We start from the raw sequence: 49,113 nt of genomic DNA, 5'->3' as shown, positions 1-49,113 counted from the left end.
ATATTGACCCCGGCGGCCACCGCCTGGCGGATGGCGAGGATGCCCGAGTGGAAGTAGGTACCGTCGCCCATGTTGGCGAAGAGGTGGCGCTCTTCGGTGAAAGGGGCTTGACCGACCCAATTGACCCCTTCGCCGCCCATGTGGGTGAACGTCACCGTGCGCCGATCGGGAAGCCACATGGCCATAGCATGGCAGCCGATACCGGCCAGCGCCCGGCTTCCTTCCGGTACGCGGGTGGAGGTGTTGTGCGGGCATCCGGGGCAGAAAGTCGGTACTCGATCGAGAGGAATATTTTGTAGCGCCACCGGCCGCTCCAAGCCTTCGAGCCAAGCCAGACGCTGTTCGAGCTCGGCGGATGGCCCTAGGCGCAATAGGCGACGAGCGAGCACGCGCGCCACCAGGGTCGGTGTGAGCTCACCGGTCGCAGGCAACAGCTCCTGACCCCGTTCGTCGTACTTGCCGTAGATTGGCGGAGGCAAACGTCCATCGAGCGGATAGAGGAGCTCTTTGAGTTGGCTTTCGACGAGGGCGCGTTTTTCCTCGACCACGAGAATCTCTTCGAGCCCTTCGGCGAAGCGGCGTGCCCCCTCAGGCTCGAGCGGCCAAACCATGCCCACTTTGTAGAGACGGATGCCCATCGCCGCGGCGCGCGCCTCGTCGATACCGAGCTCGTCGAGCGCTTGGCGCACGTCCAGATAGGCCTTGCCGGTGGTGATGATGCCCAGGCGCGGTTGCGGAGAATCGATCTCGATACGATCGAGGCCGTTGAGCCGGCAATAGGCTTGCGCTGCGGCCAGTTTCACTTTCAGCAACCGCTGCTCCTGCGCCAAGGCCGGATCGGGCCAGCGGATATGCACGCCATCGGGCGGCAAGGGAAAATTTTCGGGGATACGCGTATCGATGCGGAACGGATCGACGTCGACCGAAGCCGAGGTTTCCACCGTATCGGCTACCGCCTTGAAGGCCACCCAGCACCCGCTGAAGCGGGACATGGCGTAGCCATGCACCCCATAGTCGAGGTACTCTTGGACGCCGGCCGGGGCGAGGATGGGCATCATCATCGCCACGAAGTCCTGATCGGTCTGCGAGGCGATGGTCGAGGAACGGCACATGTGATCGTCCCCGGCGATCGCCAGTACGCCGCCATGACGGGCAGTACCCGCGACGTTGGCATGGCGGAAGACGTCGCCGCAGCGATCGACCCCCGGCCCCTTGCCATACCACATGGCAAAAACGCCGTCGTACTTGGCGCCGGGAAAGAGCCCCACCTGCTGCGTGCCCCAGATGGCGGTGGCAGCGAGGTCTTCATTGACGCCGGGCTGGAAGACGATGTGGTGCGACTGCAGGTGTTTCCTGGCGCGCCATAGGGTTTGATCGAGCCCACCCAGGGGCGAACCCCGGTAGCCAGAGACGAAGCCGGCCGTGTTGAGTCCAGCGGCCGCATCGCGCTCCCGCTGGATGAGCAGCAGGCGCACCAATGCCTGATAGGCGGTGAGATAGACGCGACCCGTGACGACATAGCGATCATCCAAACTGGCGAGCGGCTGGACGACGGGTGCGGGGACGGCGGTACTGCTCATGAGAAACTCTCCGCAGAAAACGAGAACGGCTGCCTTAGGGCAGCACCTTACCCGGGTTGAGGATACCGAAAGGGTCGAGGGCGTGCTTGATCGCGCGCATCACGTCGATCGCCACCTCGCCCGCCTCACGACGTAGGAATTCCCTCTTTCCCATGCCGATGCCGTGCTCGCCGGTGCAGGTGCCGCCCAACGACTGCGCAATGGTCACGATCTGCGCATTGAGCGCCTCGGCCCCGGCAATTTCCTCGGGGTTAGTGGGATCGAGCAGAATGACGACATGGAAATTGCCATCGCCCACGTGGCCGGCGATGCCCGCGATGAAACCGGAAGCATCGATGGCGGCGCGCGATCGTGTCACCGCCTCGGCCAGTCGGGATATGGGAACGCAGGTATCGGTAGAAATGGCCTTACTGCCCGGGCGTAGGCTGAGGGCAGCATAGAGGGCATTATGCCGCGCCTCCCACAGACGGTTACGCTCTTCCGGCTTGATGGCCCAAGCGAAGTGCTCACCGCCATGCTCGCGCGCGATCGCCGCCACCGTCTCGACCTGTTCTTCGATGCTGCGCTTGCTGCCCTGGAATTCGAAAAAGAGCGTCGGTGCTTCGACTAGATTGGTTTTACTGTAGCCATTGAGGGCACGTACACAGACCTCGTCGACGAATTCGACTCGCCCCACCGGCACGCCGGCCTGGATCGTCTCGATCACCGTCTGCACCGCTTCCTCCAGGCTGGGGAAGGGCACGACCGCCGCGGCGAGCTCCTCGGGCAGAGGATGGAGGCGCACGGTGATCTCGGTAAAAACGCCCAGAGTCCCCTCCGAGCCGACGAAAAGACGGGTGAGATCGTAGCCGGCGGACGATTTCTTGGCCCTGGTACCCGTGCGCAGCACTCTCCCATCCGCGAGCACCACTTCGAGGGCGAGCACGTTCTCGCGCATGGTACCGTAGCGCACGGCATTGGTGCCCGAGGCGCGGGTAGCGGTCATACCCCCGAGCGAGGCATCCGCCCCAGGGTCGATGGGAAAAAAGAGCCCCGTGCCATGCAAGGCAGCGTTGAGCCGTTTGCGCGTCACGCCCGGTTGCACCACTGCGAGCATGTCCTCGACGTCGATCTCGAGGATGCGATCCATGCGCGTGCAATCGAGCGCGATGCCACCATGCACCGCCAACACATGCCCTTCCAGCGAAGAGCCGGCGCCAAACGGGATGACGGGGACGCGGTGCGCCGAGCAGGCGCGCAACAGGGCAGCGATCTCTTCCCGGTGCTCGACGAACGCCACCGCCTGGGGTGGATGGTCGGGAAAGTGTGACTCGTCGTGACCGTGGTGGGCACACACGCCCGGAGATTGGGTAAAACGCTCGCCCAGCAACAAAGATAATTCTTCGACGAGGGTCGACGGCAGCTCGGCGACGAATGGACGGTTTCGGTTTATGGTCTCCATCGCTTTTCTCCCTTGGCGATCGACGGCAGCGTGACCTCGAAGCGTTTCAGAGGATCACGCTAGCCAGGTACTGGTCATAACTTTGCTCAGACAAGCGAAACCAGGAATACTCGTCGCGCAAGAATTTCTGATACAGCGCATTCAAACGCCGGAAATCTGCGTTTTTTTCTTCGAGCTCGGCAAAAACCTCGCGGCTCGCCTTGAAGGCTGCATCCATGACTTCCTTCGGCATACGCTGGATTTTGGCCCCCTCGGCGATGAGTCGGCGCAACGCCTCTGGATTGCGACTATCGTATTTTGCGAGCATCCGAGTGTGCGCATCGGTGGCTGCGATGCGTATCGCTTCCCGATAGGACTTTGGCAGGGCTTCGTAGGACTTGGCATTGATCAATAAGGTGACCTGGGCGCTGCCTTCCCACCATGCAGGATAGTAGCCATAGGGCGCGACGCGGTGAAACCCCAGTTTCTGGTCGTCGTAGGGTGAACTCCATTCCACCGCGTCGATCGTGCCTTTCTCGAGCGCCTGATAGACCTCACCGCCCGGAATGGCCTGAGGGACTGCTCCGAGCTTACTCAAAACGAAACCGGCCATGTTCCCCACGCGCATTTTCAGGCCTTTGAGATCTTCGACCGAACGAATCTGCTTGCGATACCATCCCCCCCATTGCGCCCCGGTATTGCCGAGAGGGAAATTGACGATTCCATAACGCGCGTAGAGTTCGCGCAGCAGCGCCATTCCTCCGGCTTCGTACATCCACGCGTTCATCATGCGCGTGTTCATACCAAAGGGCAGGATCGCATCGAAAGCGAAGGCCTCGTTCTTGCCGATGAAATTGAAGGCGATGGCATGGGCTGCCTCGACGGTAGCGTTTTGGACGGCGTCAAACACCCCAAAAGCTGGCACGATCTCGCCGCCGGCCGAAACTTCGATCTGGAAAGCGCCGTCGGTCAGCGCCGCAACGTTGCGGGCAAACTCCTCGCTCACGCCAAACAAGGTATCGAGCGAGCGCGGATAGCTCGAAGCCAAACGCCAACGCAGCGCTGGCTGTTCCGCCCGTACGGCAGGGGCGATCCCCGCTGTGAGAAGAATACCCGCCAACCCTGTTCCTTGGACAAAACGCCGACGATCCATGCAATTCTCCTCATCCCCAATACGGACTGGCGCTCATGACGCGACAGCAGCTCGGAAACGCTCCGCCAGGCGGCTCGTCTCCCTTGCCAGCAGTGCCGTATCCGCTCCCACGGCGACGAAGACCCCCCCTCGTCCAGGTAACGCCAAGCACTGGCTTCGTCGAAAGCCAAGGCTCCCGGAGCCTTGCCCTGTGCCAAGATACGCTGGAATGCCTCGACCAGGGTTTGCTGAACTCCAGTGCGCTCACGATCTCTACTTGAACCACTACGCTGGCTTGATCGACGTTACGCCCGCAGGCGTTCAGCGAAGGACACCGGCCATATATTGATCGTAACTGATGTCCGCCAGCCGAAACCACGAATACTCATCCAAAAGAAAGCGCCGATATTTGGGATAGATACGGCGCCAATCTTCGTTGCGTTCGCTCAATTCGTCGAAATAGGCAAGCGCCGCCTTGTAGGCTGCATCCATGATGTCTTTGGGCATGCGCTGAATCTTCGCCCCTTCGCCGATCAACTTGCGCAATGCCTCTGGGTTACGTGCGTCGTATTTCGCTATCATCTTGACGTGCGCCTCGCTCGCTGCGATGCGGACCACTTCCTGATATTCGTTCGGCAAGGCATTGTATGCCTTCACGTTTACATAAAGATCGTTCTGTGAATTGCCTTCCCACCATGCAGGATAATAACCATAGGGGGCAATCTTGTGAAAACCAAGCTTCTGATCATCATAGGGTTCGGTCCATTCCACCGCATCGATCGTCCCCTTCTCCAAAGCCTGGTAGATCTCGGCGGCGGGAATCGCTTGAGGCAACCCACCCAAGCGGGAGAGTATTTGCCCTCCCATATTGCCGATTCGCATCTTCAATCCCTTGAGATCTTCGAGCGAACGGATCTCCTTACGATACCAGCCTCCCCATTGAGCTCCGGTATTGCCCATGGGAAAGTTCACGATGCCGTAGCGTGCATACAGCTGCCGAAATTCCTCGAGTCCGCCCCCATCGTACATCCAAGCGTTCATCATCCTGGTATTCATGCCAAAAGGAATGACCGAATCGAGGGCAAAGGCTTCGTTCTTACCTATGTAATAATAAGGATTGGTATGCGCCGCCTCTACCGTCCCTTGCTGCACCGCATCGAACACACCGAAGGCCGGTACGATCTCCCCTGCAGCATAGTATTCGATCTGAAAGCGCCCCCCCGTCATTTTATGCACCGCCGTCGCGAAATCCTGCCCGCAACCGTAAGCGGTCTCCAGCGACTTGGGATAGCTCGACACCAAACGCCAGCGCACGTTCTGCTGGGCCATGACCACCGCCGGGGCCATGCCACTGGCCAAAATGCCGGCGATCCCCACACCGGAAAGAAAATCCCGTCGTTGCATCTTTCTCCTCCTCGCCCATCCGCCCATTACCCAGTCACGCTAGCCATGTACTGATCGTAACTAATTTCGGAGAGCCGAAACCAGGCATACGCATCTTTCATGAATTTTTCGTAGATGGGGTAGATACGCCGCCAATCCTCATTGCGCGCGCTCAGCTCGGCGAAATACTCTTGACTGGCCTTGTAGGCTGCATCCATGACGTCCTTGGGCATACGTCGAATTTTTGCCCCTTCCGCCAAAAGCTTACGGAGCGACTCGGGATTACGCGCATCGAACTGGGACGAGAGGCGAATGTGGACATCGCTAGCAGCACTCGCCAAGGCGGCTTGGTATTCGGGAGAAAGCGCCTCGTATGCCTTTCGGTTGACAAACAAGGTATTCTGACCGCCACCCTCCCACCAAGCGGGGTAGTATCCATAAGGAGCTATCCGGTGGAATCCCATTTTGTAATCATCGTAAGGATGGGTCCACTCGACCGCATCGATCGTCCCTTTCTCTAGTGCCTGATAAATCTCACCCCCAGGGATCGCTTGAGGCAAACCGCCCAAACGGGCGAGTATTTGCCCTCCCATATTGCCGATTCGCATCTTCAATCCCTTGAGATCTTCGAGCGAACGGATCTCCTTGCGATACCAGCCTCCCCATTGAGTACCGGTAGTGCCAAAAGGAAAATTGACAACATCATAGCGAGCATAGAGTTCACGAAAGATCTGCCATCCGCCACCGTCGTACATCCAGGCAGTCATCATACGAGAATTCATGCCAAATGGGATGATACAATCGAGAGCGAAAGCCTCGTTCTTGCCGATGAAGTAATAAGGCATGGCATGACCGGCCTCGACGGTGCCTTGCTGGACTGCGTCGAATACGCTGAAGGGCGGTACAATTTCCCCTCCGGCAAACACCTGAATCTCGAAGCGGCCGCTGGTGAGTTTGCGAAGGTTGGCCGCCAAAGTCTCACCAGCACCAAAAGCGACGTCGGTTGAACGCGGATAGGCGCACACGAGCCGCCAGCGCACGTTTTGCTGCGCCATCACCACCGAAGGAGCCACGCCCGCGGCCAAGATGCCCGCCAAGCCCGCTCCTCGCATGAAATTGCGTCGTTCCATCTCCTCTCCTCCACCACTACGTGCTTTCTGATGCGGGCATCCTGGCCGCCCCAAATTTTTTTATATAAAAACAAATTTTAATCATAGTATAATGAAAAAACTGGGTATCGCAAGTACAGACTGACTTCAGTTTGCATCCCCATCCCAGTGCTCCTCCCATGCCCCTCGCCGGATCCCCTACCAGACTAGTTGTCGATGAACGCCTTTCTCCTTTATCGCGTCTGGTGGTCTCTCAAAACCCCATCCGTAATTCAATGATGATCACCCGTTCGCTCGAAGCGATTTTCAACGCCGCCATCGCTGCCGTTAATCCCAACTCAGTGCTAAGGCGCGCTCTGATCTATGACGGCAATCGCTTAGCCTTGCCCGACGGGAGCAGCTATGTGCTCGAGCATTTCGATCGCCTCCTCGTCGTCGGTGCCGGCAAAGGGGCGGCAGTGATGGCTCAAGGGGCAGAATCCGTGCTCGGCGAACGCATTACCACCGGACTCGTCGTCGTCAAGTACGATCATGCCGTTCCTCTGCGTCGGATCGCACTCGCCGAGGCGGCGCACCCCGTCCCTGATGCAGCCGGCATCGACGCGACCGCCCGCATCCTGCAATTACTGGAAAGCGCCGATGAACGCACTTTGGTGTTGTGTCTGCTCACGGGGGGCGCGTCGGCCCTGCTCGAACATCCTCTACCCGGCCTGACCTTGAACGATCTTCAAGAGACCACCGCCTTGCTCCTCGCCGCTGGCGCCAATATTCGCGAGCTCAACACGGTACGCAAGCACCTCTCGGCCATCAAAGGCGGACGGCTCGCCGTGGCCGCCTACCCGGCCACGGTTCTTACTCTGGTGCTTTCGGACGTGATCGGCGATCCGCCGGAGATCATCGCCTCCGGTCCGACGGTCGCGGATCCTTCCACGTACGCCGAAGCCTGGTCCGTCCTCGAGCGCCATGGTCTACAAGATGTCGTGCCGACCCGCGTGGCGGCGCACTTGCGCCGTGGACTGAGAGGAGAAATTCCCGAGTCACCCAAACCGGGCGATCCTCGGCTCGCCCGCAGCCACACGGTGATGGTCGGCAACCTGCACGAAGCGATGATCGCGGCCCAGGCGGAGGCAGAGCGCCTGGGCTATCGCAGCACCCTGCTCACCGAGACACTGCACGGCGATGCCGTCGCGGCTGCCCGTCATCTGGCGCACATCGCATTGGAAGAAGAAAAATCGACGAAGGAGCGGCGCTGTCTGCTCGCCGGCGGCGAGACCACGGTGCAGGTGGTGGGCAACGGCAAGGGCGGGCGCAACCAGCACCTGGCGCTCGCTTTCGCCCTGGAAATCGCCGGACACTCCCGCATCTCACTCCTCGCCGCCGGTACCGACGGCACCGACGGCCCCACCGACGCCACCGGAGCCTACGTCGACGGCAATACCATAGCCAGCGCCCGGGCACAGGGGCTCGATCCTGAGGAGTTCCTCGCGCGCTGCGACGCCTACACTTTCTTCGCCTTGCTCGACGAACGCAGCGGCTTGTCGCACCACTTTCGCCCGGGGCCGACAGGGACGAACGTCATGGACATCGACGTCATCCTGATTTCAGACGTCGAGACAAAGTAGGTTACGCTCCGACGGCACCGGAGTGCCACGAACTCACCCTTTGCTCCCTTTCAGTAAATCTGCATAACGCGCTCGCAGCTCCCGCTTCAAGAGCTTGCCAGCGGTGTTGCGCGGCAAGTCATCGACGATGAAAACGTGCTTGGGTACCTTGAACGGCGCGAGTTTCCCCTTGGCGTACTCGATCAATTCCTGAGGATCGAGCTTTGCCCCTTGTTTCAAGGTGACCACGGCAGTGACCGCTTCGATCCACTTCTCGTCGGGCACGGCGATCACCGCGACTTCGGCTACCGCCGGATGGGTATAGAGGCACTCCTCCACCTCACGGCTCGACACCACCACTCCACCGGTATTGATGATGTCCTTGATGCGGTCGACGACGTAGAGGTACCCCGCTTCGTCGAGATAGCCGACGTCACCCGAGTGGAACCAGCCACCGCGAAAGGCTTCGGCCGTTTCCTCAGGTTTTTCCCAGTAGCCGATCATCGCATGCGGGGAACGATGCACGATTTCCCCGAGCTCGCCCGGAGCGACGTCGCGCATCTGCTCGTCGACCACGCGCGTCTCGACGTTGATCGCGGGGCGACCGGCCGAAGCAGGACGATCCTTGTGATCCTCGGGCTTGAGCACGGTCGCCACCGGGGCCATCTCGCTCTGACCGTAGGCATTGAATAGGCGCGCATTCGGCAGACGGCGAGCCAATTCTTGCAGGACCGGCAAAGGCATGATGGAAGCGCCGTAGAACCCCTTGGTCAAGGAAGAGAGGTCACGGCGGTCGAAATCGGGGTGCCGTAGCAGGGCGATCCACACCGTGGGCGGGGCGAAAAACGTATTGATCTTCTCTTCTTCGATGAGGCGCAACACCGTGGCCGGCTCGGGTGCCGGCAGCAGGACGATCCTTGCTCCGACGAGCAATTGCGGCATCACGAAAGCATGCATTTGCGCCGAGTGGTACAGAGGTAATGGCGCGAGCGAACGATCAGAAGAGTCGGTCTGGCATTCGATGATCACGCTCATGTATTCGGCGAGGAGGGCGCGATGGGTCATCATCGCCCCCTTGGGGCGCGACGTGGTCCCCGAGGTATACAGGAGCTGCACCACGTCGTTCTCGTCGAGCGACATCTCGGGAGGTTCGATATTTCCCTCGCCCTGAGCAATGCGCAAAAGATCGAGCTCATCGCCACCGTACATCGTGCCATAGAGGCGGCAGGATAGACGGGGTTGGATGTGCTTCACATGCTCGGCGATGGCCGGATCGTAGAAGAGGGCGGCCGAGCGCGACTGCTCGACGATGTACTCGAGCTCGCTCTCGACCAGCGCATAATTGATGGGGACGTGGATGAAGCCAGCCCGCGTACAGGCAAGCCACAGGATTACGTACATGTCGGAATTTTTACCATAGGCTGCCACCCGTTCGCCCGGTTTCAGCCCCAAGGCCAAGAGGCCGTTGGCAAGACGATTGACCGCCTCGTCGAGCGCGTGGTAGGTCCACAGGCGATCGCCGAAAATCAAGGCTTCTCGGTCTTTGTTACGCACCACCGAACGATGAAAGGCATCGCCGATGGTGTTGCGAATGGTGCGCCGGATCTCCGGGGTCAAGGTGTATTCCATGGGTCTCCTCCGTTTAGGTGCATAAAAATTTCATTCGATGGTAATAGCCATGCACAAGGAAATGGTAGCAGAACTCAAGACCGATAGTAGCTAAGATACCAAGCGACGAATTTCCCGATCCCCTCGCGCACGCTGGTCCGGGGGCGGTAGCCCACGGCCGCCTCGAGCTCGCTCGTATCGGCGTAGGTGTCGGGCACGTCGCCCGGCTGCAGGGGTAGGTATTCGCGCTTCGCTTTCCGGCCGAGCGCCTCTTCAAGCGCTTCCACGTACTCGATGAGCGGCACTGGACGGCTTGCGCCGATGTTGTAGATACGCCAGGGGGCACGGCTCCACGCCGGATCGGGCGCATCGCCCGACCAGTTCGGGTCGGATTCGGCCGGCTTGGCGGCGAGCCGCAGCACCCCTTCGACGATGTCCTCGACGTAGGTGAAGTCGCGCGTGTGCCGACCTTCGTTGAAGAGCGGGATGGGTTCGCCGGCGAGGATCTTGCGGGTGAAGATGAAGAGCGCCATGTCCGGCCGTCCCCAGGGCCCATAGACGGTGAAGAATCGCACCCCCGTGGTCGAAATGCCGAAAAGGTGGCTATAGGCATGCGCCATCAGTTCGTTGGCACGCTTGGTGGCGGCATAGAATTGCAGGGGATGGTCGGCCGGCTGGTGTTCGGAAAAAGGCAAGCTGGTGTTGGCGCCGTAGACGCTCGAGGTGCTCGCATAGACGAGGTGCGGATGGGGCGTGGCGGCACGGCAGCATTCCAGCACATTGACGAAGGCGTCGATGTTGCTGTGCACGTAGGCGCGCGGGTTCTCCAGCGAATAGCGCACGCCCGCCTGTGCGGCCAAGTGGATCACCGCGTCGAACCGGTGCGCGGCGAAACAGGCTTCGAGCACTGCGCGATCGGCGAGGTCGGCGCGATGAAAGGTGTACGGCGTGCCGGTGCGCGCGGCCGTGGCCTCGAGCTCGCGCAGCCGCGCTTCCTTTAGTGCGGGGTCGTAGTAATCGTTCACGACGTCGATGCCGACGACGCCCACCCCCCGTTCGAGCAGGGTACGTGCCGTATGAAAACCGATGAAGCCGGCGTTGCCGGTAACGAGATAAGTGGCCATGCGCGAGCCTTTCGTCGTTGCGATCCGCGAAATTATAAGGTACGCTCATTTTCATCCTCGCCGCTTCGTGCGATCCCATGATCCCTTGGCTCGACCCGCGCCTCCCTCCCTGCTTCCCCTCGCCGCGGCTGGCGCTGCCCGAGCCCAACGGCCTGCTCGCCGCAGGAGGCAGCCTTGCCCCTTCGTGGCTACTGGAAGCCTATCGGCAAGGGATCTTCCCCTGGTTCTCGGAAGGGCAACCCATCCTGTGGTGGAGCCCAGCTCCACGCCTCGTGCTCGAACCGCAGCGGCTACGGGTGCGCCGCTCGCTGCACAAGGTGCTGCGCCACCGCGGTTTCGTCACCACGCTGGACGTGGATTTCCCGTCCGTGATCGCCAACTGCGCGCGGCTGCGCCCCGAGGGTACCTGGATCACGCCGGAGATGATCGACGCCTATATCCGCCTGCATGCGCTCGGCCACGCGCACAGCGTCGAGACCTGGCACGAAGGCCGCCTCGTGGGCGGCCTCTACGGCGTGGCCCTGGGCGGAGTTTTCTTCGGTGAGTCGATGTTTCACCTCGAGCCGGACGCTTCCAAGGTGGCGCTGGTGCGGCTGTGCGCCGAGTGCCGTGCGCGCGGCATCACCCTCATCGATTGCCAGATGAGCACGCCGCATCTGCGCTCTCTCGGCGCCGAGGAGATCTCGCGCGAGGAATTCCTCGCCCAGCTTGCCCGGCTCGTGCCCGAGCGCCCCACGCCACAGCGCTGGCAGAGCGAACTACCGGCCGCCGCACTCGCAGAGGGAACATTCTCCCGGGAGCCCCTTCCATGAGGCATGCCACTCCACCCGAGACGCTGCGTTTCTACCCCTCTCAGCCCTACCCGTGCCCTTATCTTCCCGATCGTACGGCGCGTTCCTGCGTGGCCACGCCGGCGCACCTCGTCGATGCCGCCACCTACGGCCGGCTGGTACGCGAGGGGTTCCGGCGCAGCGGCTATTTCTCCTATGGCATGATCTGCGACCAGTGCGAAGCCTGCGTGTCGGTGCGCGTGCCAACGGCGCGTTTTTGCCCCGACCGCTCGCAGCGCCGCACCTGGTTACGCTGGGTCGGCAAGCTCGGCGCCACCGAGCAGCCCCTCGTCTTCATTCCCGAGCACTTCCGCCTCTACCGCCGCTACGTCATGGCGCGCCACGACGAAGCCGACGAGGACGCCTCGCCCGAGAATTACGAGCGATTCCTCCTCGCCTCGCACGTCGACACGCGCCTCATCGAATTCCGCGCCCCCGATGGACGCGTGGTGATCGTGAGCCTCGTCGACGTGCTCGACGATGGGCTTTCCTGCGTCTACACGTTCTATGATCCGGAAGATCCACGCGCGGGGTTCGGGACCTGGTCGATCCTGTGGCACATCGCCCAGGCCCAAGCGAACGGCATGCCCTATGTCTACCTCGGCTACTGGATTGCCCGCTCGCGCAAAATGGCGTATAAAGCGCGTTTTCGCCCGCTCGAAGGCTACTGGCGAGGCCGCTGGCTGCCCTTCGAGCGCATCGAACCGCTCTTCCGGACCGTACCATGATCCCTTACTGCTTCGCCCGTCCGGCGCTCTTCGCGCTCGAACCGGAGACCGCCCACGACCTGACGATCCACGCGTTTGCTACCCTGGGGCGGCTGCTGCCCCCGCCCGAGCCACCCCGGCGCGCCCCCGTCACCCTCATGGGCCTGGAATTTCCCAATCGCGTCGGGCTTGCCGCCGGGCTGGACAAGAACGGGGAGGCGATCGATGGTCTGGCGCGGCTAGGATTCGGTTTTATCGAGGTGGGCACCGTCACGCCGCGGCCGCAGCCGGGCAATCCCAAACCGCGGCTCTTCCGCCTGCCGCAGGCGCGCGCCCTCATCAACCGCATGGGATTCAACAACGACGGCGTGGACGCGCTGGTCGCACGGGTACGCGCTCGCCGTTGGCGCGGGATTCTCGGCATCAACCTCGGCAAGAATGCCGACACACCCCTCGAACGCGCCCTCGACGACTATGTCGCGGGACTGCGCCGCGTGTGGACCACGGCCGACTACGTGACGATCAACGTCTCCTCACCGAACACGCGCGCCCTGCGCGAACTGCAGCGCGGCGACTCGCTCGAGGCGCTACTCGGAGGGCTACGCGAAGAGGCCGAACGGCTCGCGACGAGCCACGACAAGCGCACGCCGCTCGTGCTCAAGATCGCCCCCGATCTGGAAGAAACCGAGCTCGATCTCATCGCCGAAAAAGTGCTCGAATACCGCATCGACGGCGTGATCGCCACCAATACCACGATCTCGCGCGAGGGCGTGGCGCACCTGCCGCACGGCCAGGAAACGGGGGGGTTATCGGGCGAGCCGCTGCGCGAACGCGCCACCGCCGTGCTCGCGGCACTTGCGCAGCGCCTTCAGGGGCGGGTGCCGCTCATCGCCGCCGGCGGCATCCTCTCGGGCGAAGATGCGCGCGCCAAGCTGCGCGCCGGTGCTTCCCTCGTGCAGATCTACACCGGGCTCATCTATCGCGGCCCGGCGCTGGTGGAGGAATGCCTCAAGGCGACGGAGGAAGAATGCTGCCTATAGCTCCTTCTTGGGCGGGCAGAGCGGATGTCGCACCAGCCCCACCGGAATCGATGAGGGATTCGAGCCTGATCGTCACACGACGGTTCTTCTGCCGCCCTTCCTCGGTGGCATTGTCCGCGATGGGACGCTGATCGGCATAGCCTACCGCAGCGAGGCGGGACGATGCCACCCCTTGCTCCTCGAAGAGCCGCACGACCGCCGCCGCCCGCGCCGCGGATAGTTCCCAGTTGGAGGGATAGCGCGCCCCTCGGCGCAAGGGAACGTTGTCCGTGTGACCTTCGACCCAGATCGGCCCATCGCCGGCATACGCCAGAACGTTGGCCACTTGTCTGAGGATGGCGATCGCCATCGGGCCCAGCGTTGCTTCACCACTGGGAAAGAGGATGCCAGCGTTAATCTCCACGGTCACCCCGAACGCTCCCTCGCTCACCGTGACCTGACCGCTCTCGATCAAAGGCTGAAGCGCGGCACGCAAAGCCGAAGCGGCGTGGGCGGTGGTTGCAAGCGCCTGGCGCACCCGCTCTTCGCCGCGCTCGCTCCCCTGATCCCCCCGCTGCGGTACCGGCAGCGGTACGCCGCTGACGACGGCCGGTATCGGAATTTGCTCCTTCACTTCGCCGGTTTGGGGCACGATGACGCCAGCACGAAAGGCTTGGTGGAGGGATTCGGATAGAACGCGATATTTTCCCTCGTTGAGGGAAGACAGGGCGTACATCACCACGAAGAACGCGAAGAGCAATGTGATGAAGTCGGCATAACTCACCAGCCAGCGCTCCAGATTCTCGTGTTCTTCGGAAGATTTCCTGCGCCTCGCCATGGTGCGCCTCGCTCAGGAGGAAGAGTCTGAACGAATCTCGGGCAAATACGAACCCATCCTGCTTTCGATCAGCCTCGGATTATCCCCTTGGGCGATTCCCACGAGTCCATCGACGAGCATTTGGCGTTGCACCGTGAGCGTGCGGATGTGGGTCATCAGCTTCTTCGACACCGGGATGAAAATGAGGTTGGCCGCGCCCACGCCGTAGATGGTGGCCACGAAAGCCACGGCGATGCCTGCGCCCAGCTGAGAAGGATCGGCGAGGTTTTCCATCACGTGGATGAGCCCCATCACAGCCCCGAGAATGCCGATGGTGGGAGAATAACCACCAGCCGATTCCCACACCTTGGCACGCAGTTTCAACTGTTCCTCGGCCATGTCGATCTCGGTCTCGAGCACCTCGCGCATTCGATTCGGCTCGATGCCGTCGACGAGTAGTTGGAGCCCTTTCTGCACGAAGGGATCCCTTTCCTGAGCGATCCGCGCTTCCAGCGACAAAAGGCCGTCACGCCGAGCGATACGCCCCCATTCCGTGGTTTTCTCGATGAGCGCATTGGAATCGTCCGCGGGGGTGACGAAGACCCATTTGAGCAGACGCAAGGCTCCGACGAAGATGGGCAAAGGGGTTTGCAACAGCACGGCTCCCGTCGTGCCGCCGAAGACGATGAGAAACGCCGTCGGCTGCAGCAGGGAGCCGATATGTCCTCCTTCGAGGATCTGACCGACGACGATGGCCGCCAGCCCGAGGACGAGGCCGATGAGGCTGGTCGCATCCATCGCCGTCAGGCTTCGTCCGCCGTGGTGTCGGGCCGCTCAGCAATACGGCCCGCTTTGGGCGGGCGACCTCGACGGGCCCGTGGCAGCGGGGATTTCTCCCCCAGCAGGAAGGACCTCAGGCGCAAAATGGCTTGCGCGTGCAATTGCGACACCCGCGATTCGCTCACCCCAAGAACGGCGCCAACCTCTTTGAAATTGAGCTCATGGTCGTAATAGAGCGAGAGCACCAGTTTTTCCTTTTCCGGCAAGTCGATGATCTTCTTTACCAATTGCGCCCGCAGTTCGGCCGACTCGGTGAGATCCTGGGGACCCGGCTCGTCATCCCCGAGATGGCGCTCGAGAAAGTCCTCGCCCGCCTCGGGTTCGTACATCAAATCGTCGAAATAAAGGATCTGGTGACCTTTGGCTTTGGAGAGCAGCTTTTGATAGGCTTCGAGTTCGATGCCGAGCGCTTCGGCCACTTCCCTCTCGCTGGGCGCCCTCCCCAGGTGCTGCTCGAGGGCTGCGATGACCTCCTCGACGCGGCGCATTTCCTTGCGCAGCTGGCGCGGAACCCAGTCGTTCTCGCGCAAGGCATCGATCATGGCACCGCGGATACGAGCGAGCGCATAGGTTTCGAATTCGGCACGATCATCGTCGCGATAGCGATCGATGGCCTCCACCAGCCCCATCATGCCGCATTGGACGAGGTCGTCCAGCTCCACGTTCGGCGGCAAACGGTTGACCAGGTGCATGGCGATGCGCTTGACCATCGGCGCATACGCCCGTACCAGTGCCGCCATGTCCGGCTTGCCCGTCTCGTCCAGCATCCATGCGACCTTGCGTTTCGACGGATCGCGCGCCTCGGACCTACGCACGAACCCCGCCCACAGAGGGGATTTTCCCTCAGCTCGTATTTTTTTACCAGAGGGAGTCAACGCAGCCGTCACCATGATTTCGTCCCTGCCTTGGTTCCGACCGCCCCCGAGGGCCAACCGGGTGACTTGGCCATTCCCCCGTCCTCGCCGGTCATCGCCTGCCATGCGCGCGCATCGAGGGTTTCGAGCCGACTCCAGCCTGCCACCCGTAAAGAGAGTTTGCGCCACCATATTCCTTGCAACTCGCGCACGAAAGCCTCCGCCTCGGCGGCATCGCGCCCACCCGCCGTCACGACACCCAGGCGCGAGCGCCCATGCAACGTGGCATCTTGAGCCCGGCCGAGCGCTTCACGCACGCCATCGGCCGATAGTTCGGCGAGCACCACGGCACTCGGCGCACTCGTGAGAAAGGCAGACGCATCGGCCGCGTCGCCCCGGCCCGCATGGACCAGCGCCGTTTCGAAGGGTCGCAACAAGGTTTGAAACGAACGCAGCAGGCGCTCACGACGCATCTCGTCGAGCAAGGGAAGCGCGAGCGCCGCCGCCTTCACGTTGAGATAACTCACGCCCCCGGGAAGCGCCACGAGGAGGCGGATCGCACGTTCGGTCGAGCCCAGGGCACTCAATAGATCGGCCGTGCGGCCCGCCCCGGCCGCCTCGGGTAGAGTCTGGCTGGAGACCGCTTCATCGACGACGAGGACCGGGCCCGAGCGGCGCGCCAGCCGACGAGCGAGCCGCATCGTGTGATCCGCCCACCCCGCACCCGTGGAGAACACCGTACAGACGGTTGGCGGTCGCTGCCGGAAAAGCCGCCTCAGGGTTCCTGCCTGGTCTCCGAGTATTTCACGCATGATGCTCTCCTCGATCACGCCCCGACCGCTGCGGCCAGCCACAGTGCCGCCTCGTCGGCGGCCATCGTCACCCGTTCGCTCCCGGCGCCACGAAACGCCCGCTGCAGCAGCCAAGCGCGGTTGGGCAAGTGCAGATCCTCCGGCACGCGCTGCCCGTTGGCGACGTAGTGCACGCGCAGTCGATGCCGGATCGCCACGTCCAGCGCCGCGGCGATGGTGGCCGCCTCGTCGACCTTGGTGAAGATGCAGCCAGCGAGCCCTTCGCCGCCAAACGCGCGGGCGACGTCGTCGAGCGTATCGCCCCGGCTCGTGGCGTTGAGGCACACGAGCCGGCGCACCGGCCCCGCGCCCATGAGCATCGCCACCTGCTCGGTCACCGCCTTGTCGCGCTGGCTCATGCCGATGGTGTCGATGAGCACCATGTGTCGGCCACGCAGCTCACCGAGCGTGGCGCGCAAATCGTTCGCGTCGCGTGCGGCGAACACCGGAACGCCCAGGATACGCCCATAGATGCGCAGCTGTTCATGAGCGCCGATGCGGTAGCCGTCGGTGGTGATGAGCGCCACCCGAGCCGCCCCGTGGCGCACCACGCAGCGGGCGGCGATCTTGGCGGTGGTGGTCGTCTTGCCCACGCCCGTCGGGCCGACGATGGCATAGACGCCGCCGCGGTCGATCAGATCGTCGTCGCTGCCGACCACCTCCAGCCGTGCCCCCAATCGCGCCATGGCCGCTTCGCGCGCGGCGTCCCAGTCCTCGGTCGCCTCGATACGGTCGCACACCTCGCGCGCGAGCGCCGGCGAAAATCCCGCCTCCAGCATCTCGCCGAGCAAACGCGCGCGGGCCGGCGCCTTGCGCACGGCTTCGTTCCAGGCGAATCCGGCGAGTTGCCGCTCGATCATCTCCTGTATCTTGCCCAGTTGCCGTGCGAGCACAGCGTTTTGTTCCTGCAGGGCCTCGATGCGCCCCTCCAGCGCCGGCGAAGACGGGGGCTCGACGGGCGCCGCACCGAACCAACCCGGCTCGCGCAACGGTTCCGGTACTGGCGGCTCCTTGCGCGCCGCCTCCATCGCCCGGCGAATGCGCTCGGCCTCCTCCTCTTCCTTACGCACGACGTATTCCGGTGTCTCCATGCGCGGCGGAGCGAATGGCTTGATCTCGGGGGCACTGCGCCGCTGCGGTCCGCGAGAGGAGAGCGTCACCACCGGCTCTTCCTCGGGAGCAGACGCTTGGGCATAGGCCGCGGCCGCGGCCCGCTTGCGCCCGCCTGCCGACTCGGCCTGCCGAGGCGCCGTCGCGGCGGCGCTCGACCCACCGGGCAACGCACCCACCGCGTCGGCCGGCAGCGCCAGAATCTCGACGCCGCCCTCGACGGAGCGGTTCGCCAGAACGATCGCATCCGCGCCCAGTTCCTGTTTGAGCTGCCGCAGCGCCTCACGGGCTGTCGGTGCGAAATAGCGTTTGACGTCCATCTGGCTGCTCCCCCATGCACGGGCCGTCCGGTCGGCCCCTCGATCCCATTATCGGCGGCTGCCCTCTGGGCTCGTCGCATGAAAAAAGCGGGGTAAACCCCGCTTTTCTCCGGCCGACGAGGGGTGCATCACGACGCGGGCGAACCGATCATCTCCACGATCTCGATCGAGCGCTCCTCGGGCATCTCGCTGGTGGCGATCACCCGGAGATTCGGCACGGCACGCCGCAAGAAACGGGCGAGCAACCAGCGCAGCTGCGGCGGCACGAGCAAAATGGGCGCCAGCCCCTGTTGCTCCAGACGTTGCACGGCCAACCCGCTCTGGCGTAGCAAAGTGTCGGCCAAACCCGGTTCGATCGCCCCCGGCTTACCTCCGCCCGCACCCACGGCCTGCATCAGGATACGCTCGAGCGCCGGATCCAGCATCAAGACGGGAACTTTGCCGCTGCCGGGTGCGAGCGACTGCACGATGGCACGTCCCAAGGCTTCACGCACCCGGCTGGTGAGCTCCACCGGATCCTGCGTCTTCGGCGCCCATTCGGCCAAAGTTTCGAGGATGGTGCGCATGTCACGGATCGCCACCCCTTCCTCGAGCAGATATTGCAGCACCTTCTGCACCGTCGTCACCGGCACCACGGTGGGCACCAGGTCCTCGACGAGTTTGGGAGATTCCTTCTTGATGCGGTCGAGCAGTGCCTGCGTCTCCTCGCGACCCAGCAGTTCACCGGCATGCTCGACGAGTACCTGGTTGAGGTGCGTGGCGATGACCGTGGCGGCATCGACCACCGTATAGCCCAACGCGTGCGCCCGCTCGCGCAGCCCGGCGTCGATCCACTTCGCCGGTAGGCCAAAGGCGGGATCCTTACCGGGCCGCCCCTCTATCGGGCCGAGCACTTGCCCCGGATCGATCGCCAGATATTGTCCGGGATAGACTTCGCCGCTGCCGATCTCCACCCCTTTGAGCAGGATACGGTAGGCGTTGGGCCTTAGTTCGAGATTGTCGCGGATATGGACGGGAGCGGGCAGAAAGCCCACCTCCTGGGCAAACCGCTTGCGCAATCCCCGGATGCGCTTGAGCAGCTCCCCGCCTTGCGACTGATCGACGAGCGGGATGAGGCGGTAGCCGATTTCCAGGCCCAGGACGTCCACCGGCTGCACGTCGTCCCAGCTCGCCTCGATCACCTCTTCCTGCGGCGCAACGGCGGCAGGCGCAACGGTTTCCGGCTCCGCCGCTCGCCGACGTTCGTTCGCCCAACGTTTCCATGCCATCCACCCCAGGGTGCCCCCGATGAGCAGGAAAACGAAGTTCGGCATCCCGGGAATCATGCCCATCACCAAAAGGATACTGGCCGCCAGAGCCAACACCTGCGGGTTGGTGAAGACCTGCTGGATCAACAACCCTCCCAGATCCATCGACTCCTCGCCCACCCGCGACACCACCATACCGGCGGCGATCGACACCATCAGCGCCGGAATCTGCGCCACCAACCCATCGCCGATCGTCAGGATCACGTAGGCATCGGCCGCGCGCGACAGATCCATGCCGTGACCGACCACCCCGACGATGAGCCCGCCCAGGATATTGATCAGCAGGATCAGGATTCCAGCCACCGCGTCGCCGCGCACGAACTTCGACGCACCATCCATCGCGCCGTAGAAATCGGCCTCCTGCGAAATTTCCTTGCGCCGGCGCCGCGCCTCCGCTTCATCGATGAGACCGGCATTCAAATCCGCGTCGATCGCCATCTGCTTGCCGGGCATGGCATCGAGGGTGAAGCGCGCACTCACCTCGGCGATGCGCCCGGCACCCTTGGTGATCACCACGAAGTTGATGATCACCAGAATCACGAACACTACGATGCCGATGGCCATGTTGCCACCGACGAGGAACTGACCGAAGGATTCGATCACCCGCCCGGCCGCATCCGGCCCCGTGTGTCCGTGTAGCAGCACCACGCGAGTGGACGCCACGTTCAGCGCAAGGCGCAGCAGCGTAGTGACCAGCAAAACGGTGGGAAATACCGAAAAATCCAGCGGGCGCACGGTATACATCGCCACCAACAGCACCACGACCGACATGGCGATGTTGAACGTGAAGAAGAGATCCAGCGCAAAGGGCGGCAGCGGCAGCACCATCATCGACAGCACGACGAAGATGAACACCGGCGCGGCCAGCAAGCGCATTTTCGAAGGCACGAACCACGTTCGCCAATCGATCAAGGTCCGCTCTCCTGCCATAGTCTCACTCCCTTACGGCGCACATCGCGCTCACGGCTCCCCGTCCCCAGCCTCTGCCGTGGCCACTTCACCCGGATCGAGTTCTGGTGGCACCGGCACTTCTTGTGGCGGCTGGGGCTTGGGTCCACCCTGGGCCATCCAGCGATCCAATTGAAACACATAGGCCAGAATCTCGGCTACTGCCGCGAAGAGGGTCGGCGGTATCGTCTCGCCGATCTCGACGTGCGCATAGAGCGCACGCGCCAAGGGCGGAGCCTCCACGCGGGGCACCTGAGCTTCGTCGGCGAGTTCGCGGATCCTCTGCGCGATGACCCCCCTGCCCTTGGCCACCACCATGGGAGCGGCCATCGATTTTTGATCATACTTCAGAGCCACGGCGAAGTGCGTCGGGTTGGTCACCACCACGTCGGCCTTGGGCACCTCGGCCATCATCCGTTTACGCGCCATCTCGCGCTGCACCGAACGGATACGCGCCTTGAGGTGCGGGTCCCCTTCCTGTTCCTTGTATTCCCGCTTGACCTCTTCTTTGGTCATGCGTAGTTTCTTGTAGTACTGCCACAATTGGAAAGGCACGTCGACCGCAGCGATCAGCGCGAGTCCGGACACGATCAGCAAAGCCCCGAATAGCATCTCGCGCAAAAAACTTCCTGCCGCATCGCTCACCGGCAGAACGCTCAAAGAGAGCACGACGTCGCGCTCACGCCGGAAGGTGATCCATACCATCGCCGCCACCACCGAGACCTTGAGCAGCGACTTGACGACCTCCATCGCCCCATGCAGCGAAAAAAACATACGGCGCAAGCCATTCATCGGATTGAGCCGCCCGAGACGGAAACCCAAGGTCTTGGGAGCGAACACCAGCCCACCCAGCATCAGGGGACCTGCCACCGCGGCAAGCATCAAGAAGAGCAAGAGCGGCGCGAACGAGATCAGCGATTCGACGTACAGCCGCTGCAATATCCCCAGCATCCGCGTCAAATCGAAAGCCGTATCGCGCTCGAAAGCGAACCCTTGAGTCAGCACCCCCACCCAACGCCGGCCCATCCACTCCCCTGCGATCATCAAAGTGATCACGCCAACGAAGAGCACGAGAAAGGTCCCGAGCTCACGCGAATGCGGAACCTGACCCTCTTCACGCGCCTTTTCCAACCGCCGTGGTGATGGTTGTTCGGTCTTTTCGAGATCGCTCTCTTCGGCCACTCTTCGCGCCTCTCACGACGTCCAGTCTTCATCGTAGCTGCATCCCCGCCCGCCCATCCAATGAAAAAACCGGTCGTCGCAGTGCAATTCCATCGACAATCGCTTCTGTCCCGCCCCGCCCTGCAACGAGGGGCAGGCATGGTAGGATATCGTCACCGCATTTCGCCTGCGGCAATATCCATACCATGGGAGAGGGGAAATTTAATGAATATCATCCGTCGCATCACGCTCGCCACAGGTCTACTACTATGCCTTCCTGCTTGGGCGCAGGAACCCATAGTCATAAAATTTAGTCATGTCGTGGCCGTCGATACCCCAAAAGGCAAAGGGGCCGAGTACTTCAAGAAACTCGCCGAAGAACGCACAGGGGGACGCGTGAAAGTAGAGGTTTATCCCAATAGCCAGCTCTACAAAGACAAAGAAGAACTCGAGGCGTTGCAGCTCGGCGCGGTGCAGATGCTCGCACCGAGCCTGTCCAAATTTGGACCACTCGGGGTACGCGAATTCGAAGTCTTCGATTTTCCCTATCTCTTCGACGGCTATGCAGACCTCCACAAAGTGACACAGGGTCCGGTCGGAAAGCAGCTGTTACAAAGGCTGGGTTCCCGCGGAATCGTCGGTTTGGCATACTGGGATAACGGTTTCAAACAGATGACGGCCAATAAGCCTCTGCGCACCCCAGAGGACTGCCGCGGTCTGAAGTTTCGTATCCAGTCTTCCAAAGTACTCGATGCGCAGATACGTGCGCTTGGCGGCATCCCCCAGGTGCTCGCCTTCTCCGAGGTATATCAAGCTCTCCAAACAGGGGTCGTCGACGGTGGTGAAAACACCGCCTCCAATATCTACACTCAGAAAATGCACGAGGTACAAAAATACCTGACCGTTACCGATCATGGTTACATTGGCTATGCTGTCATTACCAGCAAGAAATTCTGGGAAGGGTTGCCTGCCGACATCCGCACCACGCTGGAACAGGCGATGGAAGACGCGACCGACTACGTCAACGAGCTCGCCAAGAAGGAAAACGACGACGCTCTCTCCGCCATCCAGACCTCGAGCAATACGGAAATCATCAACCTCACGCCCGAGCAAAAACGAGCATGGAAAAAAGCACTCTTGCCGGTGCACCGCCAAATGGAAGGCGCCATCGGCAAAGAACTCATTCAATCGATCTATCAAGAAACGGGATTTGACCCCAGCAAACTCTAATCGGCTTTGATCGAGGACCGGGAAGGGCCCCGCCTAGGGCCCTTCCTTCTCCGCTATTGCTCAGCGCGTTTTCTCGAAACGGAAAATCCCGTTCTCCACCGTGACGCGAATCGTATCCTTCGGTCCGAAACGACCTTCGAGGATCGCCTTGGCGAGCGGATTCTCGATGAGGTCCTGGATCGCCCGCTTCAAGGGCCGCGCGCCGTAGACCGGGTCGTAGCCCGCCTTGGCGAGTTCGCGCAGGGCTTCCTCCGTCACCTCGAGGGCCATGTCCATGCGCGCGAGCCGCGCCTCGAGCCGGCGCAGCTGGATGCGCGCCACTCCGGCGATGTGCTCTTCGGCGAGCGGATGGAACACCACCACCTCGTCGATGCGGTTGAGGAACTCGGGACGGAAGAACCCGCGCACCTCGGCGAGCACGGCGAGCTTGATGACCTGATAGTCGTCCCCGGACATCTGCATGATGCGCTGGCTGCCGAGGTTGGAAGTCATCACGATCACGGTGTTGCGGAAATCCACCGTGCGTCCCTGGCCGTCGGTGAGTCGACCGTCGTCGAGCACCTGCAGCAGCACGTTGAACACGTCCGGGTGCGCTTTCTCGACCTCGTCGAAGAGGATCACGCTATAGGGCTTGCGCCGCACCTGCTCGGTGAGATAGCCCCCTTCCTCGTAGCCGACGTAGCCCGGAGGCGCACCGATGAGCCGCGCCACGGAGTGTTTCTCCATGTACTCGCTCATGTCGACGCGGATCATGTGATCCTCGGAATCGAAGAGGAAGTCGGCGAGCGCCTTGCACAGCTCCGTCTTCCCGACCCCCGTCGGTCCGAGGAAGAGGAAGGAGCCGATGGGGCGGTTCTCGTCGCCCAGACCCGCGCGCGAGCGCCGGATGGCATCGGAGACGAGCCGTACCGCTTCGTCTTGCCCCACCACCCGCTGATGCAAATGCTCTTCCATTTTGAGGAGCTTCTCGCGCTCGCTCTGCATCATCTTGCTCACGGGAATGCCCGTCATGCGCGAGACCACTTCGGCGATCTCTTCGGCGCCGACCTGGGTGCGCAAGAGCTTGAAAGGCGCGCCGGATTTCTCCGCCTCCTCGGCCTTCTTCAGCTCGGCCTCGAGCTGCGGCAGCCGTCCATATTGGATCTCGGCCACCTTGTCGAGCAGCCCCTTGCGCTGATACTCCAGCATCTGCGCGCGCAGGCGGTCGATCTCTTCCTTGAGGTGTTTGGTGCCCTGGATGCGCGCCTTCTCGGCCTTCCACACCTCTTCGAGCTCGCTGTATTCACGCTGCAGCCGCTCGAGCTCTTCCTCGATGAGCTTCAGACGCCGCTGCGAGGCTTCGTCCTTCTCCTTCTTCACCGCCTCGCGCTCGATCTTGAGCTGGATGATGCGCCGCTCGAGCTTGTCGAGCGCCTCGGGCTTGGAGTCGATCTCCATCTTGATGCGTGCGGCCGCCTCGTCGATGAGGTCGATCGCCTTGTCCGGCAGGAAGCGGTCGGTGATGTAGCGGTGCGAGAGCTCGGCCGCAGCGACGATGGCCGGGTCGGTGATCTCCACCCCGTGGTGGATCTCGTACTTCTCCTGCAGGCCACGCAAGATGGCGATGGTCTGCTCGACGGTGGGCTCCTCGACCATCACTTTCTGGAAACGGCGCTCGAGCGCGGCATCCTTCTCGATGTACTTGCGATACTCGTCGAGCGTGGTCGCGCCGATGCAATGCAGCTCGCCGCGCGCGAGCGCAGGCTTCAGCATGTTGCCCGCATCGAGCGCCCCTTCGGCCTTGCCTGCGCCCACCACGGTATGGATCTCGTCGATGAAGAGGATGATGCGCCCCTCTTCCTTGGTGATCTCGGTGAGGATGGCCTTCAGGCGCTCCTCGAACTCGCCGCGGTACTTGGCCCCGGCGATCAAGGCCGCCATGTCGAGCGCCAGGATGCGCTTGTCGCGCAGGCTCTCGGGAACCTCGCCATTGACGATGCGCTGCGCGAGCCCCTCGACGATGGCCGTCTTACCCACGCCGGGCTCACCGATGAGCACGGGATTGTTCTTGGTGCGTCGCTGCAGGATCTGGATGGTGCGCCGGATCTCGTCGTCGCGCCCGATCACCGGATCGAGCTTGCCGCGACGCGCCCGCTCGGTGAGGTCGATGGTATATTTCTCCAACACCCCGCGCTGCGCCTCGGCCTCGGGCGTCTCCACCTTCTGCCCGCCGCGCATCTGCTCGATGGCCGCCTCCAGCGCCTTGCGCGTCAAGCCGTGCTCGCGCGCGAGGCGCCCCGTCTCGCCCTTGTCTTCGGTGAGCGCGAGCAGGAACATTTCGGTGGCGATGTAAGGATCACCGCGTTTTTGCGCCTCGCGGTCGGTGAGGTTCAAAAGGTTGGCCAGATCGCGCCCGATCTGGACCTCTCCACCCGTGCCCTGCACCTGGGGTAGCGCATCGATCGCCTGGTGCAAGGCCGCCTTGAGCCCGGCGACATTGACGCCGGCGCGCTGCAGCAGGCTCACGGTCGAGCCGTCTTCCTGCTCGAGCAGCGCGAGCAGCAGATGCTGCGGCTCGATGAACTGGTTGTCGTGCCCCACCGCGATGCTCTGCGCTTCCTGAAGCGCCTGCTGGAACTTGGTGGTGAGTTTGTCGAATCTCATGGAACGCTCCGTCGAAGGAAAGCAATGGATGCCTTGTATATAGGTGCCGGATAGGAGAAATTCAAGCCCGAAGGAGCAAAAAATGCCAAAAGATTTAGCCGGTGGCATTGTGCAGTGCATCACATTTTTCTTGCACCCTTCTAGGAACGATGCTATAGTAAAAAAAGCGTTTTATCCACGTCCGTCACCATACTTACTGCGGGAGCAGATCATGAAGACTCAAAACAATTTGGCGCAATTGCAGCAAAAGCAATTGGAAAACGCGATGAAATTCACCCAGATGGCCATCGACAACACCCAGCGCCTGCTCGCGCTGCAGATCGAAACGGCCAAAGCCCTCTTCGAAGAAGGCGCGCGCAGCACTCAAGCGCTGCTCGCCGCCCAAGCGCCCGAGGAGCAATTGAAACTGCGCCAGGAGTTCGCGCAGAAATCGGCCGAAAAAATCATGGGCTGCATCAACGAGATCGCCCAACTCACCGTCAAGGCCCAGGCCGAGCTCAACCGCCTCGTCTCCGAAGCGATCACCACGGGTTCCCAGGAATGGACGCAGGCCATGCAATCGATGGGCACCAATCTGCCGAAAATGGGCGGTGAAGACCCGATGAAAGCCGTGCAGAGCGCGATCGACCAATCGCGCGCCGTGCTCGAGCAGATGTCGAAAATGACCACCGAAGCCTGGCAGAACATGATCTCCGGGGCGCAACAGCAGCCAGGCGGCAAGAAGTAAAACGACGACGCGAATTGAGCAGGGTGCGCTGTGATCACCAACGGCGCGCCCTATCCTCGTCTCCCTCCTTTGCCTCGACCCAACGGGTCCCTTCTTCCGTCTCTTCTTTCTTCCAAAACGGCGCTTCGGTCTTGAGGCGATCGATCAGGAATTCGCTGGCCGCAAACGCTTCGGCGCGGTGGCGGCTCGCCACCCCCACGAACACGATGCGCTCGCCCGGCAACAATCGCCCAAAGCGATGAATCACCGTGACCGCCGCCAAAGACCACCGCCGGCGCGCCTCCTCGACCAAAGTCTCGAGCGACTTCTCGGTCATACCTGGATAGTGCTCGAGCGTCATCGCCCGCACAGCCCCGCCCCGTACCGTCCCGATGAAGATGACGACCCCACCCACCTCGTCGGCCGCCCGGTGCAGCCGTTCGCTCTCGGCCCCGACGTCGAAATCCTCGGACTGTACCCGCACCACGTCCATGGCGTTCAACCTCCGGTGACGGGGGGAAAAAAGGCGATCTCGTCCCCATCGCAGACTGGCTCGTCCCAACCGCACAGGCTACGATTGCGCGCACAGCGAAGATTCTGCCACTCGAGCAAAGGCGCCCATTGAGCCCCCCGGCTGCCCAGATACGTCCGCAGAGCGCCCACCGTATGCACCGTCTCCGGCAAGGAGATGCGCTCCCCTTCGATCGAGAGCGCATCGCGCAGCGCCGCGAAATAGAGCACATTCACCACCATGCGTCCTCCTTTTCCTGCAAGCCGTGTCGCACTCCCCTCCCGTGGGTTCACGGCCGGTCGACGGGGGCACACGGCGCGTCGACGAAACCAAGCCCGATGACGGGAAAGCCCCGTGCCGCTCCTAATTCAACAGCTCCGCCAAGGGCCAATACCGCACGAGATCCCCCGTTCGCACCGGAGTGCCCGGAGGAAGATCCACCAGGCCGTCGGCCCACACGAGCGAAGCCAGGGCCGACGATCCCTGATCGGGGTAAGGCACGGCCCAGCCGCGCGCATCGAGCCGCACTCGTAAGAATTCACGCCGGGGATCGGGTCGGGTACGCGCGAACCCCGCCGGCACGCGCAAAGTACGCGACGCAGCCTCCTTCGCTCCTTGCAAACGACGCAGGAAGGGACGCACGAACAGGACGAAAGTCACGAACGCCGAGACCGGGTTACCCGGAAGCCCGACGAAATGCGCCGCCCCGACACGTCCGTAGGCAAGCGGCTTGCCTGGCTTGATCGCCAGTTTCCACAGATCGAGCCGTCCTTGCGCACGCACCGCGGCCACGACATGATCTTCCTCGCCCACCGACACCCCCCCGCTCGTGATCACCACGTCGGCGGCATCGGCCGCGCGGTGCAAAGCCAGCCGCGTCGCCTCCAACCGATCGGGCACCACGCCGTGGTCATCGACCAGGCATCCCATGCCTTCGAGCAGCGCGCGCAACTGATAGCGGTTGGCATTGTAGATCTGCCCCGGCCCCAAGGGGGTACCAGGCATCACGAGCTCGTCACCGGTCGAAAAAATCGCCACGCGTACCCGACGACGCACCGGCAAGGTGTCAAAGCCCACGCTTGCGGCCAACGCCAGGGCCTGGGGAGTGAGCACGGCGCCGGCGGAGAGGATCTCGGCGCCGAGGGCGATCTCACTGCCAGCGCGCCGTACCGACTCACCTGGATGAGGCACGTGGCGAAACACGACCCGATCGCCCTCCACCTCGACGCGCTCCTGCATCACGACCGCATCGGCCCCTTCGGGCAAAGGCGCCCCCGTGAAGATACGCGCCACAGTGCCTTCGGCGAGCGGCAAACCGATCGTTCCCGCAGGGATACGCTGGCTTACCGGCAAAAGAACGCCGACCCGTTCGAGCTCGGCGCAGCGTACGGCGTATCCATCCATCGCCGCGGTATCCTGTCGCGGTATGCTGATCGGGGAGTAGAGTGCATCGGCAAGCACACGCCCGCGCGCCTCCAACGTATCGATGAGTTCCACGTCGCGCACCGGTTCGACCGCCGACAGCAGCCGCGCCACCCCTTCCTCGAACGACATCAAAGCTTGCGTCACTACGTTTCCCCTCTGGATCCGATGTCTTCACTGGGTGCATCCGCACCCTGGCTCGACGCAGCATTCTCCTGCGCCGCCGTCGTCGCGATGGTACCCAAAAATTCCTCTGCGCGGCGCACGTCACGCGTACGGCGCATCGGCGGCAGACTGGACCACAAAATCTTGCCATAGACTCGGGTAACCATGCGCGGATCACAGATACACAACACGCCCCGATCGCTTTCGCTGCGAATGAGTCGACCCGCACCTTGTTTGAGCTGAATCGTGGCCTGCGGTAACTGCAGCAGGGCAAACGGAGACTGCCCCTCCTTTCTCAGCCGTTCCATGCGCGCCGCGAGCACGGGATCGTCCGGCGGTGCAAACGGCAGTTTGTCGATGACGACGAGTGAGAGGGCCTCGCCGGCGACGTCCACCCCTTCCCAGAAACTCTGGCTGCCGACGAGCACGGCTCGGGGCGTGGTGCGAAAGCGCTCGAGCAGCGCGTGACGTGGCCCCTCTCCTTGCACCAGCACCGTGTACTCGGCCCCCAAACGCGCTCGCAGTCCCTCACCCAGGCGCTGCATCGCCTTGAGCGAGGTACAGAGCACGAACGCCCGCCCTTCGGCGGCACGGATCAACCGCTCGGCCAATTCCTCCACCGCCGGCAGATGCTGCGGCGAACCCGGCTCCGGCATGCCGTGGGGCACCAGCAACAAAGCCTGGCGGCGATAGTCGAAGGGGCTCGCCCAGATTCCTTCGCGTACCGGCAGTTCCTCGTCGAACAGCCCGAGGTCACGGCGAAAATGTGCGAACGAACCGGCCACCGCCAGCGTCGCCGAAGTCATCACCCAGGCCCGCTTCCCCGCGCTCAGGAGCCGGGAAAACGCCGGCCCCGCCTCGATCGGCGTGCGGTGCAGCGTAAACCGCGTACCAACGGCCTCCACCCAGCGCACGAAACACGCTCCTTCTTCGCCCCATTGGGCGAGCAAGCGCTCGACCGCTTCGGCCCTGGTTACGAGCCGCTGCAAGTCCTCGCTGCGTTCCTGCTGGCTCGCCAGCGCCTCACGCAAGACGCCCGCGCTCGCCGTCAAGGTCTGCAGGGCCGATTCGAACCCGGCGGCTTGCTCCAGCGCCTGCTGCCGCGGCCAGCGCAGCGTCTCGGCCGGCAGGCTCAAGCGCAGGTCCTTCACCGCCTTGTCGAAGGCGTCGATCGCGTCGCGCAAGGGCCGAAAATCCGGCGCCGCCACCAACGCCTCCACCCGGGCATCGCGCACGAGCTCGAAGCACTGGGCCGAGGAAAGGCTCTCGCCGAAGAAAACCGCCGCGAGCTCGGGCAGCTGATGCGCCTCGTCGAACACCACCAGATCTACCTCCGGCAAAAGCCCGCCGACCCCCTCGTCGCGCAGCACCAGATCGGAGAAAAAGAGGTGGTGGTTCACCACCACGCACTCGGCCTCCTGCGCCGCGCGGCGTGCCTTCATGAGAAAGCACTCCTGCCAATGAGGGCAGTCCTGACCAAGGCAGTTATCGCGCGACGAAGTGGCGAAGGTCCAGACGAAGGAAGCTTCGGGCACAGCGGCACATTCCGCCTTGTCGCCAGAGACCGTGTGCTGCGCAAAGCGCGCGATGAGCCGCAACAGCGCCGCATCTTCGGCCGTGGTGAAACGCCCGTGGGCGAGGTTGCGCTCCAGGTGGTAAAGGCAGACGTAGTTCTGCCGCCCCTTGAGGAGCGCCGTGCGCACCGGAATTTTCAGCGCCGCCTTCAGGCGCGGCAAGTCGCGATGAAAGAGCTGATCCTGCAAGGTCTTCGTGCCGGTCGACACGATCACCTTGCGCCCCGAGAGCAAGGCCGGCAACAGATAGGCGAAGGTCTTGCCCGTGCCGGTGCCGGCTTCGGCGAGCAACACCCCTTTCTCCTCGATGGCGCGGGCCACGGCGAGCGCCATTTCGTGCTGCTGCGGCCGATGGACGAACCCGGGGATCGCCGCCGCGAGCCGTCCGCCCGGGCCGAGCTCCTCTTCGATGCGCGCCTCGAGCGTCTCCCCGTCCATTGCCGCTTCCGTCAATCGGGCCGGTGTGCTTCGGCCAGATAGTCGCGCGTGCGCATCTCGATCAGGCGGCTCGCGGTGCGGACGAATTCGTGCGCGTTCAAGCCCTCGCGGTAGAGTTCCTGTGGTTCGGCTTCGGCGGTGGCGATCAGTTTCACCCGATGATCGTAGAGCACGTCGATGAGCCAGGTGAAACGCCGCGCCTGCGAAGCCTGTGCCGGCCCCATCCGCGGGATGCCGCTTAGGAGCACCGTGTCGTGTTCGCGCGCGATTTCCAGGTAGTCGTTCTGCGAGCGCGGCCCGTCGCACAGCGCCGCGAAGGTGAACCAGATCACGTCCTGGTGCCGACCGAGACAAGGAATTTCTCGGCCGAAGATCGGGTAGGTACCAGGCACCGGCTCATGCCCCGTGAGGCGGCGGAAATCCTCCCGCAGCTTGGCCTCGTTCTCGGGCGAAGGCGGCACGAGGTAGAGCTCGACGTTCTCCAGGGTGCGCAGGCGATAGTCGGTGCCCGAATCGACCTCCAGCACGTCGAAGGTCCGTTCGATGAGGGCGATGGTGGGCAGGAAATTCACCCGCATGAGCCCGTTGGGATAGAGCCCGTGCGGCGGATAGTTCGAGGTGAGCACGAAGACCACGCCGCGCGCGAGCAAGGCTTCCAGCAGCCGACCCAGAATCATGGCATCGGCGATGTCCGAGACGTGGAATTCGTCGAAACACAGCAGCCGCACCTCTGCGGCGATGTCCTCGGCCACCTTGGCAAGCGGATCGGGAACCTCCTTGTGCCGGCGCAAATTTTCATGCACGCGCTGCATGAAGGCGTGGAAATGCACCCGCCTCTTGGCGGCAAAGGGGCAAGATTCGAAGAACACGTCCATCACGAAGCTCTTGCCACGCCCCACGCCCCCCCAGAGATAGACGCTGCGCACCGCTGGCTCGGTCGGTGCCGTATGCTTTGCCTTCGCTGCGAAGACACGGCGCAGAAAACCCAAGGGAACGCGCGAAGCCCCTTCGTCCCCAGGTCGTGGGCGCTCGGCGCGACACAGCGCCTCACACAGGCGTTGCAGCCGCTCGACGGCGCGGCGCTGCGCCGGATCGGGACGATAGCCCCGCTCAGCGAGCGCCGCCTCATAGGCCGCGACGATGTCACCCGCCGCGGCCGCGACCTGCTCGGCCATCAGAAATGCAGCGCCCGGCGATCGACCGCCAGCGCCGCTTCGTGCATCACCTCGGACAAAGTCGGGTGGGCATGGCAGATGCGCGCGATGTCCTCGGACGCCGCACCGAACTCCAGCGCCACCACCGCCTCGGCGATGAGCTCGGAAGCGTTCGCCCCGATGACGTGCACGCCCAGGATGCGGTCGGTCTTGGCACAGGCGATCATCTTGACGAAACCCTGCGGCGCCCCCATACCCAACGCCCGTCCGTTGGCGAGGAAAGGAATCTTGCCGACGCGATACTCCACGCCCTCGGCCTTGAGCTGGGCCTCGGTCTTGCCCACCCAGGCGATCTCGGGCGCCGTGTAGATCACCCACGGGATGGCATCGTAATTCACGTGCCCCGCCTGCCCGGCGATGCGCTCGGCCACCATCACCCCTTCTTCCATCGCCTTGTGCGCGAGCATGGGGCCGCGCACCACGTCGCCCACGGCCCAGACGTTGGGCAGGTTCGTGCAGCAATGATCGTCGACCACGATCTGACCCCGCTCATTGACCTGCAAGCCGACCCCCTCGGCACCGAGCCCGTCGGTGTTGGGCACGCGCCCCACCGAGACGATGACCCGGTCGGCCTTCAGCGTCTGCTCCTTGCCTTCCTGGTCGCGGTAGCGCAAGATCGCCCCATCACCTTTTACCTCGGCGCCCTCGATGGTGACGCCGAACTGGAACTTGAACCCCTGCTTGGTGAAGAGCGACAGCGCCTCCTTGGCCACGTCCGCGTCGGCGGCGGCGAGGAAGTCGGGTAGCGCTTCGAGGATGGTCACTTCCGACCCCAAACGACGCCACACCGACCCCATCTCGAGCCCGATGACACCGGCCCCGACAATGACGAGCCGCTTGGGTACCGATTGCAATTCGAGCGCACCGACGTTGTCGCACACGATGCGGTTATCCACCGGCAGGTTCGGCAGATGGCGCGCCTTGGAGCCCGTCGCCACGATCACGTGCTTGGCGAGCACCGTCTCCTCGCCCACGCGCACCTGCCAGCTCTCCCCTTCGCGACCGAGAAACTGCCCATGACCGGGCAGCAAGGTCACCTTGTTCTTGCGAAAGAGCCCCTTGATCCCCTGGGTGAGCTGGGTGACGATGCCGGCCTTGCGCTGCATCATCGCCGGCACGTCGATCGCCAGCCCCTGCACACGGATGCCCTGATCCGCAAAGGCATGGGCCGCCTCCTCATAGAGATGCGAAGTGTGTAGCAGAGCCTTCGAGGGAATACAACCCACATTGAGGCAAGTTCCGCCGAGGCGGGGTTCACCCTTGGGGTCGGCATAGGGATTGGATTCACAACAAGCGGTCTTGAAACCAAGCTGCGCGGCGCGGATCGCCGCGACGTAACCCCCCGGGCCACCGCCGATCACCAAGACGTCGAAACTTTGCATCGATCCTTCCTCCTCATGACGAAAAAGGGGCGGCATGTGCCGCCCCCTACGGCAATCACACGCCAAAGAGCAGGCGCGCCGGATCTTCCAGGGCTTCCTTGATCGTCACGAGACCGAGCACCGCCTCACGCCCATCGATGATTCGATGATCGTAAGACAGGGCGAGGTAGTTGATCGGACGGATCACGATCTGGCCATTTTCGACCACCGGACGGTCTTTGGTGGCATGGATGCCGAGGATGGCCGACTGCGGCGGGTTGATGATCGGCGTGGAGAGCATGGAACCGAACACCCCTCCGTTGGAGATGGAGAAGGTTCCCCCGGTCAATTCCTCGAGCGACAGACGCCCGTCCTTGGCTTTTTCGGCGAACTCGTTGATCTTTTTCTCGATCTCGGCCATGGAGAGCTGGTCGGCATCGCGCAGGATGGGCACCACCAGACCGCGCGGCGAACCCACGGCGATGCCGATGTCGATGTAGCCATGATAGATGATGTCGTCGCCATCGACCGAGGCGTTGAGGATGGGGAACTTCTTCAGGGCGGCGCAAACGGCCTTGACGAAGAAGCTCATGAACCCCAGACGCACGCCGTGTTCCTTCTCGAACTTCTCGCCGTACTTCTTGCGCAGCTCGATGACGGCAGCCATGTTGACCTCGTTGAAGGTGGTCAGCATGGCGTTTTCGTTCTTCGACTGCAGGAGGCGCTCGGCGATGCGCTTGCGCAGCTTGGTCATCGGTACGCGCTGCTCGGGACGTTCCCCCGTCACGGCAACGGCGGACGCGACCGGAGCGGCACCGCCGGCCGGTTTGGTTGCCGGCTGAGCCGCCAGCGCATCTTCCTTGGTGATGCGCCCGCCGCGCCCGCTACCCGACACACTTTCGGGCGCGATGCCCTTTTCTTCGAGGATCTTGCGTGCGGCGGGGCTCGCCACGGCGGCAGTGGTGGCGGAGTCACTCTGGCCCTTGGCCGGCGCTTGCGCCGACTCGGACGCCGCCGCCCCCGACGTCGCACCGACAGACGGCTTGGCTTCGGTATCGATCTGAGCGATCACCTCGCCGGAGGTCACGGCTTCTCCATCCCCCTTGAGGATCTTCACCAGGACCCCATCGGCCGGGGCCGGCGTCTCCAATACGACCTTGTCGGTCTCGATATCGACAAGGTTCTCGTCGCGCTTGACGAACTCCCCCTCCTTCTTGTGCCAAGCCACCAGCGAGGCTTCGGCCACCGACTCGGACAGCTGGGGCACTTTCACTTCGATCAACATGTCATTCTCCTGACGGTCTGGTATGACTGCGCGCTCAATCGGCCTCGATCGGGCCGAACGCCCCTTCGATCACGGCCTTCTGTTGCGCCACGTGCTTGGCGAGGTACCCCACGGCGGGCGAGGAGCTGGCCGGGCGCGCGACGAGCAGTAGGCGACGACCGCGCCCGAGCTCGTTCTTCAGATGCTGGCGCGACAGCAGCCAGTACCACACGCCCTGGTTGCGCGGTTCTTCTTGCACCCAGACGAGTTCCTTGGCTTGGGCGAAGGGCTTGAGGGCAGCGTTGAGCGCCTCTGCCGGGAAAGGATAGAGTTGCTCCAGCCGGATGATGGCCGTATCGTCTATCCCTTTCTCGCGCCGGTAAGCGAGCAACTCGTAATAGATCTTGCCCTGGCACAGCAGCACGCGCTTGACCTTCTTCGGCGCGAGCTCTTCGACTTCACCGATCACGGTACGATACCCTCCGTGCAGGAAGTCTTCCATGGGTGAGCCAGCCTCTTTCAGGCGCAGCAGCGACTTGGGCGTGAACACTACAAGGGGTTTGCGCACGCGCCGCAGCATCTGACGGCGCAGCAGATGGAAGATCTGTGCCGCGGTGGTGGGCACGCACACCTGCCAGTTACGCTCGGCCGATAGCTGCAGATAGCGCTCGATGCGCGCCGAAGAGTGCTCCGGCCCTTGCCCCTCATAGCCGTGCGGCAGCAGCAGGGTCAGCCCGCACAACCGCCCCCACTTGGCTTCGCCCGAGGCGATGAACTGGTCGATCACCACCTGAGCGCCGTTGGCGAAGTCGCCGAATTGGGCCTCCCAGATGGTGAGCTGGTTCGGCTCGGTGATGGCGTAGCCATAGTCGAAGCCCAGCGTCCCCTCTTCCGAGAGGGTGGAATCATAGACGTAGAACGGCGCTTGCCCTTCCTGGATGTTCTGCAGCGGAACGTAAGTGCCTTCGTCGCGCCGCTCGCGGTTCTGGTCGTGCAGCACCGCATGGCGGTGGAAGAAGGTGCCGCGCCCCACGTCTTCGCCCGACAGGCGCACGCCGAAACCCTGCGCCACGAGGGAGGCATAAGCGAGGTTCTCGCCGAATCCCCAGTCGGCCGGGATCTCGCCGAGCCCCATCGCCCGCCGGTCCTCGATGATCTTCTGCACCCGCGGATGCAGCTCGAAACCTTCGGGAATCGTGGTGAGCCGTTCGGCCAGGCGCCGATATTCGGGTGCGGGAATGGACGTATCGCACTCGTCGGTATATTCCTGTCCGATGAACGGGGTCCAGTCGATCGCGTGCTTGCGCACGACGTTGGCCACGACGGGATTGTAGAGGAGCTCGCCGCGGTCGAGATGTTCGCGGTATTCCTGGATGTAGCGCTCGGGGTCGTCAGAGGCGATCACACCGCTCTGCACGAGATGATCGGCATAGAGCTTGCGCGTGCCCGGATGCTGCCGGATGCGGCGATACATCAGCGGCTGGGTCACCGCCGGTTCGTCCTGTTCGTTGTGTCCGAGCTTGCGGAAGCAGACGATATCCACGACCACGTCTTTCTTGAATTCCTTGCGGAATTCCATGGCGAGCTGCATCACGAAGGCCACCGCCTCGGGGTCGTCGCCATTGACGTGGAAGATGGGCGACTCGGCCATCTTGAAGACGTCGGTACAGTAGGTGGAGGAGCGCAGGTCACGCGGATCGGACGTGGTAAAGCCGATCTGGTTGTTGATGACGATGTGCACCGCGCCGCCCACGCCGTAGCCGCGCGTCTGGGCGAAGTTGAGCACCTCCTGGTTCACCCCTTGCCCCGCCACCGCCGCGTCGCCGTGGATGATGATCGGCACGACCTGATCCTTGGCCTCGGCCGGGTCACGGCGCTGCTGGCGGGCGTAGGCCGAACCGAGCACGACGGGATTGACGATCTCGAGGTGCGAGGGGTTGAACATGAGCGAGAGGTGCACCGGCCCACCCGGGGTGAGCACGTCGCTCGAGAAACCCATGTGGTACTTCACGTCGCCGGCGGTGAGCTCCTCGGCCTTCTTGCCCTCGAATTCGGCAAAGAGCATGGCCGGCGGCTTGCCCAGGACATTGACCAGCACGTTGAGACGCCCGCGGTGCGCCATGCCGATGACGATTTCCTGCGCGCCATGCCGCCCGGCCACGCGGATCGCCTCGTCCAGCGCCACGATGGCCGACTCTCCCCCTTCGAGCGAAAAGCGCTTCTGACCGACGTAGCGGGTGTGCAGGTAGCGCTCCAGGGTTTCGGCGGCGGTGAGCCGCTCGAGGATGCGTTTCTGCTGATCGACCGTGAGCTTCGCCTTGCCATGCACCGGCTCGAAGCGCGCCTGCAGCCAGCGCTTCTGTGCCGTGTCGGTGATGTACATGTATTCGACGCCCACGGTGCGGCAATACGTCTGACGCAGCGCATCGAGGATCTCACGCAGCGTGGCCGTCTGTTTCTCCAGCCCGCGGAAAGAGCCGACGTTGAACTCGCGGTTGAGATCGGCTTCCGTGAGCCCATAGGTGGCCGGCTCGAGCTCCTCCACACGCGGCTTTTCGTGCAGTTTCAGAGGATCGATGTCGGCGACGCGGTGGCCGAGGAAGCGGTGCGCGTTGATGAGCTGCAGCACCCCCACCTGACGCTGGCCATCGTCGGTGCCGGTCTTGACGAAGCGCACCGGCCCCATCTTGGCCATTTGCTCGAACGCGGCGCGGATCGGAGCGTGTGGCACTTCCTGCTCCGGCCCCGGTCCCTGACGCAGGGCATCGAAATAGCGTCGCCATTCTTCGGGGACCGACTGCGGATCGACGAGATAATGCTCGTAGAGCTCCTCGACGAACGGGGCGTTGGCCCCGAAAAGGACGGTCGTGTCCTGGAATTCCTTGTACATGGGGATCTCTCTTTCAGGCCTGAGCCTGGGTTCCGGTCATACGATGGCTCATCCCCGAGCCTCGAGCGGCACGACGTCGCGACGCGGCGCACCGACGTAGAGCTGACGCGGACGGCCGATCTTGTATTCGGGATCGGTGATCATCTCTTCCCACTGCGTGAACCACCCCACCGTGCGCGCGAGCGCGAAGATGCAGGTGAACATCGAAGTCGGGATGCCGATGGCACGCTGCACGATGCCGGAGTAGAAATCCACGTTGGGATAGAGTTTCTTCTCGACGAAGTATTCGTCTTCCAATGCGATCTTCTCCAGCGCCATGGCCAACTTGAAGAGGCGATCGTTCTCCAGACCCAGCTCCTGCAGCACCTCGTGGCAAATCTGGCGCATGAGCTTGGCACGTGGGTCGTAGTTCTTGTAGACGCGGTGACCGAATCCCATGAGCTTGAAGGGGTCGTTCTTGTCCTTGGCGCGCTCGATGTACTCACCCACGCGAGAGACGTCGCCGATCTCCTCGAGCATGCGCAGACAGGCCTCGTTGGCGCCGCCATGCGCCGGGCCCCACAGGCAGGCGATGCCGGCAGAGATGCAGGCGAAGGGATTCGCCCCCGAGGAACCGGCCAGACGCACCGTGGAGGTGGAGGCGTTCTGCTCGTGGTCGGCGTGCAGGGTGAAGATGACGTCCATCGCGCGCACGAGCACCGGATTGGGCTCGTACTTCTCGCAGGGCGTACCGAACATCATGTGCAGGAAATTCGCCGCGTACGAGAGGTCGTTGCGCGGATACATGAACGGCTGGCCCACGTTGTACTTGTAGGCCATCGCCACGATGGTGGGCATCTTGGCCACCAGCCGGATGAAGGAAACGGTGCGATGCTCGGCGTCGCTGAAGTCGAGCACGTCGTGATAGAAGGCCGAAAGGGCTCCGACCACGCCGACCATCACCGCCATGGGGTGGGCGTCGCGACGAAAACCGGTGAAGAAACGGTTCATCTGGTCGTGCAGCATGTTGTGACGCCGCACGCGGTTGTCGAAGTCTTCGAGTTCGGTCTTGGTGGGCAGCTCGCCGTTGCGCAGCAGATAGGCGACTTCGATGAAGGAACACTGTTCGGCCAACTGCTCGATGGGATAGCCGCGGTAGAGGAGTTCCCCCTTTTCTCCATCGATGTAGGTGATGGAAGAGCGACAGCTCGCCGTGGAGAGAAAACCGGGGTCGTAGGTGAAATGCCCGGTTTCGCTGCCGAGTTTGCGGATGTCGATCACGTCGTTGCCGAGCGTGCCCGAGAGGATGGGATAGTGATATTCCTTGCCGTCGATGACGAGCGTCGCTTTACGTTCCGTGCTCATGCTTTTTCTCCTTCGTTTTCGAGGGTTCCGAACCCCTCCTCACCCGTCAGGCGCGTGCGCCGGTGCACCCTCACGCCGCGCAGTTTTTCGACCATCCCGCTCCAATGCGGCCGAGGGATGGGACGGGTACCATTGACGAGAGCCCACAGTTCGTGGTCTTCCAATGCCAGCAGCTCTTCGAGGATCGCGAGTTCCTCGTCGCCAAGCCGGTCGAACTCGACCTCCAGGAAATCCTGGAAGATGAGGTCGAGTTCGAGCAGGGCCCGCCGACAATGCCAGCGGATCCGTCCCTTGGGGCTCGTCATACCGCACGCGAGACCATCAGCTCCTTGATCTTGCCGATGGCCTTGGTGGGGTTGAGATGCTTGGGACAGACATCGACACAGTTCATGATCGTATGGCAGCGGAAGAGCCGATACGGATCGTTGAGGTTGTCGAGCCGCTGATTCGTGGCCGTGTCGCGCGTATCGGCAATGAAGCGATAGGCGTTCAACAACCCCGCTGGGCCGACGAACTTGTCCGGGTTCCACCAGAACGACGGGCAAGAGGTCGAGCAACACGCGCACAGAATGCATTCATAGACGCCGTTCAACTCCTCGCGCTCCTCGGGCGTCTGCAGCCGTTCGCGCTCGGGCGGAGGATCGTCGTTGATGAGGTACGGCGTGATCGAATGGTACTGCTTGAAGAACTGCGTCATGTCGACGATGAGATCGCGGATCACCGGCAGGCCCGGCAGCGGACGCAGCACGATGGGTTGCGCCAGGCTGTCGATGTCGGTGAGGCAGGCCAGGCCGTTCTTGCCGTTGATGTTCATCGCATCCGACCCGCACACCCCTTCGCGACAGGAGCGGCGGAAGGACAGCGAATCGTCCTTGGCCTTGACGCGCACGAGCGCCTGCAGCAGCTTCTTGTCGGTCGGTTCGAGCTCGACCGAAATGTCTTGCATGTAGGGTTTCTGATCCTTGTCGGGATCGTAGCGATAGATGCGGAATTGCACCACTCGGGTCATGGTCGATTCTCCCGCCGGTCAGTACGTGCGCTTGGCGAGCGCGATGGGTTGGGTGTCGGGGTTGAGCGGCTTGAGATTGACCGGCTTGTACTCGAGCCGGTTGCCGTCGCGGAACCACAGGGTGTGTTTGAGCCACTCCTTGTCGTTGCGCCCGTTGGGGAATTCGGGCGTATCGGGACAATCGTCGCGCACGTGCGCCCCACGGGATTCCTTGCGCGCCGCGGCCGAGATCATCGTCGCTTTGGCCACCTCGATGAGGTTCTCGAGCTCGAGCGCCTCCATGCGCGCCGTGTTCCATACTTTGGAATGGTCGCGGATGGCCGTGCGACGCACCCGTTCCTCGACCGCGAGGATTTTCTGCACCCCTTCCTCGAGCTTGTCCTTGAAGCGGAAGACGCCCGCGTGGTTTTGCATCGTGCGCTGCAGCTCGAGCAGCACATCGGCCACCGGCTCGCCTTCTTTCTGGTTCTCGAGGCGCGCCAGGCGCGCGAGGCTCACCTCGGCCGCATCCTTGGGCAGCTCACGCAAGCTCAGGTTACCGCTCTTGATATCGGCCACGGCGGTTTCGGCCGAGGCCTTGCCGAAGACGAGCAGGTCGAGCAGCGAGTTGGTGCCCAGACGGTTGGCGCCGTGCACCGACGCACAGGCGCACTCGCCGGCGGCGTAGAGCCCGGGCACCGGCGCGTTGGGATCGCCGTTCTTGGGCATCACCACCTGACCACGATAGTTGGTCGGAATGCCGCCCATCATGTAGTGGCAAGTAGGTACCACCGGAATCGGCTCCTTGATCGGATCGACCCCGGCGAACTGGATGGCGATCTCGCGGATGCCCGGCAGCCGCTTCATGATGATCTCGGGCGAGAGGTGCGTGATGTCGAGCAGGACGTAGTCCTTGTTCGGCCCACAGCCGCGCCCCTCGTTGATCTCGGTGACCATGGCACGGGCAACGACGTCGCGCGAGGCCAGATCCTTGAGGTTGGGCGCATAGCGCTCCATGAAGCGCTCGCCGTTGCAATTGCGCAGAATGCCGCCTTCGCCGCGCACCCCTTCGGTGATGAGCACGCCCGCACCGGCAACGCCCGTGGGGTGGAATTGCCAAAACTCCATGTCTTCGAGCGGAATGCCGGCACGCGCGGCCATCCCCAGACCGTCGCCGGTATTGATGAAGGCGTTGGTCGAGGAATGATAGATACGCCCCGCCCCGCCGGTGGCGAAGATGGTGGCCTTGGCGTGGAAGATCGCCACTTCGCCCGTTTCGAGTTCGAGCGCCGTAACGCCGAGCACGTGCCCCTCGCTGTCGCGGATGAGGTCGAGGGCCATCCATTCGACGAAGAAGTGGGTGCGCGCGCGCACGTTGCGCTGGTAGAGCGCATGCAGCATCGCGTGCCCGGTGCGGTCGGCCGCGGCACAGGAGCGCATCACCGGCGCCTCACCGTAATTCATCGAATGCCCGCCGAAGGGACGCTGATAAATCTTGCCCTCGTCGGTACGGTCGAACGGCATGCCATAGTGCTCGAGCTCGATCACGACCTCGTTGGCCTTGCGCACCATGAACTCGATCGCATCCTGGTCACCCAGCCAGTCGGACCCCTTGACGGTGTCGTACATGTGCCAGTGCCAGTGATCGGGCGTGGAGTTGCCCAGCGAGGCGGCCACTCCGCCCTGCGCCGCCACGGTGTGCGAGCGCGTGGGGAACACCTTGGTGAGCACCGCCGTGCGCAACCCCGCCTCGGCCAGTTGCAGCGCTGCGCGCAGGCCGGCGCCACCGGCGCCGACGATCACGGCATCGAAGGTATGCTTCGCGACTTTCACGGTCAGAGTCTCCACAGGATTTTGGCCGCCCAGCCGGCGTAGCCGACGAGCAGGAAGAGCGTGACGAGATGCAACGCCAGGCGCAGGCCCAGCGGCTTGACGTAATCCATCCAGATGTCGCGCACGCCGACCCACGCGTGATAGGCAAGCGACATGAAGAAGAGGAAGGTGAGGAAGCGCATCAGCCCGCCCGAGAAGAGTGCTGACCAGTGTTCATGGTCCATCTTGGGCAAGGTTAGCGCCGAGAAGGCAAAAATGATGGTATAGAGCGCCATGTAAGCACCGGTGGCGCGCTGACCGAGCCAATCGCGCAGGCCGTAGCCGGCGCCGACGACGAGACGTTTCACCATAGCCAGACTCCCAGGATCACGGTGAGCGTAAGGCTGACGATCAGCACCAGCCGCGCGCTCTGGCGCGCTTGCTCGAGCTCGATGCCCTTGTGCAGATCGAGCAGCAGGAAGCGGATGCCGGCGCAGAAATGGTGCAGGTAGGCCCACAGCAGACCGAAGAGGATCAGCTTCACCAGCGGATGGCCGACGATCGCCTTGTAGGTGGCGAACGTCTCGGGTGAAGACACGCTCAAGTCGAACAGATACAACAAAAACGGCAACAGCAGGAACAACCCGGCCCCGCTGATCCGATGCAGGATCGAGACGATCCCCGGCAACGGCAGCCGAATTTCCCGCAGGTCGAGAAACTTGGGCCGCGCCTTTCGTGCCACGCTTGCTTCGCTCATCGCGCTTGCTCCCTTGGTCACACATACGCGCCCGCCCCGGCGGACGCACCCTCGAAAAAACGGCGCTCGCCGACCCGACTCAGGTCAGCTCGTTGTGGTAATGGTATTGCGTGGTGAGATAGCGCCCACGGCGCCATTCCACCGGCCGATCATTGTAAGTATACGTCACGCGCTCCACCGATAAAAGCGGCGTTCCCTCCTTCACGCCCAGCGTCTCGGCGGCCATGCGGTCGGCGGCCACGGCGCGGATGCGCTCCTCGGCCCGCAGCATGCGCACGCCGAAGCGCGTCTCGAAGAAACTGTAGAGCGAACCCTTCCACTCTTTGAGCGTGTCGAGCGTGAGCCCCTCGAATACTTCGCCAGGGAGATAGATTTCGTCGAGCACCACCGGTTTGCCCGAAAATTTCAATACCCGCCTGAGGATGATGATCGGATCGCCCACGGGAATCTGCAGCACGCGGGCCGCTTCTTGTCCCGCCTTGGCGCGCCAGCAGTCGAGCGGCACGCTCTGCGGCTGGGTCAGGCTGCCGTCGTCGGGTACGAGCCGCAGGAAACGGAAGAACTGGCGCGGATCGTGGTGAGAGACCACGAAGGTTCCTTTGCCCTGCTTGCGCTCGAGCACGTTCTCCGCGGCCAATTCGTCGACGGCCTTGCGCACGGTTCCTTGAGAAACGCCGAAACGAGCCGCCAGCTCCTGCTCGCTGGGGATGGCCTCGCCCGGTCGCCATTCGCCGGATTCCAGCGCCTGGACGATCAACGATTTGATCTGCCGATACAACGGACTGAAGGAGGGTGCATTCGAAGCCATGTTTGCTATTTCAGCACAAAAAAGATAGGACGTCTACCATGTCTACCGTCTTATATAAGATATAAGACATGGATTGACAAGCTGCGATCACCCGACTAGGATTCAAAGGTTATCGTTCACCATGGAGAACACCGATGAGCAAAGCCCCCGTTCGCGTCGCCGTCACCGGCGCCGCCGGTCAGATCGGCTACAGCCTGTTGTTCCGCATCGCCAGCGGCGAAATGCTGGGGAAAGACCAGCCCGTCATCCTGCAGCTGCTCGACCTGCCCCAGGCGCAAAAAGCGGTCAAGGGCGTGATGATGGAACTCGAAGACTGCGCCTTTCCGCTGCTCGCCGGCATGATCGCCACCGACGACCCCAACGTCGCGTTCAAGGATGCCCAAATCGCCCTGCTCGTGGGCGCACGCCCGCGCGGGCCCGGCATGGAGCGCAAGGACCTGCTCTCCGAAAACGCGAAAATCTTCACCGTGCAGGGCAAGGCGATCGCCGAACACGCCAATCCCGACTGCAAGGTGCTGGTGGTCGGCAACCCCTGCAACACCAACGCCTACATCGCGATGAAGACCGCCGAGAAAGTCGGCCGCATCCCCGCGAAAAATTTCACCGCCATGCTGCGGCTGGACCACAACCGGGCGCTCGCCCAGCTGGCGATCAAAACCGGCCGGCCGGTGTCGAGCTTCGAGCACATCGTCGTCTGGGGCAACCACTCCCCCACCATGTACCCCGACTACCGCTTCTGCACCTCCAACGGCGAGTCGGTCAAGGATCTCATCAACGACGAAACCTGGTACCGCGAAGTCTTCATCCCCACGGTCGGCAAACGCGGCGCCGCCATCATCGAGGCGCGCGGCCTCTCTTCGGCCGCCTCCGCCGCCAACGCCGCCATCGACCACATCCGTGACTGGTGGCTGGGCACGAACGGTCGCTGGGTGACGATGGGCGTGCCTTCTGACGGCTCCTACGGCATTCCCGAAGGCATCATCTTCGGTTTCCCCTGCGTGTGCGAGAACGGGGAATACCGCATCGTCCAGGGCCTGCCGATCGACGATTTCTCCCGCGAGCGCATCCTCGTCACGCTCAATGAGCTCATCGAGGAACGCGAAGGCGTCAAGGACCTCCTCGGCTGAGCCTCCAGAAAACGATCGCTGCGCTCGGGCCTGGCCGACTCCTACGCGAGACGGCACCGCGCCCGATCCTTGATGCGATCGATTCGGGGGGTGTCGAGGCAAACCCGCTGCAAAAGCGGTATCATCGAGGCACGGAGTGCGCATTGCGCTTCCGTGCCTTTTTCCATCCCATCACTACGCCATGACCCGATCCCAATTACTGCGCCCCGCCCAAGTCCTCTTCGAACACGAGCGCGAACTGCCCGACATCCCGGCCGTGGATCACTACGCCGGTAGCGAGAAGTTCATGCGCCGAGCGCTCGCCCTCCAGGTCGACATGGGGCCCATGTTCGACGTCACGCTCGATTGTGAAGACGGCGCACCTGCCGGCAACGAAAAGGCCCACGCGAAGATGTGCGCCGAACTCGTCGTCTCGAGCGAAAACCGCCATGGCCGTGTCGGCGTGCGCATCCACGACCTCACGCACCCGCATTGGTTGCGCGATCTGGAGACCATTCTGCCGATCGCCGCGTCTCGACTCGCCTACCTCACCGTGCCCAAGGTGCGTTCAGCGCGCGACGTGCGCATCGTACGCGAGGCGATGCGCTCGCTCCTGCCGCCTGGCACTCGCCCCCCGCCGCTGCACGTACTCATCGAGACGCCGGAAGCCTTGGCCGAGGTCACGCGCATTGCCCGTGAACCGGGCGTGGAATGCCTCGACTTCGGTCTGATGGATTTCGTCTCCTCGCACCGCGGCGCCATCGGAGCAGAGGCGATGCGCTCGCCGACGCAATTCGAACACCCCTTGATCCGGCGCGCCAAGGCCGAGATCTCGGCCGCCGCCCACGCCGCGGCCATCGTGCCGGCGCACAACGTGTGCACCGAGCTCGAAGATACTTCCCTCGTCTATGCCGACGCGCATCGTGCCCGCACTGAATTCGCCTTCCTGCGCATGTGGAGCATCCATCCCAACCAGATCCGCCCCATCCTCGAAGCGATGCAACCCAGCGCCGCGGAGATCGAAGACGCGGTGCGCATCCTCGGCTCAGCCCAGGACGCCGCCTGGGGCCCGATCCGCGATCGAGGCCGGCTTCACGATCGCGCTTCCTACCGCTATTATTGGTCGGTGCTGCGACGTGCCCGTCGCACCGGCATCGCGCTCGCCAACGACGTCCTGCATCGCTTTTTTGGACCCGACTCGTGAACCGCCCATCTTTTTTTGCGCAACGGCGCTTTCCACGCTGGATCATTCCCCTGCTCCTGTCGCTGCCGGTGGCCGGAGCCAACGCACAATCCTCCTATCCTGCGCTTTCCGAGGACGAATTCCGCGCCTGTCTGGAACGCCTCGCCCCCGAGGCCGAGCAACGCGGCATCCCAGCCGACCGGTTCCTCTCCCTCATCGCCGATCTCAGCCCCGACCCGAGCGTAATCGCCCGCCTAGACCGCCAGCCCGAGTTCGTCACCCCCATATGGCAGTATCTCGCCAATCTCGTCGACGCTCGACGCATCCAAACGGCCCAGGAAAAGCTGCGCGAGAACGAAGGCTTGCTGCGCTACGTCGAGGCCACTTATGACGTCGACGCCGAGCTCATCGTCGCCTTCTGGGCGGTGGAGAGCAATTTCGGACAGAATCTCGGCCGCGACGACCTGCTGCAATCGCTCGCCACCCTGTCGTGCTTCGGCAGGCGCCAGAGCTACTTTCGCTCTGAATTCCTCACGGTGGTCAATATCCTCGAGCGCGGCGACACGGGGCAGACGCGGCTGCGCGGTTCCTGGGCCGGGGCCTTCGGGCAGACGCAATTCATGCCCAGCACCTTCGAGCGCTATGCCGTCGATTTCGATGGTGACGGCAAGCGTGACCTCTATCGTTCCCTGCCCGACATTTTCGCTTCCACCGCCAATTTCCTGAAACAAGCCGGCTGGCGACGCGGAGAACCCTGGGCGATCGAAGTCGTACTGCCGCCCACGTTCGATGCCAAACTCGCCGGACGTACGAAAAAACGCCCGACGAACGAATGGTTCGCCATGGGGCTTTCCCGTGCCGATGGCAAACCCTGGCCGCGCACCTTGCCGGAAAAAGCCGCGCTGCTTCTGCCTGCTGGCCGGCAAGGCCCGGCGCTGCTGGCTTTTCCCAACTACGACGCGATCTTCCGCTACAACGCGGCCGAATCCTATGCCTTGGCGATCGGGCTCCTCTACGATGCACTCAAAGACCCCATGAAGGCCGCCCGGTTCGACCCCAAGCAACCTTTCGTCCAACCTTGGCCCACCGACGACCCCCCGCTCACCCGGTCCGAGACCATGGAGCTACAAGAGCGCCTCTCTGCTCTAGGGTACGATCCAGGAGTCATCGACGGTGTGGCCGGCACGCAAACGCGCGAAGCCCTCACTCGTTTCCAGCAAGAGTGCGGCAATCAGGCATTCGAGGCCGATGGCTGGCCCGGCACGAAGGCGCTCGAGCAAGTACGGCAATTCGAAGGAGGATGCGAGCAAACGCGCTGAGCCGACGCTCCTCGCCGAATAACACCAAAAAAAAAAGAAGCCACCCTGTTCGGGTGGCTTCCCTGCTGCCAGGCGGTCCAACGTCCCGCCGCGGCGGGGCAGACGTCAGGCTTTCTGAATGTTCGACGCTTGCTTGCCTTTCGGCCCTTGCGTGACTTCGAAGCTGACTTTCTCGCCTTCCTTCAGGGTTTTGAAGCCCGGCATGTTGATCGCGGAGAAATGCGCGAACAGATCCTCACCGCCGTCATCGGGGGTGATGAAGCCGAACCCTTTGGAATCGTTGAACCACTTGACAGTACCAGTTGCCATGATGAAGCTTCCTTCGTTACTACTTTATTGAAACGGGCCGGATGACCCACGGTGTGCCGAGCAGGAATCGCGAATCTCCGCAAGCGGTGAATACGATGCGCGCTTCGAACACTGTCGCTACGATACGCGCCTTTTAGGTCGGCGTCAATACATTTTTTCCTGTTTGTAAGAGCAAGCGGGTTGTAGCAGGCCGCCCGTGGGCAGCACGTGCCCTGCACCCACCCCACCCCATGCGGGTTCGTGTGGGGAAACGGGTGCAGATGACGGCCGTTCCCACTCTTGCCCTACTACTGGACATTTCTACTTTCTATTTTTCCTCGACGGCCGGCGTAGCGCCCTCGTGTTGCGCTCCCCTTCTAGGGAAACGCTGAATTGGCTGCGCGCGCGGGGGAATCGCTGCGCGTTGCGCGGTGCTCGCTCCCTCGCCTATCCACTCGATATGTCTCGGTCGCTGCGCTACCTTCCGCCTTGCGCTTCATCCCGCTCGCTCATTTCTTCAGCGTCTCCCTAGCGAGGGGGGTCAGCTGCGAAGTTGCGTCAACAGCGATTCGAGATCGGCGCGCACTTCTTGCACACGATCGCGCAATCGGTCGTATTCGTTTTTTACCGCGGATTCCAGGAGGCGTTCTTCACCGAGGCGCTGGCGCGCTCCGGCGATGGTGTAGCCCTCGTCGTAGAGCAAGTGCCGGATACGCCGTACGAGCAGGACTTCGTGGTGTTGGTAGTAGCGTCGGTTGCCGGCGCGCTTGCTAGGTCGAAGTTGGGTAAATTCCTGCTCCCAGTAGCGCAGCACGTGGGGCTTGACGTCGCACAGCTGCGCCACTTCGCCGATCGTGAAGTAGCGCTTCGAGGGAATCGGCGGCAACGAGGTGCTGCCTTCAGCGGACTTCTTCTCCATGCGTGAGTTGCTCCACGGCGTGTTTGAGCTTTTGGCTGGCGTGGAAAGTTACCACCCGTCGCGGCGGAATGGGAACTTCTTCGCCGGTCTTGGGGTTGCGTCCGGGGCGCTGCGGTTTGTCGCGCAGCTCGAAGTTTCCGAATCCCGAGAGTTTAACCGTTTCGCCGCGTTCCAGCGCGGCTTCGATTTCGACGAAGAAGGCATCGACGAGCTCTTTTGCTTCCCGCTTGGAAAAACCGATGCGCTCGAAGAGGATGTCGGCAAGTTCAGCTTTGGTGAGTTGGGCGGTCATCTTTTTTCCTTGCGTCGTCATTGGCGCAATCGCGCACTGAAAGAGGCTTCGAGCCGAGCACGGAATCGCTGCAGCAAGTCCTCGATCTCGTCGTCCGTGAGCGTGTGCTCGTCGTGCTGCAAGGTGAAGCGAAAGGCGAGGCTGCGCTTGCCCGGCTCGACCCCTTGCCCCTGATAGACGTCGAACAGCGTGATCTGACGCACCCAGACAGGGGCTTCGCCATGCAACGCATCCAACAGGGCCTGCACCGGCACGTTCGCATCGACCACGAAGGCGAGGTCGCGCTGCACGACGGGTTGGCGCGACACGGGAGCATAGCAGGGCATGGGGCGGCGGCGTGCCGCCGGGAGATCCAGTTCGAAGAGCTGGGGTGCGGTGGTGAGCTCCAGCCGCTGCACCCATTGGGGATGCAATTCACCGATCCAGCCGATGGGTTGTCCTTCGAGGAGCACGCGAGCGCTGCGGCCGGGATGCAAAGCCGGATGGAGAGCAGGTTCGAAACGGGGGGTGAGCGGCGCGAGGAGCGCCTCGAGGTCGCCCTTGAGATCATAGAAGTCGACCGGGCGAAGAGGAATGCCCCACTGTTCGGCCGCGGCCGGGCCGGCCGCGAGCGCGGCGAGCCTCAGGGGTTGCGCGAAACCGGCGACGGTGGCGTCAGCGGATTCGTCGCGCAGGAAGCAGCGGCCGAGCTCGAAGAGGCGCACGCGCGCCTGCTGGCGCTTGCGGTTCGTCTGCAGTGCCTGCAGCAAGCCCGGCCAGAGGGAGCTGCGCATGGCGTTCATGTTGCTGGCGATCGGATTGGCGAGCAGGATCGGATCCTCGTTGGCCAGGAGCTCGCGCTCGAGCGCCTCGTCGATGAAGGCGTAGGTGATGACTTCATGATAATCGCGCAATACCAGGCGCGCGCGCACTTCCCCATTCGTCCGCTCGGCCTCGGACACGGGCAGGGGGGCCATGGGCGCGAGCAGGGTGAGCGCCGGGATTTCGTCGTAGCCATGCAGGCGGGCGACTTCCTCGATCAGGTCCTCTTCGAGGGCGAGATCGAAACGCCAGCTCGGGGCCTGGGCGATGATCGCGCCCTCTTCTTCCCGTACGTCGAGGAAATCGCGGCGCAGCAGGGAGACGACACGCTGCGGCGCCACGGGAATGCCCAGTACG

42 protein-coding genes and 1 pseudogene (1 of these 43 running past the window's edge) are annotated in these 49,113 nt (G+C 63.1%); 9 read left to right on the top strand and 34 right to left on the bottom strand.

Translation table 11 applies throughout. The features are described 5' to 3' along the window. From EPD80_RS09870 to EPD80_RS09850, 5 genes and pseudogenes are all read right to left on the bottom strand, one after another. Positions 1-1,580, bottom strand: a pseudogene (locus tag EPD80_RS09870) (indolepyruvate ferredoxin oxidoreductase family protein); the annotation flags it as partial. A 34-nt stretch (positions 1,581-1,614) separates the two neighbouring features. Further along, complete coding sequence (locus tag EPD80_RS09865) at positions 1,615-3,021, bottom strand: FAD-binding oxidoreductase (protein WP_142811410.1); 1,407 nt, start codon at positions 3,019-3,021, stop codon at positions 1,615-1,617. A gap of 46 nt (positions 3,022-3,067) precedes the next feature. Next, entirely contained in the window at positions 3,068-4,153 is a 1,086-nt protein-coding gene (locus EPD80_RS09860) for a TRAP transporter substrate-binding protein (protein ID WP_142811409.1), read from the bottom strand. A 300-nt stretch (positions 4,154-4,453) separates the two neighbouring features. Next, positions 4,454-5,536, bottom strand: coding sequence for a TRAP transporter substrate-binding protein (locus EPD80_RS09855; RefSeq protein WP_142811407.1), 1,083 nt, complete (start codon positions 5,534-5,536; stop codon positions 4,454-4,456). A 26-nt stretch (positions 5,537-5,562) separates the two neighbouring features. Next, positions 5,563-6,645 (bottom strand): TRAP transporter substrate-binding protein, encoded by a 1,083-nt coding sequence (locus EPD80_RS09850; protein ID WP_142811405.1) that lies wholly within the window; start codon positions 6,643-6,645, stop codon positions 5,563-5,565. A gap of 254 nt (positions 6,646-6,899) precedes the next feature. Between EPD80_RS09850 and EPD80_RS09845 the strand changes: the two genes are divergently transcribed. Beyond that, positions 6,900-8,246, top strand: a complete 1,347-nt coding sequence (locus EPD80_RS09845; RefSeq protein ID WP_142811403.1) for a glycerate kinase type-2 family protein — start codon at positions 6,900-6,902, stop codon at positions 8,244-8,246. 33 nt (positions 8,247-8,279) lie between these two features. Here the strand turns inward: EPD80_RS09845 and EPD80_RS09840 are convergent, their stop codons facing one another. Both EPD80_RS09840 and EPD80_RS09835 read right to left on the bottom strand, forming a co-directional pair. Further along, entirely contained in the window at positions 8,280-9,854 is a 1,575-nt protein-coding gene (locus tag EPD80_RS09840; RefSeq protein ID WP_142811401.1) for a fatty acyl-CoA synthetase, read from the bottom strand. 74 nt (positions 9,855-9,928) lie between these two features. After that, positions 9,929-10,957, bottom strand: coding sequence for an NAD-dependent epimerase (locus tag EPD80_RS09835; protein WP_142811399.1), 1,029 nt, complete (start codon positions 10,955-10,957; stop codon positions 9,929-9,931). 77 nt (positions 10,958-11,034) lie between these two features. Here EPD80_RS09835 and aat point away from each other — a divergent pair, with 77 nt between their 5' ends. Genes aat through EPD80_RS09820 form a run of 3 tightly spaced genes read left to right on the top strand, consistent with a single transcriptional unit; the run spans position 11,035 to position 13,534 of the window. Continuing rightward, the gene (aat, locus tag EPD80_RS09830) at positions 11,035-11,769 is read left to right on the top strand and encodes a leucyl/phenylalanyl-tRNA--protein transferase (RefSeq protein ID WP_142811397.1); all 735 of its coding nucleotides are present in this window, start codon (positions 11,035-11,037) and stop codon (positions 11,767-11,769) included. After that, complete coding sequence (locus tag EPD80_RS09825; protein WP_142811395.1) at positions 11,766-12,515, top strand: arginyltransferase; 750 nt, start codon at positions 11,766-11,768, stop codon at positions 12,513-12,515. Before aat ends, EPD80_RS09825 begins: the two co-directional genes overlap by 4 nt. Next, complete coding sequence (locus EPD80_RS09820) at positions 12,512-13,534, top strand: quinone-dependent dihydroorotate dehydrogenase (protein WP_221928951.1); 1,023 nt, start codon at positions 12,512-12,514, stop codon at positions 13,532-13,534. The genes EPD80_RS09825 and EPD80_RS09820 overlap by 4 nt, the downstream gene beginning before the upstream one ends. Here the strand turns inward: EPD80_RS09820 and motD are convergent. The 7 genes from motD to flhB all read right to left on the bottom strand — a co-directional run bounded on the left by motD (position 13,503) and on the right by flhB (position 21,742). Further along, a complete protein-coding gene (gene motD, locus EPD80_RS09815) occupies positions 13,503-14,351 on the bottom strand; it encodes a flagellar motor protein MotD (protein WP_142811393.1) in 849 nt (282 codons plus the stop codon). The genes EPD80_RS09820 and motD overlap by 32 nt on opposite strands. A 12-nt stretch (positions 14,352-14,363) precedes the next feature. Next, entirely contained in the window at positions 14,364-15,128 is a 765-nt protein-coding gene (locus EPD80_RS09810) for a flagellar motor protein (protein ID WP_142811391.1), read from the bottom strand. 5 nt (positions 15,129-15,133) lie between these two features. Further along, complete coding sequence (locus tag EPD80_RS09805; protein ID WP_142811412.1) at positions 15,134-15,937, bottom strand: RNA polymerase sigma factor FliA; 804 nt, start codon at positions 15,935-15,937, stop codon at positions 15,134-15,136. Between the two features lie 116 nt (positions 15,938-16,053). Further along, positions 16,054-16,836, bottom strand: coding sequence for a hypothetical protein (locus EPD80_RS09800; RefSeq protein ID WP_142811390.1), 783 nt, complete (start codon positions 16,834-16,836; stop codon positions 16,054-16,056). A 14-nt stretch (positions 16,837-16,850) separates the two neighbouring features. Beyond that, entirely contained in the window at positions 16,851-18,305 is a 1,455-nt protein-coding gene (flhF, locus tag EPD80_RS09795; RefSeq protein ID WP_142811387.1) for a flagellar biosynthesis protein FlhF, read from the bottom strand. Positions 18,306-18,433: 128 nt separating this feature from the next. Beyond that, the gene (flhA, locus tag EPD80_RS09790) at positions 18,434-20,542 is read right to left on the bottom strand and encodes a flagellar biosynthesis protein FlhA (protein ID WP_142811385.1); all 2,109 of its coding nucleotides are present in this window, start codon (positions 20,540-20,542) and stop codon (positions 18,434-18,436) included. 30 nt (positions 20,543-20,572) lie between these two features. Next, entirely contained in the window at positions 20,573-21,742 is a 1,170-nt protein-coding gene (flhB, locus tag EPD80_RS09785; protein WP_142803419.1) for a flagellar biosynthesis protein FlhB, read from the bottom strand. Between the two features lie 204 nt (positions 21,743-21,946). Here flhB and EPD80_RS09780 point away from each other — a divergent pair, with 204 nt between their 5' ends. Next, positions 21,947-22,951 (top strand): TRAP transporter substrate-binding protein, encoded by a 1,005-nt coding sequence (locus tag EPD80_RS09780; protein WP_142811383.1) that lies wholly within the window; start codon positions 21,947-21,949, stop codon positions 22,949-22,951. 60 nt (positions 22,952-23,011) lie between these two features. On the opposite strand, the gene clpB is transcribed toward EPD80_RS09780, so the two are convergent. After that, entirely contained in the window at positions 23,012-25,594 is a 2,583-nt protein-coding gene (clpB, locus tag EPD80_RS09775) for an ATP-dependent chaperone ClpB (protein ID WP_142811381.1), read from the bottom strand. Positions 25,595-25,805: 211 nt separating this feature from the next. Between clpB and EPD80_RS09770 the strand changes: the two genes are divergently transcribed. Then, entirely contained in the window at positions 25,806-26,321 is a 516-nt protein-coding gene (locus EPD80_RS09770; RefSeq protein ID WP_185957758.1) for a phasin family protein, read from the top strand. A 34-nt stretch (positions 26,322-26,355) separates the two neighbouring features. Here EPD80_RS09770 and moaE read toward each other — a convergent pair whose 3' ends face one another. The 15 genes from moaE to EPD80_RS09695 all read right to left on the bottom strand — a co-directional run bounded on the left by moaE (position 26,356) and on the right by EPD80_RS09695 (position 42,848). Beyond that, positions 26,356-26,793, bottom strand: a complete 438-nt coding sequence (gene moaE, locus EPD80_RS09765) for a molybdopterin synthase catalytic subunit MoaE (RefSeq protein WP_142811377.1) — start codon at positions 26,791-26,793, stop codon at positions 26,356-26,358. 5 nt (positions 26,794-26,798) lie between these two features. Then, the gene (locus tag EPD80_RS09760; RefSeq protein ID WP_390613105.1) at positions 26,799-27,050 is read right to left on the bottom strand and encodes a MoaD/ThiS family protein; all 252 of its coding nucleotides are present in this window, start codon (positions 27,048-27,050) and stop codon (positions 26,799-26,801) included. A 124-nt stretch (positions 27,051-27,174) separates the two neighbouring features. Further along, complete coding sequence (locus tag EPD80_RS09755; RefSeq protein ID WP_142811373.1) at positions 27,175-28,380, bottom strand: molybdopterin molybdotransferase MoeA; 1,206 nt, start codon at positions 28,378-28,380, stop codon at positions 27,175-27,177. Further along, complete coding sequence (locus EPD80_RS09750) at positions 28,380-30,410, bottom strand: ATP-dependent DNA helicase (protein WP_142811371.1); 2,031 nt, start codon at positions 30,408-30,410, stop codon at positions 28,380-28,382. The genes EPD80_RS09755 and EPD80_RS09750 overlap by 1 nt, the downstream gene beginning before the upstream one ends. Positions 30,411-30,421: 11 nt before the next feature. After that, positions 30,422-31,585, bottom strand: a complete 1,164-nt coding sequence (gene zapE, locus EPD80_RS09745; protein WP_142811369.1) for a cell division protein ZapE — start codon at positions 31,583-31,585, stop codon at positions 30,422-30,424. After that, positions 31,585-33,006 carry a dihydrolipoyl dehydrogenase gene (lpdA, locus tag EPD80_RS09740; RefSeq protein ID WP_142811367.1) on the bottom strand — a complete coding sequence of 474 codons (1,422 nt, stop codon included), beginning with the start codon at positions 33,004-33,006 and terminating at the stop codon, positions 31,585-31,587. The genes zapE and lpdA overlap by 1 nt, the downstream gene beginning before the upstream one ends. A 55-nt stretch (positions 33,007-33,061) precedes the next feature. Beyond that, entirely contained in the window at positions 33,062-34,270 is a 1,209-nt protein-coding gene (odhB, locus tag EPD80_RS09735; protein WP_142811365.1) for a 2-oxoglutarate dehydrogenase complex dihydrolipoyllysine-residue succinyltransferase, read from the bottom strand. A gap of 34 nt (positions 34,271-34,304) precedes the next feature. After that, positions 34,305-37,139, bottom strand: coding sequence for a 2-oxoglutarate dehydrogenase E1 component (locus tag EPD80_RS09730; protein WP_142811363.1), 2,835 nt, complete (start codon positions 37,137-37,139; stop codon positions 34,305-34,307). Positions 37,140-37,187: 48 nt separating this feature from the next. Next, the gene (gltA, locus tag EPD80_RS09725; protein ID WP_142811361.1) at positions 37,188-38,483 is read right to left on the bottom strand and encodes a citrate synthase; all 1,296 of its coding nucleotides are present in this window, start codon (positions 38,481-38,483) and stop codon (positions 37,188-37,190) included. After that, positions 38,480-38,788, bottom strand: coding sequence for an FAD assembly factor SdhE (locus EPD80_RS09720; protein ID WP_142803431.1), 309 nt, complete (start codon positions 38,786-38,788; stop codon positions 38,480-38,482). Before EPD80_RS09720 ends, gltA begins: the two co-directional genes overlap by 4 nt. Next, entirely contained in the window at positions 38,785-39,492 is a 708-nt protein-coding gene (locus tag EPD80_RS09715) for a succinate dehydrogenase iron-sulfur subunit (protein WP_142803432.1), read from the bottom strand. The genes EPD80_RS09720 and EPD80_RS09715 overlap by 4 nt, the downstream gene beginning before the upstream one ends. Positions 39,493-39,510: 18 nt before the next feature. Further along, on the bottom strand, positions 39,511-41,304 hold the full coding sequence (gene sdhA / locus EPD80_RS09710) for a succinate dehydrogenase flavoprotein subunit (RefSeq protein ID WP_142811359.1): 1,794 nt from the start codon (positions 41,302-41,304) through the stop codon (positions 39,511-39,513). A 2-nt stretch (positions 41,305-41,306) separates the two neighbouring features. Then, the gene (gene sdhD, locus EPD80_RS09705; protein WP_142811357.1) at positions 41,307-41,654 is read right to left on the bottom strand and encodes a succinate dehydrogenase, hydrophobic membrane anchor protein; all 348 of its coding nucleotides are present in this window, start codon (positions 41,652-41,654) and stop codon (positions 41,307-41,309) included. Then, positions 41,648-42,040, bottom strand: a complete 393-nt coding sequence (gene sdhC, locus EPD80_RS09700; protein ID WP_142803435.1) for a succinate dehydrogenase, cytochrome b556 subunit — start codon at positions 42,038-42,040, stop codon at positions 41,648-41,650. Before sdhC ends, sdhD begins: the two co-directional genes overlap by 7 nt. A gap of 79 nt (positions 42,041-42,119) precedes the next feature. Then, positions 42,120-42,848 carry a GntR family transcriptional regulator gene (locus tag EPD80_RS09695; protein WP_142803436.1) on the bottom strand — a complete coding sequence of 243 codons (729 nt, stop codon included), beginning with the start codon at positions 42,846-42,848 and terminating at the stop codon, positions 42,120-42,122. A gap of 134 nt (positions 42,849-42,982) precedes the next feature. Between EPD80_RS09695 and EPD80_RS09690 the strand changes: the two genes are divergently transcribed. The 3 genes from EPD80_RS09690 (at position 42,983) to EPD80_RS09680 (ending at position 46,456) form a co-directional block, all read left to right on the top strand. Next, positions 42,983-43,975, top strand: coding sequence for a malate dehydrogenase (locus EPD80_RS09690; protein WP_142803437.1), 993 nt, complete (start codon positions 42,983-42,985; stop codon positions 43,973-43,975). Positions 43,976-44,156: 181 nt separating this feature from the next. Beyond that, entirely contained in the window at positions 44,157-45,158 is a 1,002-nt protein-coding gene (locus EPD80_RS09685; protein WP_142811355.1) for an HpcH/HpaI aldolase/citrate lyase family protein, read from the top strand. Then, a complete protein-coding gene (locus tag EPD80_RS09680) occupies positions 45,155-46,456 on the top strand; it encodes a lytic murein transglycosylase (protein WP_206673312.1) in 1,302 nt (433 codons plus the stop codon). Before EPD80_RS09685 ends, EPD80_RS09680 begins: the two co-directional genes overlap by 4 nt. Positions 46,457-46,561: 105 nt before the next feature. Here the strand turns inward: EPD80_RS09680 and EPD80_RS09675 are convergent, their stop codons facing one another. From EPD80_RS09675 to pheT, 4 genes are all read right to left on the bottom strand, one after another. Beyond that, positions 46,562-46,765: a cold-shock protein gene (locus EPD80_RS09675; protein ID WP_028874475.1), complete on the bottom strand. Its 204-nt coding sequence runs from the start codon at positions 46,763-46,765 to the stop codon at positions 46,562-46,564. A 520-nt stretch (positions 46,766-47,285) separates the two neighbouring features. After that, entirely contained in the window at positions 47,286-47,663 is a 378-nt protein-coding gene (locus EPD80_RS09670) for a MerR family transcriptional regulator (RefSeq protein ID WP_142811353.1), read from the bottom strand. Next, positions 47,644-47,955, bottom strand: coding sequence for an integration host factor subunit alpha (locus tag EPD80_RS09665; RefSeq protein ID WP_142803696.1), 312 nt, complete (start codon positions 47,953-47,955; stop codon positions 47,644-47,646). Before EPD80_RS09665 ends, EPD80_RS09670 begins: the two co-directional genes overlap by 20 nt. 17 nt (positions 47,956-47,972) lie before the next feature. Beyond that, positions 47,973-49,113, bottom strand: the 3' end of a protein-coding gene (gene pheT, locus EPD80_RS09660; protein WP_142811351.1) for a phenylalanine--tRNA ligase subunit beta. It continues 1,244 nt past the right edge of the window; 1,141 of the gene's 2,385 nt are visible here — the last part of the coding sequence; its start codon lies off the right edge, out of view — the gene reads right to left on this strand; its stop codon occupies positions 47,973-47,975.

The organism is Tepidiphilus olei, assembly GCF_006980705.1.
Taxonomy (GTDB): Bacteria; Pseudomonadota; Gammaproteobacteria; order Burkholderiales; family Rhodocyclaceae; genus Tepidiphilus; species Tepidiphilus olei.
This window is presented reverse-complemented; position numbering and strand designations above follow the sequence as displayed.

Excerpts from the sequence above, each read along its gene's own strand:
- EPD80_RS09865 (WP_142811410.1), bottom strand. The coding sequence starts at position 3,021 with ATGGAGACCATAAACCGAAACCGTCCATTCGTCGCCGAGCTGCCGTCG.
- EPD80_RS09860 (WP_142811409.1), bottom strand. The coding sequence starts at position 4,153 with ATGGATCGTCGGCGTTTTGTCCAAGGAACAGGGTTGGCGGGTATTCTT.
- EPD80_RS09855 (WP_142811407.1), bottom strand. The coding sequence starts at position 5,536 with ATGCAACGACGGGATTTTCTTTCCGGTGTGGGGATCGCCGGCATTTTG.
- EPD80_RS09850 (WP_142811405.1), bottom strand. The coding sequence starts at position 6,645 with ATGGAACGACGCAATTTCATGCGAGGAGCGGGCTTGGCGGGCATCTTG.
- EPD80_RS09845 (WP_142811403.1), top strand. The coding sequence starts at position 6,900 with ATGATGATCACCCGTTCGCTCGAAGCGATTTTCAACGCCGCCATCGCT.
- EPD80_RS09840 (WP_142811401.1), bottom strand. The coding sequence starts at position 9,854 with ATGGAATACACCTTGACCCCGGAGATCCGGCGCACCATTCGCAACACC.
- EPD80_RS09835 (WP_142811399.1), bottom strand. The coding sequence starts at position 10,957 with ATGGCCACTTATCTCGTTACCGGCAACGCCGGCTTCATCGGTTTTCAT.
- aat (WP_142811397.1), top strand. The coding sequence starts at position 11,035 with ATGATCCCTTGGCTCGACCCGCGCCTCCCTCCCTGCTTCCCCTCGCCG.
- EPD80_RS09825 (WP_142811395.1), top strand. The coding sequence starts at position 11,766 with ATGAGGCATGCCACTCCACCCGAGACGCTGCGTTTCTACCCCTCTCAG.
- EPD80_RS09820 (WP_221928951.1), top strand. The coding sequence starts at position 12,512 with ATGATCCCTTACTGCTTCGCCCGTCCGGCGCTCTTCGCGCTCGAACCG.
- motD (WP_142811393.1), bottom strand. The coding sequence starts at position 14,351 with ATGGCGAGGCGCAGGAAATCTTCCGAAGAACACGAGAATCTGGAGCGC.
- EPD80_RS09810 (WP_142811391.1), bottom strand. The coding sequence starts at position 15,128 with ATGGATGCGACCAGCCTCATCGGCCTCGTCCTCGGGCTGGCGGCCATC.
- EPD80_RS09805 (WP_142811412.1), bottom strand. The coding sequence starts at position 15,937 with ATGCTGGACGAGACGGGCAAGCCGGACATGGCGGCACTGGTACGGGCG.
- EPD80_RS09800 (WP_142811390.1), bottom strand. The coding sequence starts at position 16,836 with ATGCGTGAAATACTCGGAGACCAGGCAGGAACCCTGAGGCGGCTTTTC.
- flhF (WP_142811387.1), bottom strand. The coding sequence starts at position 18,305 with ATGGACGTCAAACGCTATTTCGCACCGACAGCCCGTGAGGCGCTGCGG.
- flhA (WP_142811385.1), bottom strand. The coding sequence starts at position 20,542 with ATGGCAGGAGAGCGGACCTTGATCGATTGGCGAACGTGGTTCGTGCCT.
- EPD80_RS09780 (WP_142811383.1), top strand. The coding sequence starts at position 21,947 with ATGAATATCATCCGTCGCATCACGCTCGCCACAGGTCTACTACTATGC.
- clpB (WP_142811381.1), bottom strand. The coding sequence starts at position 25,594 with ATGAGATTCGACAAACTCACCACCAAGTTCCAGCAGGCGCTTCAGGAA.
- EPD80_RS09770 (WP_185957758.1), top strand. The coding sequence starts at position 25,806 with ATGAAGACTCAAAACAATTTGGCGCAATTGCAGCAAAAGCAATTGGAA.
- moaE (WP_142811377.1), bottom strand. The coding sequence starts at position 26,793 with ATGGACGTGGTGCGGGTACAGTCCGAGGATTTCGACGTCGGGGCCGAG.
- EPD80_RS09750 (WP_142811371.1), bottom strand. The coding sequence starts at position 30,410 with ATGGACGGGGAGACGCTCGAGGCGCGCATCGAAGAGGAGCTCGGCCCG.
- zapE (WP_142811369.1), bottom strand. The coding sequence starts at position 31,585 with ATGGCCGAGCAGGTCGCGGCCGCGGCGGGTGACATCGTCGCGGCCTAT.
- lpdA (WP_142811367.1), bottom strand. The coding sequence starts at position 33,006 with ATGCAAAGTTTCGACGTCTTGGTGATCGGCGGTGGCCCGGGGGGTTAC.
- odhB (WP_142811365.1), bottom strand. The coding sequence starts at position 34,270 with ATGTTGATCGAAGTGAAAGTGCCCCAGCTGTCCGAGTCGGTGGCCGAA.
- EPD80_RS09730 (WP_142811363.1), bottom strand. The coding sequence starts at position 37,139 with ATGTACAAGGAATTCCAGGACACGACCGTCCTTTTCGGGGCCAACGCC.
- gltA (WP_142811361.1), bottom strand. The coding sequence starts at position 38,483 with ATGAGCACGGAACGTAAAGCGACGCTCGTCATCGACGGCAAGGAATAT.
- EPD80_RS09720 (WP_142803431.1), bottom strand. The coding sequence starts at position 38,788 with ATGACGAGCCCCAAGGGACGGATCCGCTGGCATTGTCGGCGGGCCCTG.
- EPD80_RS09715 (WP_142803432.1), bottom strand. The coding sequence starts at position 39,492 with ATGACCCGAGTGGTGCAATTCCGCATCTATCGCTACGATCCCGACAAG.
- sdhD (WP_142811357.1), bottom strand. The coding sequence starts at position 41,654 with ATGGTGAAACGTCTCGTCGTCGGCGCCGGCTACGGCCTGCGCGATTGG.
- sdhC (WP_142803435.1), bottom strand. The coding sequence starts at position 42,040 with ATGAGCGAAGCAAGCGTGGCACGAAAGGCGCGGCCCAAGTTTCTCGAC.
- EPD80_RS09695 (WP_142803436.1), bottom strand. The coding sequence starts at position 42,848 with ATGGCTTCGAATGCACCCTCCTTCAGTCCGTTGTATCGGCAGATCAAA.
- EPD80_RS09690 (WP_142803437.1), top strand. The coding sequence starts at position 42,983 with ATGAGCAAAGCCCCCGTTCGCGTCGCCGTCACCGGCGCCGCCGGTCAG.
- EPD80_RS09685 (WP_142811355.1), top strand. The coding sequence starts at position 44,157 with ATGACCCGATCCCAATTACTGCGCCCCGCCCAAGTCCTCTTCGAACAC.
- EPD80_RS09675 (WP_028874475.1), bottom strand. The coding sequence starts at position 46,765 with ATGGCAACTGGTACTGTCAAGTGGTTCAACGATTCCAAAGGGTTCGGC.
- EPD80_RS09670 (WP_142811353.1), bottom strand. The coding sequence starts at position 47,663 with ATGGAGAAGAAGTCCGCTGAAGGCAGCACCTCGTTGCCGCCGATTCCC.
- EPD80_RS09665 (WP_142803696.1), bottom strand. The coding sequence starts at position 47,955 with ATGACCGCCCAACTCACCAAAGCTGAACTTGCCGACATCCTCTTCGAG.